The organism is Bacillus sp. z14 (2026) (assembly GCF_058313575.1).
In genome coordinates this window covers 1-57,671 of sequence record NZ_JBZFQK010000009.1, presented here as the reverse complement: position 1 = coordinate 57,671, position 57,671 = coordinate 1, and the positions used below count along the sequence as shown (strand labels likewise).

Genomic DNA, 57,671 nt, shown 5'->3' with positions numbered 1-57,671 from the left:
AATTGGCTATTAATTTAATTCCATATCCTCTCCTGTAATCTTCCATATCAAGGTTTATGATTATTAAATCATAATTATAAATTTTATCTTCATTTTATTTATTAAGCGCTTTCATAAATCTACGTAATAATTCCTTTTCTTATTAATTCTGAAACGGCATGAGAACGATTTTTTGCTCCTATTTTTTTTATGGACGATTTGACATATTGATTCACTGTTAATTCGCTAATACCCATATGATTTGCCATCTCTTTAGTACTATCCCCTCTAGAAATTCGCTTCATCACTTCTGTTTCTCTATTACTTAAATAGTAGTTGTTTTCTAACGTTGTATACCCTTCGAGTACGTTAGCTGCCAATTTACCATAAAGTGTTAATGATTCCAAAATTTCATTATCAAAGGTGGTGTCTTTTTCGAATATTGTGCTACAAATATAACCTACTACTACAGACTCAAGGATAATAGGAGTTACAAGTACAGCATCAACTGAATGGTTTTGAATATACTTTCCACCAGGATTGTTCAAGAAGAATTCCATACCATTAGTATATTTTGCTTTCCTTTCCCGGATAGAAGAATAGACAACAGGCAACGTACGAATGTCATCACGTATTTCTCTGATGGAGGACATACCATTGGGGTTAAGTAATAAAATTCCTTCTCCTAAGAACTCTATATAGGAATACCTGAATAAGTAAGCATCCCTAATAGGGAACAGTTCGATAAATTTTTCTAATATCTTTAATATTTTTTCGCTTTGGTTTGAAATACCTTCTAATTTCCGTATGTGATCATTTAAATTAAAGCTTGAATACACTTTATCACCTCCTATTTGGGGGATGCTACACACTAATAATTGGGAATATTCTAATTATACAAAATATTATACATTAGTAGTAGTTGTATTATATAAATTTTAAATCTAGTAATGAAAGGAAGATGTTCTTGGCCTATTTACATCCAAACGCAAAAGCTTATTTAGAAGAGTTTAATCAAATGCCTGCTATAAACCACATGGAGCCTCAAAGAGTACGAGAAATGCTAGCATTGGCTCCACCCATTGAGGTAGAACTTGCTAGTTTGGCGAGTATTGAAGATCGAATCATTTCAGTTGATGATGAAGATTCAGAAATTAAGATTCGAATCTATACACCTGAAGGTAATGGACCTTTTCCTATCTTTGTCTATTATCATGGAGGGGGTTGGGTAATTGGTGACCTTGAAACCTCTGATGCAAGTTGTAGAATGATTGCAAATAGAACAGGAAGAATAGTAGTATCTGTAGATTATAGGCTTGCACCAGAGTTTAAGTTTCCTACCTCTGTTGAAGATTCGTATGCTGCTTTAAGATGGGTAAGCGAGAATGCTTCGTCACTAAATGGAAACGCTTCCAACATTGCTGTTGGAGGAGATAGTGCAGGAGGAAATCTATCTGCTGTCGTTTCTATAATAGCAAGGGATAGAGTAGGACCTAAAATTTCATCACAGATTTTAATATATCCTGTTACTTCTTTAAGTTATGACACTAGTTCTTACAAAGAATTTGGTAAGAATTTTGGTTTAAATGGTGATGTAATGAAATGGTTTGGAAATCACTACATTCGAAATAAGGAAGATGAAAGAAACCCATATGTGGCTCCGTTATTAGCTGACGATTTCAGTAATCTACCACCTGCATTCGTAATAACTGCAGAAAATGATGTTCTTCGTGATGAAGGTGTAGCTTATGCAGAAAAATTAAAAGAATCAGGAGTTCTAGTTGAATCAACTATGGCTAAGGGTTTAGTACATGGTTATTTTACAAATATGGCGGTATTTTCTGAACAAATAAAGGATACGGTCACAAAAATAAATCTCTTTTTGCAAGAAAAGACGCCGAAATACGAAATAATAAGCTAAACAATATCATACCTAAAAACTTAATTAAAGTAATTAATGACACTTTAAGTTCTCTAATTTAATATTTTTGAGTTTGAAAAATTGAAAGAGAAGGTGATGCGAGCCATGATTCAAGAACACCCTACAAATAATCAAATTTCTCACTTTGATGCGGTTGTTATCGGTGCAGGGTTCTCTGGAATGTATATGTTGCATTTATTAAGAGAAATGGGGCTTCGTACACGCGCTTTTGAAGCTGGTTCCGATGTAGGTGGAGTATGGTACTGGAATCGTTATCCTGGGTTAAGGTGTGATTCTGAAAGTGTTTTTTTTAATTATACATTCTCAGAAGAATTATATAAAGGTTGGACTTGGAGTTCACGTTATCCAGAACAACCCGAAATTTTAAGATACTTAAATTATGTTGCTGATACATTGGATTTACGGAAGAATATTCAATTTAATACAAAGGTTGAAGCTGCCATTTATAATGAGGAGTTAAACATATGGGAGATAGAAACATCAAATGGCGAAAGAATAAATTCGAAATATCTAGTTACTGGTCTAGGAACTTTATCAAGTTCTAATGTTCCTAATATAAAAAATTTAGATCGGTTTAAAGGGGAACGGTATCACACCGGAAAGTGGCCGCACAAACCAGTGATTTTCTCTAATAAAAGAGTTGGAGTAATTGGTACTGGATCAAGTGGAATACAAATCATACCAATTATTGCTGAAAGTGCAAAACATTTAACAGTCTTCCAACGAACACCACAATATACTATTCCTGCACGAAATAAATCATTATCTTCTAAATATATCCATGAAATAAAAGAAAACTTTTCAGAATTCAAGAGGAAAGTTCGTTATGAAACATTTGGTGGAGCAATTCTCCAAACTCCAACGAAATCTGCGTTAGAAGTAACACCAGAAGAACGCCAAAAAGTGTATGAGGAATATTGGCAAGAAGGAGGACCAATTTTAACATTTAGCTTTACTGACTTAGCAACCAGTCCAGAAGCAAATAAAACTGCATCCGATTTCGTTAAACAAAAAATTAGAGAAACTGTTAAAGATCAAGCTACTGCAGAAAAATTAATGCCAGATTATCCAATTGGAGCAAAGCGTATAGTTGTTGATACAGGTTATTATGAAACATTTAATCGAGATAACGTGTCCCTTTATAATTTAAAAGAAAACCCTATTGAAGAGATCACTGAAAATGGAGTTAGAACAAAAAATGAGCATGTTGAATTGGATATGATTATCTTTGCAACGGGGTACGATGCTATAACGGGTCCAATGTTACGTATTAATATTCAAGGTCGAAACGGGATTACATTAAAAGATAAATGGGATAACGGTAAAAACTTAAGAACATTTCTAGGTGCCGCCCATACCGGTTTTCCAAATATGTTTACAATTACTGGTCCTCAAAGTCCGGCAGTACTAGGAAATGTACCTGTGTTAATTGAACAACATGTTGAATGGATTGCTGATTGTATTCAATATTTAGAGGAAAATAATATTGATTTTATCGAACCAACTAATGAAGCAGAAGCAAGATGGACGGAGCATACAAATGAAGTTGCAAAGAATGAATTTTATAGTGACTATGACAGCTGGTATACAGGTGCCAATATAGAAGGGAAAGAAAAGGCAATTCTTGTTTATAGAGGAGGATTCCAAAATTTTCGTCAGAGATGTGATGAAGTGGCGAAATCTGGATATAAAGGCTTTAAGCTTGTTTCTTTTAACAAACAATCTAATTAAGGGGTAGATACCATGACAAATAGTACATTAATTCCATTAAATGAGAAGGCTATGAAATTTGTCTCTTCTCCATTAAAGATGTTTATCAATGGACAATGGGTTGATTCAATATCTAGTGAAAGAATGAAAGTCATAAATCCATCAACAAAAGAAACAATAACAACGGTACCAAAGGGAGACAAAGTTGATGCTGAATTAGCTATTAAGGCAGCACGTAATGCTTTTGATAAAGGTCCATGGTCTAAAATGAAACCCAATGAAAGAGCATTGTTACTATTAAGATTAGCTGATTTAATTGAACAAAACTCAGATGAGCTTGCTCACTTAGAGACTTTAGATACAGGTCGTGCAATAAGTTTTAGTCAGTTTGTAGTTGCCACATGTATTGAACAGTTTAGATATTTTGCTGGTTGGTCAACAAAATTAACTGGTGAAACAATACCAGTTTCTAATCCAGGGGATATTTTCAATTATACCAGACGAGAACCAATAGGAGTTTGTGTTGGTATTGCAGCATGGAACGGCCCGTTATCAATGGCAGTAATGAAACTTGCTGCACCTTTAGCAGTGGGTAATACATGTATTATTAAACCGGCATCTGAAACACCATTAGCTACAATACGATTAATGGAATTAATTGAAGAAGTTGGTTTCCCTGAAGGAGTTGTAAATATTGTAACTGGTCCTGGTTCTGTTATTGGGAATGTTTTTACAACTCATCCTGACGTAGATAAAATTTCTTTTACTGGTTCAACAGAAGTGGGAAGAAATATTATGAAAAATAGTGCTAATACCATAAAAAAAGTGACATTGGAACTAGGAGGAAAATCTGCCCATATCATTTTTGAAGATGCTGATTACCAACAGGCAGTTCAAAATGCAGCAAATGGAATATTCATGAATTCAGGCCAGGCCTGTTTTGCAGGTTCACGATTGTTTATTCAAAAGAATATTTATGATCGATTTGTAAGTGATTTAGCAGATTTTACGAAAAACTACAAGCTTGGAAATGGATTGGATCCAAGTACTATGCTTGGACCTATTATTTCGCAAGAACAAAAGGATAGTATTTTAAACTATATTGAAATTGGACAAAAAGAAGGTGCAGAACTAGTCATAGGCGGAGAGGCAACCGGTGGAGATTTTGATAAAGGTTATTTTGTGCAACCTACTATTTTAGCTGCATGCAATAATGATATGCGAGTGGCTCGAGAAGAAATATTTGGACCAGTTGTAGTAGCTATTCCATTTGAAACGATGGATGAGGTTATTGAAATGGCGAATGATACAGATTACGGATTAGGTGGGGGAATTTGTACAACAGATATTAGGAAAGCACATAAAGTAGCTCATGCATTAAAAACGGGTAATGTTTGGGTTAATACTTATGGTCTTATGGATGTGGCTTCCCCGTTTGGTGGATATAAACAAAGTGGTATTGGTCGGGAAAATGGTGCAGCAGCAATAGAAATGTATACTGAAACAAAGAATGTTTGGATAAATTTGGATTAAAAGTGAGGGGTGTAAAAGATGAAAACACAGTTAAATTCTATTATAAAAGAAAATAAAAATCTTTTGACAGCTAAAGCTGCTTTAATAAAAGCAGTAAATGAGCAATATAAAATTGAGGAAGTATTAGTAAGTGATATAAGGGAAGATGAGATTTTGGTAAAGATGGTGGCATCCGGAATGTGTCATTCAGATGAAGCGGTAAGGGAGGGTTATCGACCGTTTACTATGCCTATTATCCTTGGACATGAAGGTTCTGGAATTATTGAAAGAGTGGGAGAAAAAGTAAAAGATTTTAAAGAAGGAGATCACGTAGTTTTATCTTATTCATACTGTGGTAAATGTCCAAATTGTTTAACTGGTGTACCAGCATCTTGTAATGATTTTGAAACTTTAAACTTCGTAGGAAAACGTGCGGATGGGAGTGCTTATTTTTACCTTCAAGATGGTACCCCAGTTACTCAATTTACAGGTCAGTCATCATTTACAACACATACAATTGTGAGACCAGAGAATATCACAAAAGTTAATTCAGCTATAGATTTACGCATTGTTGGACCATTGGGATGTGGTTTTTTAACAGGAAGTGGAACAGTCTTTAATGCATTAATGCCAAAACCAGGTACTAGTATTGCTATTTTTGGAACTGGTGCCGTTGGGTTATCAGCAATGATGGCTGCTAAAATTGCAGGTTGCTCTAAAGTCATTGGTATTGATATCCATGATAATCGTTTAGAATTGGCAAAAGATCTTGGAGCAACACATGTGATTAATAGTAAGAATGAGGATGTAAAGGAAGCCATTGAAGAAATAACTGGTGGGCTTGGTGTAAATTATTCAATTGATACTTCTGGGGTAGCAGCAGTTATTCGTACATCCATTGAAATTTTAGCTGTTGGAGGTGTTGCAGCACCGGTAGCTGCTGCTCAGTCAATTGAATTAAATACAATGGGTGATTTAACATTGGAAAATCGCACGATTAAAGGTGTTTTAATGGGTCAAGCGATTCCACAACTAACAATCCGCCAATTGATAGACTTCTATAAAGCAGGATCTTTTAATTTCGATAAACTAATAAAATTCTATAAATTTGAAGAAATTAATGAGGCTAATAAAGAAGCTTTATCAGGCAAAACTATTAAACCCATTTTAATCATTGATGAATCATACACACCAGCATAATAATTAGTGATGTTCCTGTATTAAATGGGAAGATAATTTTAAGTTAAATGGATAAGTCGGATTTAATATTGATAAATGTTTGATGTTTGGATGAGGTTTTGGAAACGGATATTGAAGAAGGGATTTGAAGATCCCTTCTTTTTAAGCTAGTTCAATAATTTACTCTATTTTTAATTATGGAAATAGAGTTTGTAGAGCCTTCTAATTTATGCTTTCCTTTTTATCTCTATGAAATAACGAGTAAACTGAAAACCTTTGGTGATGACTAAGTCCTTCTGTATAGATACAAGATAAAGGTTGGGGATTTTATGGTTTAGCAATTTTGATTTTAGTTGAATCAAATCTTGCAATCCTTAATAGTTGTTCAGTCATATAATCGGATGAATATGTAAAATCGTGTTCAATCCAATATGATATAAGAGCTATCATGGAATAAGACTGTGAACGTACAAATAACGCCTTATTAATTCCTGCGAAATATTGATCTTCTAAGTAGATTAGTTCATTCGAAAATACTTCTTCCAAATATTACTAACTAAACTTTTCCGAAAATCCGCTAAAAGCTTTATTAGTAAATAATAATCTAAAAGTATCTGAGTTATCTTCTATATATTTAAATATTCTAATTGCTTGTATCGATAATTTATCTAAATCGAGTGTGGTTACTTGTTTATAGGGTTCTCTAAAAGCATCAAGAAAACCATCTAACGTTTCATTAATAATTTCATCAATCAATGATCCTTTATCAGGATAATGAACATAAAAAGTAGCACGATTATAATTAGCTTTTTCTGTAATCTCAACAATTGATACTTTCTTGATATCTTTCTTTTCCTTTAATAAAGAGTAAAAAGCATTCTTTAAATCATTTTTAGTCCTACTTACTCGCCTATCCTCTTTTTTGCTGTCCATAGTGAAAACTCCTTGTTTTTTATAAATTTTTCAACACTCTTCTACACAATGTCGAAAACGTATACATATTGATTTTTTTGTGAATTGAAGAAAAAACAACCGAGATATAATATAGAAGACAAATGACTTGTTAGCCAACAGATATTGCTTTTTAAGCATATGTTAACATTTCACATTGATAAAGGGGAGGAATTTATTATGAGATTACAAGAAAAAACTGCTATTGTTACAGGTGCTGCATCTGGTATGGGGAAAGCTATTGCACAGTTATATGCAAAAGAAGGGGCAAAAGTTGTTGTTGCCGACATTAATCCAGAAGCTATTAATTCGGTGGTAGAAGAAATAAAGTCTGATGGTGGACAAGCTATTGGAATAGTTGCAAACGTTGCCAAACAGGAAGATGTTGATGCTATGGTAAATGCAGCAGTAAATACTTTTGGATCATTGGATATCCTAGTAAATAATGCAGGTATTATGGATAATTTCACACCAGTTGGTGACGTATCTGATGACTTATGGGATCGTGTAATTGCTATTAATTTAACTGGGCCATTTAAAGCTGCGCGTGCTGCAATTAACATCATGGAGAAACAAGAAAAGGGTGGAATTATCATTAATAATGCTTCTGTTGGTGGTTTATTTGGTGCGAGAGGCGGCGCAGCTTATATCGCAGCTAAACATGGCTTAGTTGGTCTAACAAAAAATATAGCGGCAACACATGGTAGCTTTGGGAAAATCCGCGCGAATGCTATCGCACCAGGCGGAGTTAGTACAAATATTCAAAATACTATTACCGCTCCACATGAATTAGGTTCTAAAGCACTTGCTGCAACTGGTTCAGGTCCAATGGCTGATCCAAAACAAATTGCAGAGGTAGCTTTATTCTTAGGTTCTGATGCATCAAGCTTTGTGAATGGAGATGTAATTAAAGCTGATGGCGGTTGGACTGCGAGATAAAACCCTACTTTATTAAGGATTTTATAATTTTTATTTCATAATAAGGAGAATTTAAATGGGGAGACTATCCGAAAAAGTTGCTATTATTACAGGTGCTGCTAGTGGGCAGGGGGCAGCGGAGGCAAGGCTTTTTGCAGAAGAAGGAGCGAAAATTGTTGCAACTGATATGCAAGAAGATTTGCTGCAAAATGTAGTTGATGATATTAACAATAAACTTGGTGATGTTGCGATAGCAATTAAACATAATGTGGCAGAAGAAGCTGCTTGGATCCAGGTTGTGAAGCAAACTATAGAAAAGTTCGGTAAGATTGATATTCTAATTAATAATGCGGGAATAACAGGTAAATCCCTACCGTTAGATCAGATCACTGTTGAAGAATGGAATAAAGTTATGAATGTTAATGCTTTGGGAAATTTTTTAGGTATAAAACACGTGGTTCCTGAAATGAAGAAAAATAAAAAAGGTTCTATCGTAAATATTTCATCACTTGCTGGTATTCATGGAATTGGAGGTATAGGGGCTTATGGTGCTTCCAAAGGCGCTACTCGAATACTTACTAAAGGTGCAGCCAGAGACCTTGGACCTGGTCATATTCGGGTGAATTCCATTCATCCAGGATTTATCGAAACACCTATGATAGGTAACTTTACTTCTAATGAAGATGTTAAGAATCAGCTTATATCCGGTATACCCTTGAGGTACTTAGGGAACCCGGAAGATGTAGCTTATGCAGCGTTATTCTTGGCTTCAGATGAAGCTAGATTTATAACTGGTGAAGAACTAATTATTGATGGTGGTCAGTCAATTAAAGAATAATGTTCATAGAAATTAATGATATTGATAAAGTTGATTTTTAAAAAAATACTGAACTTAGGTCTGGGCTTAAAAACCCAGACCTTAAGATTTAAATAAATCTTTTAGATTCAGTTATTTGATCGTATTCAAGAAGCTGTAGCTTTTTTATCCTATATCAATCCTACCTCCAGCCACAAAATGGAGGTCTTTTTGTCATTAAAAAAAGTAGGGTAGGTCCTCGATGAAGCTTTTTAAGGAGTATATTGAGTCATAGTATCTAAAACGTATACGAATGAATCTAACTGCAAATATATGAGAAATCTATAACCAAAAGTTCGATACAATTGGAATACGAGGGGTTCGAACCAGCGACCCCCACCCTGTCAATTTACTATTCTGAATCTTATGCGCGATATATGCATAAATAGCGTCCAAACAGTCCATTAATTCAGGATGCCAGTGATTATTTATACAAGCTGAATCTCTTAATTCCATTGTTTCTAGAAATTCTGTGCAATTTTTGTGCAGTGTAATATTGGTGGGTAGGGGGTAGGGTGCTCTACGTAACAGTAACCTTTTCAGCTAGTTTAATTCTTTATCGTATATACTCTCAATTATTGGTATTATCTCAGTTTCTATTTTACTTAAATACACTCTTTGTTGAGATATGTCTAACTCATTACAGATGAAGTTACATAAATCCATCTTATCTAAACTATAAGTTATAGTACTGCCTCCATAATTATCAGGTCTTTCCACATGTTTGTAAAATCTTTCTTTTGGAAAATCTGGTGGAAGTGTTAATAGGTTTTCGATACCTATTTTGAAAAGCACATTTTCATCATTTTTAGGTGACCTTCTGAGATAAAGATTAGCTGAATCAAAATCTGTATCTTTAATATTAGTGTCCGAGTCATATAAAAGTAAAAATTTGTTACTATAAATATTGTTGTTCGATAAAAGATATTCTTTTGAATGATTTAGAGCTGAATCACCTGTAAATTTATTACCTGCAGCTTCTTTTCTCCCTACCCATTGGACTATAACCGGTAGATGTTTTTTTCAAAAACCTCTAATGATTTATTAATATATAATTCATCTGTAGGACCTTCAACTAATACTACCAATTTATCTCTATCATAATTCAACCGTATATCAAATGCTTGAATAACGGCTTCTTCACGGGTCCAACCAAAATATTTTGGTTCAGATTGTACATAAACTCCCTTTTCGTTTTTACCCAAGACAATTATTTTGTCTTTTTCTTGTTTTTCATTATGTATTACAAAGGGAGAGTGAGTGGCTATAATGAGTTGTGAAGTTTGTACTCCATCATCATTAAAAAAAAGCGTTTTATAATAATCTAATATTTTTAATTGCCAATTAGGATGTAAGCTTATTTCTGGCTCATCTATGAGAACGACTGCCCCTTGAGTGGAGTATTTATCTTTAAGAAGAAAGCTACCACGAAATACTATTTGCTTTTCACCAGAACTTAAATTTGCCAATGATATTTCTTTTCCAAATTCCTCAAATAAAACGCTCTTACCTACCGTAGTATTTATTGTTTTTTTATATCTTTTGTTAGGAAACATGTAATGGAAAGCATTTTTAAACCTACTCATCCGCTTATCCCTAATACCTTCTGAGACTTTTTTATTTGGATTATCTCCAGCCCACTCAGCGAATTCACTACTATCCAGTGCTTCAATATCAATTAATAATTGTGTAATTTCAGTTGCTAAATTTGAGGAGGATCTAATATTTAATTGTGTTGTAACATCTACATCTAAAGAAGATGTGGATATAATTGGGCTTGGAGTATAGTTTACCTCCACATCAGAAAAAATACTTTTAAAGATGCTTCGTAAGCCAGTATCATGAAAATAATAACCTTCAAAAATTAATGAGGACCCATCTTCTAAAAGTATACTTGGTTTTATAGACTCCCAGTTATTTACCATTGAATGGTCTACAGTCACAGTGAGTTCATTAATAATGTTGTATCCTTTTGTTCTTTCATTAATACTTTCGTTAGAACAAAAATTTTTAAACTCTACTTCATTTAATTCTATAGTACAAGCTTGTATTTCATTGGATATTTCTTTTGGTAATTCGAAATTGATAATTTTTTGAATAATATTTAATAATGTTGATTTGCCTGTACCATTTTCACCGGCTAACAATATATTGTCAAACGGTACACGGTTTGTATCACAAAAATCTAAATAAACATCTCCTAAAATGTGATTATTTTTTAATTCAATCGATATAATCTTCATATAATTCTCCTACTCTTTTAATTTCTATTAAATACCAGTTATTATATACCTAATATAATAACATCAATATCCATATTTATCCTTTGTTGATGAGGCTTATTTCTTACTTTTATTTTTTTATTAGAGTAGGAGAAAACTCAATTGTGAAATAGCAATCTCATTTACCCGACTTTTTACTATAGTTAATTTCCATTGATAAGTAAGTACCAATCCTCTATCCATGAATCTTTATGATTCATGAGATAGGGGAAGTGTATATAGTCAGTAACCCTCCATTACCTAATGCCTTATGCGGACAAATGTCTTCTCAAACACCCCCTATTTTTTAAGAACTTCCGAATCAAAGAACATGTCATAATATCCGTTTCAATAGAAAAACAAATGAATCAAAATACCTATTGTGTTTCCTAGACCAAATGGTTTCGATAGGTTGGCAGTGAGATGAACTACCGAAACTATTATCAGGAGAGTGACAACATGAGATTAAGTCATACAACATCACAGCACTATAGGAATAAGACAACCATCTATAGAAAACTAGAGTCTTTAAAGAAGAGAGGAATCCTCTCATGAGCACTACCCGTAAGAGTCCATTCATGAAGTCGATTGGTACTATTTTAGAACAGGGAATGCTATCTCCGTTCATCGTTCATAGTTTCCTAGATTACGAGAAGGAGAGGAAACAACATGAATCAAATCAATCCTCTTGATACTCTGTTTCCTGGACAAGAAACCGGGGTCCTATCCATTTATTTTAAGGAAAATGACCGGGAAGAAACCATTCAGATACAATTCGATTTATTTGATGAAGAAGGTCAGTGAAAGAAGAACTGATGTATATTCATCCGAACCTCATGTCAATGATGCTAGGTGAGGTGATACTGATGAGAAAAGTCATCAAGATAAAAGCAGCTAATCAGAAAAACGATGCCGCAAATCAATGGTTCGGTTATTTGATACATCGCTTGCTTATGGATGAATTGGACTTTCCGATTCTGTTACAAGCCAAGATTACCCATGCCGTTCAAAAGAAGATAATGAAAAAAAGAGAGGATTATACAGATGAATAAGCAAAAATTACATGTATTTTTTAGACGTGTTAGTACCACCAGTCAGGATTTATCCATGCAAATAGAATTAGATCGACCCTATCGTGACCTTCTTCAAGAAGGTGAAATTTATGTTATCGATGAAGACGGTGTATCCGCTAATAAACTTTCTATAGCAGAAAGGCCAAAGATGCTCGAACTAATCTCTCTTATTGAAGCAGATAAAGTCAGTACATTGTATGCTTTTGACCGAACGCGCATCGCTCGTAATATGTATGATGCCATGCAATTTAATGATTTATGTCAGAAACATAAGATCAACATTATTTACACATCCACTGAAAACGGTCATATGGCGTATACAAATAACAACCTATTAGAATCTATCCTATATATCTTTGGCGACATTGAAGGAAAAAACATTGCCAGAAGAACCAAGGAAGCGCACCGCCGGTATCCGCCAAAGAAATTTGGTTATATCAAAAACAAGGAAGATAAGACCTATCATAAAGATGAAAGCAAGCAATCCTTATTGGAAAATTTCTTTCGTGAACTCAAGGGTGTTCATTCCTACAACGAATTGAAAAATCATATTTTATCTTTCAAGGAAGTCTCCAAACGTACAGAAGATCAAATCCTCAGATTAGCCATTGATCCGTTCTATGCTGGGTTAGATACTGAACAAGGTAATAGTGTTTTACCACATGTGGATCCGTATCTATCCAAAGGAGATTATATGGCTATACAAAATCAAATTTACGAACACCTTATGCAATATGCAGAAAGATTAAATCAAATAAAAAAATCAGTTTTACCAGTACAACCCCATTGTGGGCACTGTCAAAAGCTGTTGAGTCTGAAATTAAGAAGTGATCGATCAGATTCTTATTATAAATGTACTAAACATGCCAAACATCCAGTTGAGTATACGTCCACTGAGCTTAATGAGGCCATTGAATGGACAGTCTATCAATTGATTGAACAATTAGATACAGAGCGACTCATGAGCCATTCGAGAAAACAGATGAAATATATAAAGGAAGAAGTGGGCAAAGAAATCAATAAGCTACGAGTGAAAATAAAAGCGATTGAGGATGAAATCTTCTTTTCTTCTAATGAGTATCACCAAGATTGGAGTCAGATTGCATCCGTAAAAAATCTTACTTCTTTAGAAGAAGAAAAAAGTTCATTAGAAAGAAAAATAGAAGAGAAGGAACATTTGTTGATTCAAAATAAAAACATGGTCTCTCAAATTAAACAGGCACTTTTAAATCAAGCTGCTGTAAATATAGATTTATTAAAGGATTTTTGGATTCGAGAAGTATCTTTATTTGATGACCACATTGGAATAGAAGTATATACCTTCAATTATCTACAGAATATGGACAAACAATTGATTTATAGAGAGGAAGAGTCATCATGCAAGTAGCTTTCGGATATATTAGGCGTTCTTCCTATAAACAGCAGGATAATAATAGTGTGGAAATACAGAAAGCACGCATCCAGGAATTTGCGAGCAGGATGCAGTTATCCGTTCCGGAAGATTTCTTTTTTATTGAAGATGCCACCAGTGCTTATTCTAAGCAAGCAGCTAAACGGAAAAAGTTAATGGCTCTTCGGGATCGAATGAAGGAAACAGGTATTAATTACGTTATCTTTACAGAAGAATCCAGAATGGATCGGACCGGTTATACCTTTGTCTTGGATTTCTATAGACCTCTACTAGATCATTTTGGTCAGGTGAACGTATACACAACCGAATCGGGAAACGTATGGAGTCCAGATGATGAAAAGTCAAAAATTAAATTCCTTTTATCTAGACAAGAATCAGAAATCAAATCAGAACGGGCAATTGGTGCATTAGACGTATATCTAAAAAACAACTCAGATGGGAAGAGACCGGGTTCTAAAGTACCCTATGGCTATAATCAAAAAAACCATCATTTAATTCCAAACGAGAAAGCTGAAATCGTCTCATTCATCTATTATTTGCAAACCTGGGGTGTTTCTATGAAAAAGATAGCAGATACCTTGACCAGCGCTGGCATCCCGGCCCCATTAGGAGGGTCCTGGAAAGTCAGTACCATTGAGACGATATTAAAAAATCTAGTCTATACCGGCAACCTGAAATGGAACATTCATAAAGGAGAGGAATCAGAAAATCATCTATTCCCTAATTCGCATCCGGCCATTATCCCAAGAGAAACGATTAATTTAATCCAATTAAACCAGCAGCTCCAGAAACAATTTGGTCGGTTGGATACACCGTTCCTTATGTTAAATAAAATGCAATGCCAGGAATGCGGCCATTATCTACAAGCGAAAAATAATTCGACCAATCGAAACAAGAAAACTTATCATTACCGGTATTACATTTGTCCTTCCTGTTCCTATAAGTTGAAGGCAGAGGATGTTCATGAAGTCGCTATTGAACAAATAAAAGGCGCGTTACAACAGCTTTTATCATCTGATGATTTGAAATCTCAAGTCCTATCATGTACGAATGATACACTGCAATCCATTGAATCGGAAATAGAAGCAATCGATGAACAGTTATCATTTTTAGAACTGAAATCCAATCAAGCGAAGAAACACAACGATCATGAATTTCTAAACCGATTATCTAGCCGTTTAGAGGATTTATTGAAGTCTCGCTCTGTGTTAGAGAGCAAAGAGATCATGGCTAATTCACTAATTCGAGATATCCAGAATAGTTCCTTTTTCAAGCGATTTGAGCTGGTATCTAGCCATAGCTTGCATAACCATGAATTAAGATTGTTGTGTTTATATTTCATCGACAAAATGGTCGTATCTAAAACAATGGCGCCACGTTTCATTGCTAATTGGGACTTGTTAAAAAATGTGTTTAACCAAGAAAACGGATAGAGTACCGAAAAACAGTTGTAATCAATGGACAAAGTATCGAACTTTAAATTCTATGCTCACAAGATAAAAACGTAATTATCAAAAAAGCTTTATATCATGGGTTTTTAGAATAAGAATTTCGATACTTTATCCGTAGTGGTATCCCATTACAGATAAAAAACCGAACTATATTTATTAGTTTGGACAGATAACCGAAATTTTAAACCATTATAAAAGAGGAGAAATATACATGAATAACTTCGAGGTTTTAACAGCTGTTGAGATTGCCGCATTCTTAAAAATATCACGTGCTTCCGCATATGAATTAATGGAAAGAACGGATTTTCCCACGATTCGAATTGGTAGGAACAAACGGGTAATGGCACATGAATTTATGGAATGGCTTAAAAATAATACAAACAAGATAGCGCTATAAGGGGGAGATTATATTGGCGGTTAAAAAGGCAGGAAGCGGTTGGTCGTTCAGAATTGATGTAGGTAGAGATCCTCAAACTGGAAAGCGTCGACAAAAATACCAAAGTGGATTTCGTACCAAGAAAGAAGCAGAACAGGCTCAAGCTGATTTTATGACAAGAATTAAAACTGAAGGTTATCTTCAGTCGAAGAAAGAAACGATGGAGATTTTCTTGAAAAAGTGGTTGGAAACAGTATATAAACATGAGGTCAAATCAACAACTTTTGAGAAAGCTGAATGTGTGGTACGGGTTCATATTATGCCAGTGTTTGGCCAGAGAGAAGCGAATTCTATTAAACCATATGATATCCAAAAGTTCTTTTCAGACAAAACGAAGAGCGGACTGTCACCAGCTACGATTAAGAAAATTAAAAATGTGTTAAGCAAGGCATTTCAAACGGCCGTAGATTGGGAGCTGATTATGAAGAATCCAATTGAAAAAGTAAAATTACCTTCTATCGTAAAGAAAGAAAAAGAGATTTGGACAGCGGAGGAAGCGAAAAAATTCCTGGAATCCTGTGATGAATTAAGATGGAAGGTGGCTTTTTCACTCGCGCTTCATACTGGGATGAGGAGAGGAGAAATACTAGGACTCAAATGGGAAAACGTAGATTTTGAGAATGCAGTTATTAAAGTAAAAGAATCACTGGCATATACAAAATCAGAAGGCCTCTTCTTTTCCACCCCCAAGACCTCAAATTCTTTTCGAGAAGTTCTTCTCTCAAACAGTTTAATTAAGTTAATGAAAGAATTGAAAACAGAGCAAAAGAAAATGAAGCTACGTATGGGCCCTTCCTATCATTCTTATGATTTAGTGGTGAGTACAATAGATGGGAAGCCCCTACATCCGAGGAACTTAGCCAGAACATTTGAAAATATAATTAAAAAAGCAGGGATTAAGCGAATTTCGCTACATGGATTGAGACACACGAATGCGACGATTCTTATGAAGCAAGGAGTTAATCCTAAGATTGTAAGTGAGAGATTGGGCCATGCGAATGTAGGGATTACATTGGATATATATTCACATACAGACTTGAAAATACAAACGGAATCTATGAAAAAACTCGAAGAATTGTTGTGAAATTGAAAATTTTCCGTTTTGTGGTAGAGTAATATATGAGAATTTGTAGGAGGCGATTTATGGAACAAATCCTTTTATCAAAACATGCAAGAAAAGTTTTTTTTGTGATATCTGGACTTTTACTCTTATTATTATTAATTATTAGGGTAATTATTATACCTGAAATATCATTTTTAAAAAAACATGTAGACTATCTTACCATTATAAATACGATAATTGATGCGTTAATATCTACGGGGGTTAGTACCATTTTTATTGCCACTCTAGCATTCTGGCTCACCCCCAAAGTAGTAAGAAGATCAAAAATGGATATAATTGATCCAAAAGAAATAAAGGATTATCTAGAGCTAGCAAGAAATACCGAAGAATACTGGTTTTCAGGTGGTACTGGAAGATTTACTAGATCAGTAACTATCCCTAAGTTAGCTACCGATGCTAGATATTCAAATTTTTCTAAGAAGATGGTAATGATATTGATTAACCCAGATAATGAAACTGTCTGTAAAAATTATGTTGCCTATAGAAATAGAGTAAGAACTGGAACAAATAAAAAATGGGATATGAAAGAATTGAAGATTGAAATATTTACTACAATATTATCAGCCTATTCTTGGAAAAAAGAGCAGCCTTTATTAGATTTAAAAATAGGGCTAATAAATCATTATTCTATGTTTAGAATTGATTTATCAACTGAGATGGTTGTAATAACCAAGGAGGATAAAACCGAACCTGGACTTATGTGTGAGAAGGATACATTTTTCTTCAAATCATATCTTGAAGATTTACGGTTAAGTCTAAGTCAAAGTAAAATTCTTGATCCAAATATAGAGGGTATTCCGTTTAGTGAGCTTAATGGTGTAAAGGTTAAAGAATTACTCCTTTCTTTTGATTTTGATATAAGTATGCTGGATAATAATGATTTTAATATGATAGTTCAAAATATAAAAAAAGGGGAAAATCCATATGGATATTGATTTGGTAAATATCTCATATCGTATATTAAAGAAAGAATCACCAGAGAGTATCAGAAATGATATTAAAGAATATTTAAATCGAAATATTAGTGGGGTTGTATTCAACTGGCATCCTTTGGGGTTTGTCCATTCTAAACTTGGCGAAATTCCAGGAATGGGAGATTTAAGATTACATATTTGGTTAGAAGGAATGAGAAAAACTCAGTTGCCTTATATGCCAATTCATGATCACATGTTTAATGTGAATAGTTTAATATTGGCTGGAACTGTTACAAATCATGTTTATGAATTGGGGAGTTCAAAAGGTGATATATATAAAATCTATGAAGCTGAATATATTGATGGTGGCTCAATGCTATATCCAACAGAAGAGCTATTAAAATGTAATCTCAAGAGCAGGACCTCATATAGCAAAGGAGACTTCTATGTAGTTGAAAAAGGAGTATTTCATGATACTGCTGTAGAGAATGAATGTTTTGCTGCAACACTTGTAATAGCAACAGAAAAAGACGAAACAATTAAGCCGAAAATATTAGGGCCAGATGAAAATGAACCATTCTTTTATAAAAGAGAAGTTTGTAATGAACGTATATTAAATATTATAAATGAAAGAATCTTATAGTTAGAGTAGTATCATTATCAAATATATTATTTAATTGCATTAGTAATATCTATGATATTAAATGTCCATACTATTACCAACCCTACCTCCATCCACAAAAATGGAGGTCTTTTTATTGTCAGTTAAAAAAGTTGGTAAGGTATGGTCATTTCGGATTGATGCTGGTGTAGACTCAAATACCGGCAAGAGGAAACAGATTTATCGCAGTGGTTTTAAAACCAAACGTGAAGCGCAGGATGAGATGGCGAAGCTTCAATTACAGATCAGTACGGGAGAATATACAGAGCCTGAGAAGACGCTTTTTAATGAGTACTTCGAGTCTTGGCTGCATAAGACATACAAGCATGAAGTCCAGTTACCGACGTATGAGAAAGCTGAACCGATAGTTCGATATCATTTGGTTCCGCATTTTAAATCAACACCGTTAACCAAGATTACAACCTATGATATCGATCAGTTCTATGCTGCCAAGCTTCAGGAAGGATTGGCGAATGCAACGGTGAGGAAGATGCATAATCTGCTCTCCAAGGCTCTACAGAAAGCAGTGAAATGGGAGTTGATTAAGAATAATCCTGCCCGTGATGCAACTCCGCCGACAGTTCATAAGCAGCGTAAGCAAATATGGACGGTGGAAGAAGCCAAAACCTTTTTAGAAGTCTGTGAGCGGGAGGGTGAATTGATTCCTTTCTTGCTGGCTATTTTCACGGGAATACGACGTGGAGAATTGTTGGCACTTCGATGGAATAACATCGATTTGGAGAATGGTGTGATTCATGTGGTTGAATCATTGGTTAGGACGAAAGAGAAGGGCTTATATGTTAAGGAAGTAAAAACAGCTCATTCTGTCCGAGAGGTATATCTCTCTCCTAGAGTCCAAGATGCTTTAGTAGAGTTTAAGAAAAGGCAGAAACCGAATGAATTAGGAATTGTCATTGCCTCTTCTGTTGGATCATATATGGAGCCACGTAATCTGCTGAGAAAATATCGGCGGTTAATTAAGCTAGCGGGGGTTCCTTATATGCCGTTTCACAATCTCAGGCATACTCATGCAACGATTCTTATGAGGATGGGAGAGAATCCGAAAGTGGTTAGTGAGCGGCTTGGACATGCCAGAGTCGGCATTACGCTCGATATCTATTCCCATACAAATGAGGAAATGCAGAAGCGGACAGCGGATCGGTTTGGTGAACATTTTGGATTTAACGGAAATAATGGAGACAGTTGAACCCCTTGGAAAGACTGGGCTCGTGCAGGGTCGTGTGAAGCTTCTGTGCAGTATTTGTGCAATGTATAAAAATACAGGGAAAATCGGGTTTTTACTGAATAATAGAAAAAAGGCTCAAACCCTTGATATCATTGGGCTCAAGCCTTCTCAAAATGTATGATCCCGACTGGGTTTGAACCAGCGCCCCCCACCCTGTCAATTTACTAGTCTAAATTTCTAAATTTAATCAAAGTAAGATAGTTTCTATTTTTCCATATAGACCGCAAACAATAAGGGATTATTCATTCAAGCATTCTTCGGATTGCTTTTTTATATTTCTTTTTCATTATTATTGCAGGAAATATAGTTCTTGCTTGTCGAATTAATTATTTGGGAGATAGTTGAGTGTTTTAGCGGGAAGAGATTTTAAGAGATTGATGTTCCGTGTGAATATCAGAAGTAAAATTGATTCCTCCCATCACTTGGAAAGAATATACTGCTGCAAGTCCAGTGAATATGTTATGCCTAATTAATTCGGAATATTTAGATTTTGGAAAAGGGGGATACAGTAATGAACGTACCTTTAATACTTACGCAATTTTTAGACAGGGCCGTAAGCTTGTATGGGGACAAGCAGGCAATCATATGTGAAGACAGGGTATTTACATATCAAGAACTAAATGAAAGAGTTAATCGGTTATCTCACGGTTTAAAGAATTTGGGGGTTCAAAAAGGGGATCGTATTGCCTATTTAGCGCCAAACTCTGTAGAAATGCTGGAGGGCTTTTATGGGATTTTCCAATTGGGCGGTGTGATGGTACCACTAAATAGTCGATTAAAGCCAGATGATTATCAATTTATTTTAAACCACAGTGAATCGAAAATTTTATTCGTTGATCAAGACCTTTACCATTTGATTTTGCCAATTAAAGATAAGCTAAAAACGATTGAAAAAATTATAGTTCATTATAAAGATTCAGAGACAGAAGAGGTAGGATATGATGTTTGGTTGGAGGAGCAAAGTAACGAGGCATTTGAGAGATTTCCGTTAGAAGAAGATGATGTATCCAGCCTTCTTTATACAAGTGGAACAACTGGGAATCCAAAGGGAGTCATGCTGACTCATCGAAATAATTATATTCATGCTTTAAGTACTATGCATCATCTTCGCATAACGGATGAAGATGTGTTACTTCATGTCTTACCGATGTTCCATGTAAATGGTTGGGGTTCTCCGTTTTATTATACGGCTAACGGTGCTACTCAGGTCTGCTCTCGAAAAACGACACCTGAGATGATTTTTTCTGCCCTCGAAAAACATAAAGTAAACGTTATGCATATGGCTCCAACCGTGTTAAATGCACTCCTGCAATATTACGACCAGAATAGCTCAAACATTGAACAAGCAGTTCGAGTTGTCATTGCCGGTTCGGCACCACCGCCAGCCTTTGTTAGACGAGTGGAAAAAGAGCTGGGCTGGGATTTCATACAAGTATATGGAATGACTGAATCTTCTCCTTTAAGCTTGATTTCAGTTGTTCGCTCAGAATTAAAGGAGTTACCTACTGAGGAACAATACAGAATTAAATCGAAGGCTGGGATATCGATGGTTGGCTGTGATGTGAAAGTTGTGACTGAGCATTGCGAAGAAGTCGAGCATAACGGTAAAGAGATTGGGGAAGTCATTACAAGAAGTAATGGAGTCATGTTAGGATACTGGAAGAATGAAGAGGCAACGATGGAGGCGATTAAAAACGGATGGCTTCATACGGGAGATATGGCTACTGTAGATGAATATGGACATATTGATATTGTCGATAGGAAGAAAGACGTTATCATAAGCGGCGGAGAAAATATTTCTTCCATCGAGGTTGAGGGAGTGTTATATGACCACCCCGATGTATTAGAAGCAGCGGTGATTGCTGTTCCTCATGAAAAGTGGGGAGAAACTCCGCATGCCTTTATTGTTCAAAGAGAGGGACGAAACGTGACTGAAGAGGAATTAATAGCATTTACAAGAGAGAGGTTAGCTCATTTTAAAGCGATAACAGGAGCAACCTTTGTAAGCGAACTACCAAAGACAGCTTCTGGGAAAATACAAAAGGTAGTCCTTCGTAATGATTACTGGGAGGCAGCCGGAAAAGGCGGGAAATTCGTCAATTAATAAAATATCAACTGAAGATTATTATGATAGGTAACTAGTAGGATTAGATTAGGAAAAATAAGTATAATCAATATAAAAAAGACTCGCTATCTGATTAGCGAGTTTTAACTTTCTTAGAATCTATTTAATGGTGCTACATATTTCGATTTAATTAATTAATTTAAGAACTACACTCAAAGTAGATTTCACATTCATTTTTAACTATCCAATCAAAACCTAAATATTTGAATAAATAAAATAATTTGACAATTTCAAGAAGTTTAAGTTAGAATCTAAATCATAATAAATGAACATGGAGAGGGGTGAAGAAAACGGAATTAAAGGATCGCATTCTGGATACATCTGTTAAGCTGTTTGAAAAGCATGGCTTTCATGGTGTTTCAGTAAATGATATTGTTCAGGCCAGTGATACTTCAAAGGGTGGTTTTTATCACCATTTTCAATCAAAGGATGAATTGCTTTTCTCTATACACGACACATTTATCTCCTATGTCTTACGTAAAGCCAAAGAGGCTATCCACCATTATCAAACTCCACCAGAGAAACTTCAGCAGATTATTTACTCGTTTACGAAAGTATTTGATCTCTACCAATCTCACATATCAGTCTTTTATCAGGAAAGTAAATATTTAAAACCGGAACTGGATTCAACTATTAAACTGAAGCGGGATGAGTTCAGGCTATTAATATACGAAGTCATTAAAGAAGGTCAGGATTCCGGAGATTTTCGAAAAGAGATTCCTTTTGAAATCAGTGGTCTTGCCATATTGGGAATTGTGAACTGGACCTCAAAATGGTACCAACGAAACGGGCCATTGCCGATGGATCAGATTTCTGTGTATTTTACTGACTTTATTATGCATGCTCTATTAACGGAAGAGGCAAAAAGGAAATACGCACATTTTTTTACCACATAATTAAAGCGCTTACATATCTATAACAGACCAACCAGTCGGTCTTTCACAAAAGAGTAGGAGGATGAAAATGAACTTTGAATTGAGCACGGAGCAAAAGATGGTCCGCAATATGGCAAGAGAATTTGCGGAAAAGGAAATTAAACCAATTGCGATTGAATTAGACCGGGAATCAAGATTCCCTGAAGAAGTATTTAAGAAAATGGGTGAATTGGGTCTGCTCGGAATTCCCTTTCCAGAAGAATACGGAGGCTCCGGTGGAGATACGATCTCTTATGCGCTTGCTGTAGAGGAAATCGGAAGAGCATGCGGAGGTACCGGCTTGAGCTATGCAGCTGCTGTATCACTTGGATCGAGTCCGATTTATTATTTTGGAACCGAGGAGCAAAAGCAACAGTACTTAACTCCATTAGCAAGTGGTAAGGCCTTAGCATCATTTGGATTAACAGAGCCTAATGCCGGATCAGATGCCGGAGGGACGAGAACAAAGGCCGTGCTAGAAGGAAATGAGTACGTAATTACAGGAGAAAAATGCTGGATTACAAATGCCGGATTTGCAGAAACGATTACGGTCACTGCGGTATCTGGGAAGACCAATACCGGAAAAAATATTATTTCCGCCTTTCTTGTACCAACTAATACGCCAGGGCTAAAGATTACTAGCAATTACGACAAAATGGGTGTTCGAGCTTCGAATACATCAGAAATAATCCTCGACCATGTTCGGGTACCTAAGGAGAATGTCCTTGGAGATCTCGAGGGAGGATTTAAACAATTTTTATATACACTGGACGGCGGCCGGATTTCAATCGCGGCTTTGGCGGTCGGGATTGCTCAGGCAGCATTTGATAAAGCGCTTGCCTACAGTAAGGAACGAATCCAGTTTGGACAGTCCATCTCTAAGTTTCAGGCTATTCAATTTAAGCTGGCAGACATGGCAATGGAAATTGAGCTGGCGAGAAATATGGTATTAAAGGCTGCCTGGCTTAAAGATCAAAAAAAGAATTTCACAAAAGAATCTGCCTATGCCAAGCTATTTGCTTCTGAAATGGGATTCCGTACATGCAATCAGGCGATTCAAATTCATGGTGGATATGGATATATGCGTGAATACGAAGTGGAGCGTTACTTACGTGATATGAAGTTATTGGAGATTGGCGAGGGTACATCAGAAATTCAGCGACTTGTAATATCCCGCCAACTAGGTTGCTAGCCTTATATTTTTTTAAGTGATAAGGAGGAACGAGATGGCGGATTTGGTTCAGAAAACAGTGGGTGCTCTTTTGGATGAAATAGCTCAAGAGAATGCGGAGCGAGAAGCAGTTGTTTATGCAGATCGAGGTCTTCGGTATACGTATAAACAGTTTAATGAAGTTTGCAAGGAGGCAGCCCGAGCGTTTATGTCGCTTGGAATGGAAAAGGGAGATCATCTTGCCATATGGGCGACTAATACTCCTGAATGGCTGATTACCCAATATGCGACAGGGAAAATGGGAGCGGTGCTCGTTACGGTAAATACGAGTTACAGAGCCAAAGAGCTAGAATACCTTTTGCAGCAGTCTGATTCAAAAACACTTATTTTAATGGAAAATGTGAAGGATCATTCCTATATTGAAACACTTTATGAAGTCATACCGGAATTAAGAGATGCACCTCCTGGAGAGCTGGTATCAGAGAAGCTGCCTTATTTAAAAAATGTTATCGTGCTCGGTGAGAATCGATATCCTGGTACGTACAGCTGGGATGATGTGATAAAAATGGCCTCCCACACATCAGAGCAGGAATTGGCTGAAAGGCTAGATTCCTTACACGACAGCGATGTCATCAATATGCAGTATACGTCTGGGACAACTGGTTTTCCAAAGGGAGTCATGCTGACTCACCGCAATATCGTCAATAACGCGATCAATATTTCTGAGGGAATGAAGCTGACAAATGAAGATCGTATGTGTATTCCAGTTCCTTTTTTCCATTGTTTTGGGTGTGTATTAGGAACATTAACAGCCGTTTCTGTTGGTGCAGCCATGATTCCATTGCAGGAGTTTAATCCGCGCAGTGTTTTACAGGTTGTTGAAGAAGAAAAATGTACCGCTCTTCACGGTGTTCCAACGATGTTCATTGCTGAAATGAACCTGGAGGACTTTGAAGAATACGATTTATCCACTCTGCGTACAGGTATAATGGCTGGTTCCACCTGCCCTATTGAAGTCATGAAGGGTGTAGTGGAAAAGATGGGGGCCAATGAAATAACGATTGTATTTGGACAGACCGAATCTTCACCTGGTATCACTCAAACGAGGACGGACGATCCGCTTGAATTGCGAGTCAGCTCCATTGGCAGATCGATGCCTAATATTGAGGTGAAAATCGTCGAGCCTGGCACTGAGAATGAAGTGCCTCGGGGGCAGCATGGCGAGTTAATCACACGCGGTTACCATGTCATGGAGGGTTATTACAAAAATCCAGAAGCAACTGCAGCTGCGATTTCCAAAGATGGCTGGCTTCATACCGGTGATTTGGCTGTCATGGATGAAAATGGGTATTGCGCTATTACTGGCAGGCTTAAGGACATGATTATCCGTGGTGGCGAAAATATTTATCCAAGAGAAATAGAAGAGTTTTTGTACCAGCATCCTTCTGTACTTGATGTCCAGGTCATTGGTGTACCAGATGCCAAATATGGTGAAGAAGTAATGGCATGGATCATTCCTAAAGAAGGCACATCCATAACAGCCGAGGATATCCGTACTTACTGCCACGGGAAGATTTCAAGGCATAAAATTCCGCGCTATATCGAATTTATAGACGAATATCCGATGACAGCTTCCGGAAAAATTCAAAAATATAAGCTTCGGGAACAATCCATGCAGATTTTGGGAACGTGAGGAGGAGCAGCATTGTTTAAGAAAATATTAATTGCCAATCGAGGGGAAATCGCTTCAAGAATAATCCGTACCTGTAAACGCCTTAATATCGAAACGGTTGCGGTTTATTCTGAGGCAGATCAAGAGGCACCATTTGTTAAGGAAGCAGATTTTGCTTTTCTTTTGGGTGGTCCAAGAGTAAATGAAAGCTATGTTAATACCGCGAAAATGTTAGAGATTGCGAAAGAGCATGATGTGGAAGCTATCCATCCGGGTTACGGATTTTTAAGTGAAAACAGTGAGTTTGCGAGGGAATGCATAAGAGAAAATATTGTTTTCATTGGTCCCTCTCCGGATGTCATTGAACTAATGGGACAAAAGACAAAGGCAAGGGAGGCCATGGAGAAGTCAGGTGTACCGGTTGTGCCTGGAATATCATACCCGCTTGCTGATGCGGAGGAGGCAGTCAGGGTAGCTGAAAAACTCGGATATCCTGTTATGCTGAAAGCCTCTGCTGGCGGCGGCGGGATTGGCATGCAGTCTGTCTCAAATGAAATCGAGCTCACAAAAGCATATGAAGGCAATCAAAACCGAGCCCAAAGTTTTTTTGGAAATGGGGATATGTTCCTTGAGAAAGTCATTGTGAACCCGAGACATATTGAAATTCAAGTGCTGGCAGACAAGCAAGGCAACGCTGTATACCTTTGGGAACGTGAATGTTCCATTCAGCGCCGTAATCAAAAAGTGGTAGAAGAAGCACCATCTCCATTTGTTGATGAGAGTTTACGGAAAAGAATGGGCGAAACAGCATTAAAGGCCGTACGCGATTTAGGCTACTATAATGCCGGTACCTTTGAATTTTTAATGGATGAACAAAAGAATTTCTATTTCCTTGAAATGAACACGCGCCTGCAGGTTGAACATCCGGTAACAGAGGAGATTACGGGAATTGATATGGTTGAGGAGCAAATTAGGATTGCCTATGGGGAGAATTTACGTTTTACCCAAGATGACATTCGGTTAGAGGGTCATGCTATTGAAGTGAGAGTCTATGCGGAGGATCCCGTTACGTTCTTACCATCACCCGGGCAAATAACCCATCTGAAATTACCGAATGGTCCAGGTGTACGAAATGAGGTTGCTATCAGTGGTAACTCTAAGGTAACACCATTTTATGATCCGATGATTGCAAAACTAATTGTGTCGGCATCAAGCAGGGAAGAAGCTATAAGCTGTATGACAAAGGCACTTCAAAGCTATGAAATTCAGGGAATTAAAACAAATCTACCCATGCTTTTAACGGTCATCCAGCATGAAGCATTTAAGGCGGGAGACACAACAACTGGGTTTATTGAAGCAAATCTTAAAAAAATGAAAAACAGATAGGAGAGGTAATAATGGCTGAAGAAATCAAAGCAAGTATGGCAGGAAATGTATGGAAAATACAAGTAAAAGAGGGAGATACCGTTGAAAACGGTCAGGACATGGTCATTTTGGAATCTATGAAAATGGAAATTCCTATAGCCGCTGAAGGAGACGGACTCGTCACAGAGGTTGTCGTAAACGAAGGGGATTTTGTAAATGAGGGCGATGTTTTAATCCGTATTGACTAGAAGGGAGAGAACTTTTTTGGAGATACCTGAATTTGTACAAATAAAAGAAGTTGGCCCCCGGGACGGTTTGCAGAACGAGATGAATATAGCTCCGACTGAACAAAAAATAGAATGGATTGACCTGTTGAGCGAAACGGGTCTTTCTTATATTGAAATTACATCTTTTGTTGCTCCTAAATGGATTCCGCAGCTAGCTGATGCGCTGGAGGTATCAAGGAAAATCAAGCGCAAGGATACGGTCACTTATGCGGCTCTAGTGCCAAATCGAAAGGGATTGGAAAATGCGCTGTTAGCAAATATCGATGAAGTCTCTATTTTCATGTCAGCGAGTGAAGCACATAATCAAAAAAATATAAATAAATCCATTGCAGACACCTTTCCAATTCTTCAGGAGGTTGCAGAGGATGCATCAAAGGAAGGAAAAACAACACGAGCTTATGTATCGACAGTGTTTGGCTGTCCGTACGAGGGCGAAGTTCAGATTGATGCTGTCTTACATATATGCGATAAGCTGTTCGCGATGGGGGTAGATGAAATCTCTCTTGGCGATACAATTGGTATTGCCCATCCAAAACAGGTTGATTTTTTACTGGATGAAGTAACAAAACGGTTTAATAAGGATCGTATTGCGTTACACTTTCACGACACACGCGGCATGGCGCTGGCAAATATATTAGTAGCTTTAAAGAAAGGATATACAATTTTTGATTCCTCACTAGGCGGTTTAGGCGGCTGTCCATATGCAACCGGAGCCTCAGGAAATGTAGCCACTGATGACTTAGTTTATATGCTTGAGAGGATGGGGATTCGTACGGGTATTGATGGAAGAATGTTAGCTGAAGCTGCAGATTATATTCAAAAACAGATGGGTATCCCTTTGTCGAGCAAACAAATGGCTATCCAGGAGAAAAAAGAAGGGAGAAGGGTCAACTGATGATCAAGCAATCCATACGAGAAGACGGGATAGCGGTGATTGTATTAGATCAGCCTCATAAATCCAACGCTTTATCTATTGAGATGTTAAAAGAATTGCAACAAACACTGCGTCTATATAAAGAAAATTCATCTATTCATTGCATAATTATCACTGGCAGTGGTGACAAAGCCTTTTGTGCTGGTGCTGATCTAAAAGAACGGTTAAATATGACTCCAGCACAGGTAGGAGAAGCGGTCAGATTAATCAAGGAAACCATTTCCATGATTGACCAAATGCCGCAGCCGACGATTGCTTCCATTAATGGGGCAGCATTTGGCGGAGGGCTTGAGCTTGCATTGGCTTGTGATATAAGAGTGGCCAGCCATCATGCCAGGATGGGGCTCACAGAAACCTCTCTGGGAATTATTCCAGGCGCAGGCGGAACACAGAGACTGCCGAGATTAATTGGAATCAGCAAAGCAAAGGAGCTTATTTTCACCGCTCGCAGGATAGATGCCATTGAGGCACTGCAAATTGGCCTGGTTAATCAAATCGCCAAGCCGGATGAACTGGAGACTATGAGTCTGTCAATCGCAAAGAAAATTGCAGCCAATGCACCTATCGCAGTAAGGGAAGCTAAAAAAGCGATAGAAAGAGGTATGGAAACAGACTTAGCACATGGTTTCCAAATTGAAGAAATGAGCTATCAGGTTACCATTCCAACGAAGGATCGTATGGAGGGGCTCATGGCATTCAAGGAAAAACGTAAGCCTGTATATACCGGTGAATAAACTCCCAATAGAAAGGTAGATGACCATGAATACAATTCAAAACGACCTTATAGAACGAATAGAAAAAATTAAAGGAGGCGGAGAAGAGAAGTATCATCAAAAAAATAAAGAAGCAGGCAAATTGTTCGTCCGAGAGCGTTTGGAGTTATTGTTTGATGAAGGCGTTTTAGCTGAGGATGGATTGTTTGCGAATCATTCTGCGGAAGGTTTACCGGCTGACGGGGTGGTAACGGGATTAGGAAAAATAAACGGCCAAACGGTTGCTGTTATGGCTAATGATTCAACCATTAAAGCAGGATCCTGGGGAGCACGGACGGTTGAAAAAATCATTCGTATTCAGGAAACTGCTGATAAGCTTCAAATCCCTATGCTCTATTTAGTGGACTCAGCCGGTGCGAGAATAACCGATCAGGTAGAGATGTTCCCTGGACGCCGAGGGGCTGGCAGAATTTTTTATAATCAGGTAAAACTGTCCGGGAAAATCCCGCAAATTTGTTTATTATTTGGGCCTTCTGCAGCAGGTGGTGCCTACATTCCAGCATTTTGCGATATCGTTGTAATGGTGGAAGGAAATGCTTCCATGTATCTCGGTTCTCCAAGGATGGCAGAGATGGTTATTGGAGAGAAGGTCACATTGGAACAAATGGGTGGAGCGAAAATGCATTGTTCCATATCGGGTTGCGGAGATGTCCTTGTAAGCAGTGAACAAGAGGCAATTGAATATGCCCGGAAATATCTATCCTACTTCCCGGCCAATTTTGCCGAAAAAACAAAAGGCACCGAAGAAAAACTACCTCAAGTATCAGACAAAACAATCGCAGATCTTATCCCTCAGAATCAAAATGCACCTTTTAATATGTATGATCTCATTAATCAATTAATAGACGAGGATTCCTTTTGTGAAATCAAGAAAATGTTTGCACCTGAATTAATTACTGGCCTTGCCCGAATGGGTGGTAAACCGGTTGGAATTATTGCCAATCAGCCGGGTGTAAAGGGTGGAGTCCTTTTTCATGATTCTGCTGATAAAGCAGCCAAATTCATTAATCTATGTGATGCCTTCAATATTCCATTACTCTTTTTAGCCGATATACCAGGCTTTATGATTGGCACTAAAGTAGAGCAAGCAGGAATTATCAGGCATGGTGCAAAAATGATTGCTGCCATGAGTGAAGCAACCGTTCCAAAAATCTCTGTTATTGTTCGGAAAGCATATGGAGCTGGCCTTTATGCGATGGCTGGTCCAGCCTTTGAACCAGATTGCTGTATTGCCTTGCCGACTGCCTCGATTGCAGTGATGGGTCCAGAAGCGGCAGTGAATGCTGTGTATGCCAATAAAATTGCCGCCCTCCCGGAAGAAGAACGTCAAGGCTTCATTATGGAAAAAAGAGAAGAGTACAAGGAAGATATTAATATTTATCGCCTCGCCTCAGAAATGATCATTGATGATATTGTTGAACCTAATGATTTAAGGAGTCAATTAATCACTAGATTTAGCTTATATGAAAGTAAATATCAGGTCTTTTCATGCCGAAAACATCCGGTTTATCCGGTTTGAGGAAACGGAGGGTTCTTTCATGAGCCAAGTAGCCTGGATACCCGATCATCGTACGATTTCTAACCTGCGTCTTCATAAATGGATACAAGAATTGAGCCTTAAAGACTATGCCCAATTTTATGCTAAATCGATTGAAGAGCCCGAATGGTATTGGGGCGAAGTCGAAAAAGAATTAGGGTTCAGTTGGAAGTCACCTTATAAAAAAGTAATGGACCTATCAAAAGGGATTGAATTCCCGGATTGGTATGTCGGTGGAACCTGTAATATTGTGGATTCTTGTATAGAGAAATGGATATATTCTGATCATCATGCAATCGAATATGAAAATGAATTAGGACAAACAAAGAAAATCTCCTTTCCGCAATTATATGAGTGGGTAAGCAGAGTGGCAGGAGGGTTATTGGAACAGGGGATTGTACGTGGAGATAGAATAACCATCTATATGCCTATGATCCCGGAGACAATTGTTGCCATTCTGGCTGCCGCAAAAATTGGAGCGGTTGTCTCGCCTGTATTCTCCGGTTTTGCAGAGGATGCCCTAAAGACACGCGTAAACGCAGCAGGTTCCAAAATGATTATAACGGCAGAGTCCTATACTCGCCGTGGTAAAAAGGTTGATATGTTAAAGACAGTTACAAATGTTTTAGATGATTTGGATACTTTGGTGAAGGTAGTTGTAGTGGGAGAGAGTGTGACACATGCTCCATTTGTATCCTGGAGTCATATTGAAGCATCAGAACCGGTGGACGCCTCTGCTGAAATGAAGAGTGATGACCCACTAATGCTCATTTACACTTCAGGGACAACAGGCAAACCTAAAGGGACTGTCCATACTCATACCGGTTTCCCGATAAAGTCAGCGATTGATGCAAGGATTTCAATGGACGTGGTTAAGGGTGATAAGCTCCTCTGGATAACGGATATGGGCTGGATGATGGGACCCTTTCAGTTGTTTGCCAGTTTAATGAATGGAGCTACAATCATGCTTTACGATGGTGTGCCTGACTACCCGACGGCTAATCAGATATGGAAGTTAGTTGAAAAGTGGAAAGTTACGCAATTGGGAATTTCTCCTACATTAATTCGTTCTCTAATGGCAAGGGCTGATGACTCGATCGGTTCTCATAATCTTTCATCTCTTAAAGTGTTTGGATCAACGGGTGAGCCTTGGAATCCGGATCCGTGGAATTGGCTTTTTGAAAGGGTTGGGCAAAAGAAAATCCCGATTATTAATTATTCAGGAGGCACCGAAATATCCGGCGGCATTTTAGGAAATGTTTTATTGAAGCCTATTGCTCCTGTTTCATTTAATTCACCGATGCCAGGCATGGATATTACGGTTTTAAATTCATCCGGTGAATCTGTTACGAATGAAGTGGGTGAGCTATGTATTCGCGCTCCTTGGGTTGGCATGACTAAAGGATTCTGGAATGAGAAGGAAAGATACTTAGATACATACTGGAGCACCTATAAGAATACCTGGGTTCATGGGGATTGGGTGAGTACAGACGGCGTTTTTTGGGAGATTAAAGGGCGGTCTGATGATACATTGAATATAGCGGGAAAAAGAGTAGGTCCGACTGAATATGAATCCATTCTTATTAAGCATGAAGATGTGATTGAAGCGGCTGCTATCGGTATTCCGGATGAGCTTAAGGGGGAATCCTGTGTATGCTTCGCCGTTTTACAAACGAATGTAAAGGGGAATGCAGAGCTAGAAGGAGAGCTCATGAAGCTTTTGGGCAATCAGCTTGGAAAAGCACTCAAGCCTTCAGCTATTTACTTCGTGAGCGACCTGCCAAAAACGAGAAACCAGAAAATTATGCGCCGAGTCATCAAATCTACCTTCCTTAACCAAGATGCAGGTGATTTATCCTCCTTAGTCAATCCGGAGATCGTACATGAAATCAATCAGATAAAAATAAAATGATAACCTGGTGGAAGCAAGTGTGCGAATCACTTGCTGGTAAACAGCTTATCTAATAGTTAAGCGTTGGCATGGATAATCTCCATGCTTTTTTAATTAGTTTTATAGTTAATATAATTGGGCTGTTGTATTCTTGAAAAACTTAAATTGATTAAAATAATTTAATAGAATGTATCGGAACAAAAGAAAAAGCAAGGCATACATCATTGCCTCGCTTTACTGTCCTGTTAACGAATACGCTGTTTCCGAATCCATTGAGTAGCAATCCATTTTTCACCCTTGGTAACCGGGGCACCGCCATGTAAGGTCTTTTCGTTCAGAGATTCGTCTTGGTAGAAATATTCAAAGTAAACCGCCATTCCTTTTTGTGGAGCGACTGATAAATCTAGGTGAGGGAAATACGTTTCTCCGCCTTCTTCCACATCGTTTAGGTATAAGACAATTGTACTGATTCGGTTGTTTTGAGCTGCTTGACTTGTTGAAGCAAAATAATCAAAATGTGCTTTGTATTCTTGACCAGGAGTATAGCGAAGGATATGGAGATTTTCGCTATGTTCAGACGGAATGTCAGTGATTTCAGCTAGTCGTTTTTCAATGCGTAAAACGGTTTCATTTTGGGCATCTTCAATGAAAGCACCTGTACTCGTACGCATACCGTTTACTTCACGGGTTGCTCCAACGGTTGAACGTTTCATATCTTGCTTCGCTAACTCTATCAATGTATCGCATTCCTCGTCGCTTAACACGTTTCCCAATACCACAACAAGTGGTTCACCGTGACGAGCTAAGATAGGAATTCGTCTGTTCTCTGTCTCAATGAAATGGCCTGAGTGGGGAAAAATAGGCGTTTCTTTTTGTGGATGAACGGTAGTTGTCATATATTTCTTCCTCTCCCATCTTTTATCTGTTCTATTTGTTATTTTATCATGTATTTAATAAATCCGATTAGAATTCTCATAATTATTTATGGAAGAGAAGATTTCAAAATAATAATATATGAGTTTGAATGGGAGCAAATATTAAAAAGAATATATTCTCAAACATATCTTGAGACAAGAGAGCTCAATGGATATATAACGTTGCTGGTTGTAGTACAGGTTTTTAAGTCGTTATTAGCAAATTATGGGTGGGGGAATCATTGTTATATCTGGCTTTATCAGTTTCAGACAGGAATCATTCTGGAACTACAACTTATAATCAAGGTTGATTTTCATAGAATTTAATTATTGAACTAAAAAATGAATTCTTGAAATTTATGGTAATATATATTTTGAAATGATTCGCAGTTTAGTAGAAAAAGTTATAGAGTGGAATTCAAATCATTTCAAAATAAATTTATTGATTAAAATTAAGAAATAAATTTATGGAAGTGAACGGAGGGCTTGTATATGTCGCGTATTCAATTTTTAGCATCGTCTAAGCCATTTATAATGCCTGAAGAAATAGAGAATTACCATAATAATGGAATAGATGAATTAGACATGTGTTTCTCAGTGTATGAAGCAGATAAATGGTGGTGTGATATTGTTAAACCTGTTTTATCAATGCCATACATATATGAAGTCGGAGTTCTTGGTAATCATTTTTTCGTTTATTTGGAGAAATATATGGATATTGGTGATGTTATCGAGCTTTATGAAATACCTGTTCAACAGTGGTATGAAGAATATATACAGCGTGTCCTTGAAGTTCCAGAGCCAATTATGATCAACGTTGGTAGTTACACCTACCAAAATCAATATGGATTGTTTAGGCTTAACCCTAAAAAATGGGTAGAAGAGCTTAGCCATCGAACATTATTAACTGAACGTGGTGTAACAACAATTGTGAAATATTGATAACTCTCTACTTTTAGGAGTTTCCTCTGATGGGCTCTCTTGATTATACATAAGGAAAGAAATGAAAAAGGCTTTAGTTTTGTAAACGTGGCATTTGAAGGAAAGAAACCAAAATTTTAGTTCAAGAACTTTATAAATCAAAACTCCTCAATGAATGGGGAGTTTATTTTGTTTAATACTTTACTTTTGCTGTATATACAGAAAATGCGCCATCAAAGCAAACACAATGGAACAATTATGATTGATCCGGTGATATTATATGTATGATTTATATAAAGTAATGAATCAAGTGGATTTAATACAAAAATTAAGAAAAAAATTAATGTAGAACATAATAATATTATGTAAACTAATGTATTAAATTTATAGATATGCGGGTAATCGTATATATTAGCCTTATAAGAGAATTTTTATGGCAGTTGAAGGAGAACGGAATAATGGACATATTGAATAAAGGGTATAAAGAAGCAGTTGAAAAAGCAAAAAATGATATTCTGAATGATATTTCCTTATATATGGAAGAAAGCGAAACAAAGCCAGCTATACATGATTATTTGGAGAGCAGAGAACGCTATTTCGATCAAATTTGGAATTTAGCATGGAAGAGTCGAACGCTTCAGCGGATGAATAGAGCTGAAAAAATTAAATTTTTGGGGCTGCGTGGTATAGAAACAGAAGGAGCCTCCAAGAAAGCAATAAATAAAATGGTTGAACAAGAACTTAGTGGACTAAAATCCTTTGATCTGAAAAGTTGGATCCAAGATTACTTTGGAGAAACAGATGAACGATGGGATGAATTATTTGAAACAGTCAAGCTAAAAAAATTGAAAGGGAATTATGAGAATACCGTTATAAAAGATGAGGCCTTAAGTATTTTGAGCAGTAACAAGCTTTATTTTTATTTAAAACTCAGATATAAAGTGGCTAATCAATTACAAAAGGATATAGCAAATGTGAAGGGGTTCAATCAAGCCCAATTTGAAACGCTCAACGACCTCTTATATTGGGGATATGATGTATACCAGGATGATTCTGTTTTTGACGAATATATTTATCAAAATCTGATTGATACCTTTGTTTACGAAACGATATACCCATTTATAGTATCAGAATTGCCGAATCAGATCATAAACCAATATGAACATTTGTTTAAAGGGTCGATTAATCATAAGCTGATCAGGCAATTGATTGGGGCTAATATTAGTGAATTTCAATGGGAATATGAAAGTGAAATAGAGCAGGAATTGATTGAGGACCTTATAGATGTTCGAAACCATCCGGATGAATTTGATATACAAATGCCGTTATACCATACTCAGCACAAAGAGAGAATTGAAAAAAGAGAACAGAAATTAGAAGAGCTGAGGAAACAGGAAGAAATAAAACAAAAGAAACTGGATGATATTTTTGGAGTTGAATACAAAACAACCGTTTATAGTAACACTAAATATATTCTGCATATAGGAGAAACAAATACCGGTAAAACCTATCAGGCGTTAAATAGATTAAGGGAAGCTGCATCAGGTATATACCTGGCACCTTTAAGGCTATTGGCACTTGAAGTATATGAAACGCTTAAAAACAACGGGATTGCCTGTGCATTAAAGACAGGTGAAGAAGAAAAGGATATTGCAAATGCCACGCATTATTCCTGCACAATTGAAATGTTTACCGAGAAAGATGAATTCGATGTCATGGTTATAGACGAAGCGCAAATGATCGCAGATAAAGATCGTGGGTTTTCTTGGTTTAGAGCTATTAATAAAGCGCGTGCTCGGGAAGTTCACATCATAGGCAGTCACAACTCTAAAAGGATGATTTTGAATCTGCTTCAGGGAAATGATATAGAAATTCATGAATACAAACGGGATATACCGCTTATTGTAGAGAAAAAACCTTTTAAGATTGAACATGCCAAGGCAGGGGATGCTTTGATTGTATTTTCTCGAAATAAAGTGCTTCAAACCGCTTCAAAGCTGGAGAGAAACGGCCATAAAGTAAGTGTAATCTATGGAAGTATGCCTCCTGAGACAAGAGCTAAACAAATTCAGAGGTTCATTAACAGGGAGACGCGAGTGATTGTATCTACAGATGCTATCGGGATGGGGCTCAATCTACCGATTAGGCGGGTCGTTTTTCTCGAAAATGATAAATTTGATGGCACGAGAAGGCGTTTATTGACCTCTCAGGAAGTAAAGCAGTTAGCAGGACGTGCCGGCCGTAAAGGTATATATAATGAAGGGAGAGTTGCATTTACTGATCAAATTGGTTTAATGAAAAGGTTGTTGAATGGTGAAGACCGGCCAATCAGTACATTTACAATAGCTCCTACACAGGGTGTATTTGAACGCTTTAAACGTTATCACTCCAGCTTTGATCAATTCTTTGAATTATGGGATGAATTTAAAAATCCTGCCGGAACAACAAAAGCACCGCTTAATCAGGAAAAAGCTTTATATCATTTAATTCGCCATGAACAAATAGAAGGACGAATGTCGATAACTGATTTATACGGTTTTCTGCATTTACCTTTTTCAGCGAATGAGGAGAGCCTCGTTAATCAATGGCTCTATAATATGAAAGCCATTGTGGATCGAAGAGAATTGAGAGAGCCTTTAATAAAGAAAGATTCCTTGGATGAACTTGAATTATCTTATAAATCAGTAGGATTGCATTTATTGTTTTTGTATAAATTAGATCGAAGAAGTGAAACGGTCTATTGGGAGCGAGTAAGAGAAGAAATCAGTTCAGATGCACATAATCAGTTAAGAAAAGGGGTTAAAAAATATCAAACAAAGTGTCGGTCATGCAATAAGCCGTTAAGCTGGAATTATCCATTTGCTATTTGCCAGTCGTGTTATGAAGAGAGTAAACGATCAAGATACTATTACAAAGGATGGGATATATAGGACCTTCAAGCTTGCAATCAAAATGGTTGCAAGCTTTTTTGTATCACATAATAATATTATGTAAACAACGAGATAAATAAAAGTATTAATCTATTTATAAAATGGAATATGCCAATCTTAAATGCATATGTTTAATAGAGAAAATAGAGATAATAGATTTTAAACACAAAAGTAGAACCGGCTGAAAGCCGGTCCCAACGTTCTTATTGAATATTTCTGTATAACCCGATCACTTTGCCAAGGATGCTGACATTTTGTAGAATGATAGGCTCGAGCATAGAATTTTCAGGCTGCAGACGGAAATGAGTATCTTCTTTAAAGAAACGTTTAACGGTAGCTTCATCATCTTCAGTCATGGCTACGACAATTTCACCGTTGTTTGCTGTATGCTGCTGGCGAACAATTACATAGTCACCGTTAAGTATTCCAGCTTCAATCATACTGTCGCCCATAATTTCTAGCATAAACACATTTTCATCGGCAGGAGCCATATGCTCAGGCAGAGGGAAGTATTCTTCTATATTTTCGATAGCTGTAATAGGCTGCCCTGCAGTTACTTTCCCGATTAATGGTACATTAACTGAATTTGTTTTTGGAATATGGTCATGTGGATCCATATCCAGGATTTCAATAGCACGTGGTTTGGTAGGATCTCGTCTGATGAGTCCTTTGCTTTCCAATCGCGCTAAGTGACCATGAACCGTGGAACTAGAAGCCAGTCCGACTGCTTCGCCAATTTCTCGAACGGAAGGCGGATAGCCCTTCGTTTTTACTTCTTCTTTAATATATAGCAAAATATCCTGTTGCCGTTTGGATAATTTAGTAGTCATCTCCCGCACCTCTTTTAGCTTTTCTTGTTTTTAGTATATCATTTCCTGTTTAACAGTACAAACATAAGTTCGTTTTTTGTATTGACACAAAACGTTTGTTCGGTTTATACTTGATTTATATTAAACGAACATACATTCGATGGGGGTTTATTTATGAAAAAATTATGGACTTCTTATAATTATTCCATCTTGTTTTTTATCGGTCTTTTCTTATTAATAACTACAATGATAGTAACAAATATTGAAGCACCAAAAGACGATTATCAACAAATCACGGTTAAAAAAGGAGATACAGTTTGGGATATGGCTGAACGTTTTGACGGCAGCGAAATGACACAGACTGAATTTGTCTCTTGGGTTCAGGAACATAATGACTTGCACATTAATCATTTAAAGGAAGGGCAAACGATTGTGATTCCTGTAAAGAAAATGAACGAAAATACAGAAATGCTACACTTAGCAGATTCTGATAAATAACTATATAATCAGTAAGGTCGGGAATGTTTCCCGGCCTTATCTATATGTAAAGAAGAATGGTGAGAGAAAATGAAGGTTGGAATTTATTGCAGAGTCAGCACAGATAAAAGTTCACAGGAAACATCACTGGAAAGGCAGGAGCAGGAGTTAACAAGACTGGCTGCCATAAAGGGGTTCGAGGTGGTAATAATCGAGAAAGAACAAGCCAGTGGATATGATTTAGAACGAGAAGGCATTCTAATCTTGCTGGAAAAAATGAAAAATAGAGAAATCGAGGGTCTCTTGATTCAGGATGAAACAAGACTGGGCAGAGGAAATGCCAAGATTGCTCTATTACATTGCATCTATAAAGAAGGGGTTAAATTATATACGGTTACTCATAATGGTGAGCTTGAGGTTTCTGAAACAGATGCCATGCTTTTGCAAATCATCAGTATAGTAGAGGAATATCAGCGAAAATTACAAAACAGTAAAATCAGAAGAGGGATGAAACGAGCAATTGAAAATGGATATAAACCACAAAGAAATTTAGCAAATCAACATCTTGGAGGCGGAAGAGAAAGGTCAGAGGTACCTTTACAGGAGGTTATTGAGCTGCGTATTAAAGGATTAACATTTGCTGAAATTACGGAGAATTTAAACAGAAAAGGCTATGATCTCTCAAAAGCCACCATTCATCGAAGATATTCAGAATATATGAAAAAGAATACTAATCAATAGTTCATTCTTGAAAATTACGCAGTTTTTCTATACGATGACAATATCTACTTATATTTTATATAGAAGGAGCAATACCATGCTGCCAATGCATAAAATTAAAAGAATTAATGAATTATCTAAGAAATCAAAAACAGTTGGCCTTACAAAAGAAGAAGCCACTGAACAATCTCTTCTGAGGAAAGAGTATTTGGAAACCTTTCGTACCTCAATGAGAAATACGGTTGAAGGTTTGACAATTATCGATCCAGAAGGTAAGGATGTCACACCTGAAAAAATAAAAAAATTACGTAATAATAAATTACATTAAGGGTATAGCATAATAGGTTAGACTCCAAAAAAATATCTTAAGGAGTGACGATTTTGTAGCATTTACCAACAAAGTCTTGTCAACCTGTTTATACTTCATTAATATAAATTAGAAGGTTAATCTGAAAGGATGTAGGCAATGTTCACAGAAAAAGATAATTTATCTATCACAGCTATTCGTACTCTTTCAATCGATGCAATTGAAAAAGCTAATTCAGGTCATCCTGGTATGCCAATGGGAGCTGCTCCTATGGCTTATACTCTTTGGACCAAATTCATGAACCATAATCCAAAAAATCCGGATTGGTTTAACCGTGATCGTTTTGTATTATCAGCAGGACATGGTTCCATGCTTTTATACAGCTTATTGCACTTATCAGGTTATGGCCTTGATATGGAAGAAATTAAGAATTTCAGACAATGGGGCAGTAAAACACCTGGACATCCTGAATATGGACATACAAAAGGCGTAGAAGCTACAACCGGACCACTTGGCCAAGGTATTGCGATGGCAGTCGGTATGGCAATGGCGGAACGTCATTTGGCGGCAGTCTACAATAAAGATAACTTTGATGTTGTAGATCATTTTACATACAGCATTTGCGGAGATGGAGATTTAATGGAAGGGGTATCAGCTGAAGCTGCTTCTCTTGCTGCCCATTTAAAATTGGGACGTTTAGTAGTCCTTTATGATTCCAATGATATCTCTCTTGACGGCGAATTAAATATGAGCTTCTCTGAAAGTGTTGCTGAGCGTTTTAAAGCTTACGGATGGCAATACATTCGCGTAGAAGACGGTAATGATCTGAATGAAATTGCTAAAGCGCTTGAAGAGGCAAAAACAGATCTTGACCGTCCAACTATGATTGAAGTAAAAACAGTTATCGGATACGGTGCTCCAAATAAATCCGGTAAATCTGCTGTTCATGGTGCTCCGCTTGGCGAAGACGAAATGAAATTGACTAAAGAATATTACAAATGGACATTCGAAGAAGATTTTTATGTACCACAGGAAGTTTATGACACATTCGAAGAAACTGTTGTAAAAGCTGGTGCTAAAAAAGAAGAAGAATGGAACCAATTATTTGAAAGCTATAAAAACGAATACCCTGAACTTGCTGCTCAACTAGAAACAGCAATCAAAGGCGAATTACCTGAAGGCTGGGATAAGGATATTCCTGTTTATGAAGCAGGAAAAGCCGTTGCTACACGTAATTCAGGCGGAGAAGTATTAAATGCAATCGCTAAAAATCTTCCATCTTTATTTGGTGGATCCGCTGACTTAGCTGGATCAAACAAAACGATGCTGAAAGGCGAAAAAGATTTCTTGCCAGGCTCCTATGATGGCCGAAACATTTGGTTTGGAGTACGTGAATTTGGTATGGGTGCTGCATTAAACGGTATGGCACTTCACGGTGGTGTGCATGTGTATGGAGGAACATTCTTTGTATTCTCTGATTACCTGCGTCCAGCTATTCGTTTAGCAGCGTTAATGAATCTTCCTGTCACATATGTATTTACACATGACAGTATTGCTGTTGGAGAAGATGGTCCAACTCATGAACCAATTGAGCACTTGGCTGCATTGCGCGCAATGCCTAATGTTTCACTTATCCGTCCGGCTGACAGCAATGAAGTGGCAGCTGCATGGAAAGCGGCATTAACAAGCAAGTCTGCACCAACTGCGTTAGTATTATCCCGCCAAAACTTAACTACGTTACCGTTATCAGCTGAATTAGCTGAAGAGGGCGTTGCTAAAGGTGGATATGTAGTTTCACCTTCCAATAAGGATACTGCCGATGCTATATTGTTGGCATCTGGATCTGAAGTAGGATTGGCTGTTCAAGCACAGGCTATATTAGCGAATGACGGCATTGATGTATCAGTTGTCAGCATGCCATCATTTGATCGCTTTGAAGCTCAATCTGCTGAATATAAAGAATCTGTTATCCCTTCAACTGTTAAGAAACGCTTAGCAATTGAATTAGGTACATCTTTCGGATGGGACCGTTATACAGGTGATGAAGGTGAAATATTGGCAATTGACCGCTTTGGTGCTTCCGGCCCTGGTGAATTGTTAATGGAAAAATTCGGATTCACTCCATCTAATGTGGTTTCTTTAGTAAAAGAAATGCTACAAAAATAAAATATATTTTTAAAAAATCGCCAGGGTCTTTCTCTGGTGATTTTTTTATGAATATATTTACAAACAATTCCAAATGATGTATGTTTGATATGTACCTAATAATTCTAGGTAGGTGAAGAAATGTTTAATCGTGAACTTGTAAAAGGAAGTACATCACTTCTTGTTCTGCAGCTTTTGCAAGAAAGAGATATGTATGGGTATGAATTGGTGAAAGAAATGGATCACCGCAGTGACCATGGATTTCAGATGAAGGAAGGTACGCTGTATCCTGCTTTGCATAAGCTTGAAAAACAGGAATATATAGAGTGCTACTGGGTTGAACAAGAGAAGGGACCCGCTCGTAAGTACTACCGTATTACCATGGCTGGCGAAGAGATGCTAGAGATTAAAACAAACGAATGGAATCGATATGTCCAGGTCATGAACAAGGTAATGGGGAGAACAGAAACATGAGACGGGCTGAAGAAGATTATTTACGTCAGCTTGATCGATTGCTGGGTGCCCATCCTGATAAAGCGGCTATTATGAAAGAATATAAGTTACATATTTCCGAAATGGCTTGCGACATCATTTATGAGGATGAGTCACCCGACTTAATCTATAAAGAGCTATCGATGCGGCTGGGTACACCGGAAGAAGTTGCTGTATCCTGGAAACAGGAACTAACCCTTACACCAAGAAAAACAAGGTGGATATTTGCAGGAATTAACTTGTCCCTCTTTATAAGCGGAATTTTGTTAACATTTATCAACCATACATATGATTGGAATTGGACCAAGGAAATATGGTCTTTGCTAACATCGATTCCTGTACTTTTAATGGCCATCTATATTGGTTTTTGGGTCTTGCTTGGTTATGAAATTGGCAAGGAATTTGGACATCAGGGCAAAAAGCTTATTAAGAAAACGTTTTTGATTACGGTGATCCCTAACATTATCTTAATGTATTTGGTTATCTTTAACCTCGTACCGGATCAATGGTTTGACCCCTTACTGGATAAACCATTTATTATTGCATGTGTATTTTGTACGTTTATCTTATATCCAGTCAGTTTTGCTGGGTATCTATGGGGGAAGAAAGCCTCGCTTTGACTATTTGCCTATATACATAGAATAACTATGTATATTTATCACTATATACCTAGAAAAACTAGGTAGAGGGGGATCCTTAAAATGGATATTCAGTTTAAAAAAGAAGATAAAGTATTTTTACTGTTATGTATAGCGCTAGCCTGTTTTGCTGAGTTATCTTTTTTACATGGAGAAGTAGGGATTTCCTATCCGTTGTTCTTATTTGCTTTTTATGGACTGTTTTTTTGGAGGTTTCGGAAAACGAAATTTACTCATATGCGAATTGGAAGCCTTCTGATGGTTTGTATTTGGATTCTTGGTTTATCTTATTTCTATCAATCTAATGTCCTTTTTTATCTAACGAATGGGTTGGTTATACCAATTCTTGTAGCAGCTCAGCTAACACTTATTACAAATCAACAAAAAATTGATTGGAGCAGAGTCAACTTTATTAAACAACTGAAAACAAAACTGGTAAACAGTATTAAATACAATCAGCAATTCATCTCCTACATCCTAAAAAAATTCAGAAAAGAGGGAGCAGGGGAAACTGGGGGGATGGCTAAAAGCATCGGTTTGGGAATTGTTATTGCATTCCCGATACTCATCATCATCATTCTATTGCTTGTATCGGCAGACAGTCATTTTCAAGCGATATTTATGCACATCCCTGACTGGTTATTTTCCGTACAAATAGGTGAATTCTTTGGAAGATTGATAGTTATTATCCTATTTGCTCTTTTGTTTTATGGTTTTCTAAATGTATTACATTTAAAACAGCCGCAAACACTGTCCTCTAACATGAAAGAGGCAGGAAGTGTCCAGTTCGATTCAACCATTGTGACAACGATTCTGGTCCTGATTAATGGAGTCTATTTATTATTTACAATTGTCCAGTTTAAATATTTCTTTGGCAGCCCGCTTCTCAATGATATGACCTATGCTTCAAGCGCGCGAACAGGATTTGCCCAGTTATTGTTGGTTACCCTCATAAATTGGTCCATACTGCTTGGAACCCTAAAGTATGTATCTGTTCAAATGAACGCTGCTAAAAGGCTTATACAGGTCCTTCTCAGTCTTTTAATCGTATTTAGCGGAGTTATGCTAACATCGGCTTTTATGCGCCTCTATATGTATGAAGAGGCCTATGGATATACGATTCTCAGAATACTCGCACATACGATTATGCTTTATCTGGTTGTCATTTTTACCTATACATTAGTAAAAATCTGGATTGAACGAATTGCATTAAGACATTTTTATTTTTTAACCGGATTATTGTTTTACACTGGATTGCACATCGTTCAACTGGATCAACTAATCGTAGATAAAAATATAAGTAGATATAAAGAAACGGGTAAAATTGATCTATATTATTTAAACGAATTATCCTATACAGGATTATCTGGACTGATTGACTTATATGAATCAGACCCCAATTCTGGTGAATTGAAACATCTATTATCAGTCCAATATGAGCAAATGAGGAACACTGACTATACTTGGCAGTCCTATAATCTTTCCAGAGTTGAAGTTTATGATAGGTTAGAAAGTCTTAACCTCACTAAGCATGAAAATGGAGATTAACAACAGCTAATCCAGTACTGGTCATATTCTTGCTATAAAGTAGATATCAGATAACGGCAACCGGTTTTTGGAGGATTCCAGCAGAAAACGGAGTACTGGCTAATTTGATTTTTGAAGGATAAATAAGTAAAAAGCCTGGACTTATGGGTCCAGGCTTTTTGTAAACAAGCTTATTTAAAGTGTTTATGTCTGTAGGCTAATCCATTTAAAAATATGAAATATATCAATTTTATTTTCCTCAGCTGCCCTTGATCCTAGCGAGTGGGGAATGGATATAATTTTTAGAAGGTACAAAAAATGTAATCATTAATGCGATGACACTCAATAATGTCATGAAATAATAAGCATCACTTGCCCCTAAATTAGAAAAAGTCTATCACCGGATATATTAGCTCATCAGTATTGGGAATTATCATATGGTGGATAAAAGACGGACTTCATTTCAGTTCTGAATATGTAGCCAGTCAAATTACAGAATTATACAGATGATCAATGGTGATAAGAGTAAATCATATGTATAATGGGTATAAGAGATTAATTTGAAAAATCAAAAAATATTTACTCGACAAAATTAGAACAACTCTGCACGTTCATTTTACATAATATGCAACAATAGTTTTTTATACTATATGTAAAGAGAATTGGAGGTAAGAGTATGCGCACTTATATTATTTATTTAATAGAGAATGAATTTGCACGTCATTATTATGGACGAGAATATATGTTTTTTAACTTATTCCAGGATTATGAACAATCTGAAGGGGATAAGAAAAAAATACTCCGCAGGCAAATTAACTTTGTTACTAAAAAGATTCATGCACAGCTTTTTACCTCTTTTATGGAAAATCAACTAATGGAAAATAAAGATTGTTATATGGAAAATGGGGTATATTATATCAGAAAGCGAAATGTCGGCCAAAGCGAAGCAAGCTTAGGATATCGCAATCATTCATTGATTCTGCATGCTACTGGAACGTATGAATGTGAGACCATATTTTTTGAATGGCTCAGGCAGTGGAATCCATATTTTTTAGCGTTGGATATAACTAAGGAACGGTGCGCTTGGCTCAGACCTATTAAACAGAGGTTATATGTATGAAGTAGAATAAGACAGATTTCACTATGAGATTGTTATAAATACCGTGGAATTTATTCTATTATGTCTGTTTGTATCAAAATCTGATAGAAATATCACAATAGTTATGGTATTATTACTTTGGTTTAGTACAATGTCTTTGTGACAGCACGGAGGAGGTAGTTTAGGTTATGGGATATTATATTCTTACGGCAGTGATTGCTTTGATTGCTGGTGTGGCTTTAGGATTCTTTATCGCTCGTAAATACATGATGGACTATTTAAAGAAAAACCCACCAATCAATGAACAAATGATTAAAATGATGATGACACAAATGGGTATGAAGCCATCCCAAAAGAAAGTAAATCAAATGATGAATGCGATGAACAAGCAACAAGGGAAATAAGCCTTGTTACATCTGGGATTCTAAGGTCATCTGATTATACATGGTTAAAGTTTACTGTCTTTTTTACATAAAAAGATGTAACCTTCATCGATATTTTTTAGTATATTGGTGAAGTTTTCTTGGCTTAGTTTAAAACCACTTTTCTGTAGAGAATGTTAAACCATTAAATACGGAGGAGTGGTTTTTTCTATTGTTGGTGCTGAGTTTTCAGACTATAGCGTTAAAAGCTTATTGATTATATGGCTACTTCCCTATTTTATAATCTTTAGGGCAATCAAATGGTTCATTAAGAGATAAAATTAGCTTTTTATGTTAGTCTATAAACACGAAAACCCCCTCTTTGCGAGAAGGGGTTTTTATATTATTTCACTGGAATAGTAAACGAAACATCTTCACTGTTCATGAAATCCTCAGTGGTTACGTCACCCAGTATTAACTTTATCTCTTTAACGGAATTAACATCAATGGTTTTACCATCAGGTGCTAAAAATTCAAGTACTCCTTCTTTTTTAACCCCACCTTGGATCTCACCACTAACATCACCATCAGTTAAGAACATGTTGGCATCCAATTGCATATCGCCAATTACAGCTGATCCTTGGTCGGGATAAAATTGTAGAACTCCATCTGTAGTATTTTGAACATTGATACCTACTTGGATTTCATTTTCTTCAATTTTAATGTCGCCTAGTCCAACTTTTAGTCCTTGTGCTGTTACTTGTTGAGAAGAAGCATCAATGGTTTTAGTTCCATCATCTGTTTTTTGTGTTTCAGTTGTTTTAGTGTCTGAAGTATTACCAGTTGATACACTTTCTTCTTCTCCGCCACCTACAATAGCAACAATAATAAGTAATACAGCAATAACTATGATTCCTAAGCATCCAATCTTAAAGAACTTTTTCAAGTTAATCATCTCCTTATGAATCTTATATCTAAATTATAATACAATTCTAAAAATAATTAAAAGTAGAAACGGGGATTTTGACATTGAGCAAACATAGACTGGTGGTTTTTATGTGTGCTCAAAAAGCGTCAATAGGAATGGTATAAGAGTGTTTATTAAATCACCACAATAAAAATAGAACGTTTGTATTATTTTAAACAAACGTTCTAACTATGCTTCTGGCTATCTAATAGTCTCGAATTTATTCTTGTTGTTCTTGATCATCCTTCAATCGGCCTGCTTTTTTTACGGCTTCTTTTAAGAGGATTTCTATTTGAGCATTTACACTGCGAAGTTCATCATCTGCCCATTTTTCAAGTGCGTCATAAAGTTTAGGATCAATTCTTAGCGGATATGCTTTTCTTTTGGCCATCTTAAAAACCTAGTGAATGCTTCCTGTATTAATAATTGGCTGCGTTCCCTTTTCTGAAACAATTGCAACCATTAAGTTGTTGACCATTTGTGCTTTCTTGTCTTCATCAAGTTCAACAATATCTTCATCCGCCAATTGGTCGATCGCACTTTTCACCATTCCAATGGCACCATCAACAATTACCTTACGGGCAGCCAGCACAGCCTGGGCCTGTTGTCTTTGTAACATAGCGGAAGCAATCTCAGAAGAATAGGCTAGATGCATGATTCGTGCCTCAAGCACATCCACACCAGCTACCTCTAAACGTTTTTGTAAATCCTCTGCTAAAAAAACAGCAATTTCATCACTATTTCTCCGTAGTGACAGATCGGTTTCTTTGTCAAAGTGATCATAGGCGTATTGGCTTGCGATATGACGAATTCCCGTTTCACTTTGGATTTGTACAAACTCTTTGTAATCCTTCACATCAAAAGTTGCCTTCGCACTATCATTGACACGGTATACCACCACGGCAGCTATTTCAATCGGATTACCTTCTAAATCATTTACCTTTAGGGTATCGCTATTGAAATTGATGACGCGCAGTGAAACGCTGGATTTGATGGTAAAAGGTATTGCCAACCATAGACCTTGCTCGCGTATGACTCCTACATATGTTCCGAAAAATGTTAATACTTTTGCTTCGTTTGGTTGGACAATGGTGATGCCAGACAATAATACGGCAACAGCTATTAATAATACGATTGGAAGTACAGTTGATCCATTTATCAACATATAAGCACTAATGCTGATAATGACCAACCCTGCAAGGACGCCTAAATAACCATTCATTTTAACTGCCTTCTTTTCAACCATCTTAATGCCTCCTATATATCAAAGTGATATCACAATTATATCACTTATTTAGTTAGATAGTTAGCTTTTTATAACAAAATATACCAAATATTCTAATTAAGCTTGTAAAGCAATCCTAAAATACACCTGTATAATTATTCGGAAAGTTTAAAATAATCTTCCTTTGGTTTATTTGATTTGCTAAAATAAGGAGGCCTTATAAAAGAGAAAAGGAGGGCATTTGTGAAGATCTTTGTAAAGCTAAAATGGTTTTTTAAGAAAGAAAAAAAAGCATACATAATTGGCATCATTATGTTATTATTCGTAGCTATTTTGCAGCTGATTCCACCTAGAATTATAGGAATTGTAGTTGATCAGATTAATAATGATTCTCTGACAGGTGCAGGTCTTTCGAAATTGACTGTTATTTTAATTGCTTCGGGCGTTGGTATGTACATATTAAGATATTTTTGGCGAATCAAGATCTTTGGTTCAGCCGTGAAGTTAGCAAGAGAACTTCGTTATCGATTATTTGATCATTTCACGAATATGCCGTCATCCTTTTACCAGCGTAAGCGCACCGGAGATTTGATGGCACATGCGACCAATGACTTAAATGCAATCCAGCAAACCGCAGGAAGCGGTGTCCTATCCTTGGTTGATTCGCTAACGACCGGTGGGTTTGTTGTTCTGGCCATGGCCTTTATTGATTGGCGTTTAACGTTGTTTGCATTGCTTCCTATGCCCGTTATTGCCATCTCAACAAGCTATTATGGGAAGCTATTACATAAAAGATTTAGGGCTGCTCAGGCTGCCTTTTCTGAATTGAATGACAAGACCCAGGAAAGCATAAATGGGATTAAAGTGATCAAGACCTTTGGCCAGGAAAGAGAGGATATTGAATCCTTTCGGTCTTCCTCTAATGATGTAGTGGATAAAAACATATCGGTGGCGCGTATAGATGCCTTGTTTGATCCAACTATCAGTGTAATGGCGGGACTTTCTTATTTTATTTCAATCGCTGTTGGCGCGAAATATGTGATGGAGGGCAGTTTGACGATTGGTGAACTTGTATCTTTTTCAACCTATCTAGGATTATTGATTTGGCCGATGCTCGCTTTTGGATTCTTATTTAATATCGTGCAACGGGGGAACGCATCTTATGATCGAATTACTGAACTCCTAGCTGAAAAAACCGATATTTTTGATAAAACTGGCGCTCTTAACGAACAAGCCAGTGGTGATATAGAATTTGAGATTTCATCCTTTACTTATCCTGATGAAAAGAAACCTGTACTGGAGGATCTCTCATTTACGATAAAAAAAGGGGAAACTCTCGGAATAGTTGGGAAAACTGGTGCAGGTAAAACGACTTTATTAAAATTACTGATTAGGGAATTTGAGACAACAGAAGGGTGCATAAGCATTGGAGGACACGAAGTCCAAAATTATACGTTGAAATCCTTACGAGAAGCAATTGGGTATGTACCACAGGATCCTTTTTTATTTTCAGCAACAGTTGGTGAGAATATCGCCTTTGCTAAACCGAATGCTACCAAAGGTGAAATTAAAGAAGCAGCAAATCTTTCATATATTCATTCTGATATTGAAGGCTTTACGGAAGGATATAATACGGTTGTAGGTGAACGTGGAGTCTCGCTTTCTGGCGGTCAAAAGCAAAGAATCAGTATAGCAAGGGCATTGATGCTTGATCCTGAAATCTTAATTCTGGACGACTCACTATCGGCAGTCGATGCCAAAACAGAGGCAACAATCCTACAGAATTTAAAGGAAAACAGAGTACACAAAACAACGATTATCACATCCCATCGGTTAAGTGCTATCCAGCATGCCAATCTAATCATTGTTCTCAAGGACGGTAAAATCGTTCAAAGAGGTACACATAGGGAGTTAATGGACTTGGAAGGCTGGTATAAAGAAATGTACCAACAGCAACAATTAGAAGAATTGGTGGAACAGGGGGATAAGAGATGGATGAACTTAAATCAATAACAGGAAAAGAACAGCGAGCAATTCTCTTCCGTCTCTTGTCCTATGCCAAACCATATAAAAAGAGATTAATAGGAGCATTTTTCTTATTATTTCTTGCGACAGTGGCTGACATCACAGGACCTATTTTAGTGAAGATATTCATTGATGATTATTTAACGTCAATGAATATGCAGTATAAGCCAATAGCTATTTTGGCAATCGGGTATTTGATACTCCTGTTTGCTAAAATGTTTATTACTTATTTCCAAGAGTTTTCGTTCCAGCTTGTCGCTTTAAAAATTATTCAGCAGCTTAGGGTTGATATTTTTAGTAAAGTGCAAAGCCTTGGATTGAGATATTTTGATAAAACTCCTGCAGGAGCGATTGTATCCAGGATTACTAATGATACAGAAGCAATTAAGGATATGTTTGTGACTGTGATTGCAGCTTTTATATCCAGTGGATTTTTCGTGATAGGGACGATTATTGCGATGTTTATTTTGAACGTTAGGCTTGCTGTGTTTTGTTTATTCATCCTGCCCATTTTATATTTGCTTATGAGATTTTATCGTAAATTCAGCAGTGTTTTTTATCAAGAACTCAGGGAAAGGCTAAGCCAGTTGAACGCCAATTTAAATGAATCTCTCCAAGGGATGTCTATAATTCAGGTGTTTCGCCAGCAGAAACGCTTAAAGGATGAGTTTGAGGAGATTAATCAAAAACATTATGAAGCAGGAATGAGGAATATTAAGATAGATGGGTTATTGCTAAGGCCAGCGATAGATCTAGTATATATATTTGCGATTGTTCTTGTGCTCAGTTACTTTGGGATCAACTCGATGAATTCAGTAGTTGAAATAGGTGTTTTGTATGCGTTTGTAAACTATATTGATCGTTTTTTTGAACCAGTTAACCAAGTGATGCAAAGATTATCCTTATATCAGCAGGCAATTGTGGCTGGATCAAGAGTATTTGCTGTTTTGGATGAAAAAGAGTTAGCCCCCGGGGCAGAGAGCATTCAAACGTATAAAATCGAGCTGGGTGTCGTTGAATTTAAAAATGTTAGTTTTTCTTATGATGGAAAGAGAGATGTACTAAAAAACATCTCCTTTAAAGTCAATGAGGGCGAAACAGTTGCACTTGTTGGACATACGGGTAGTGGAAAAAGTTCTATCATAAATTTGATCATGCGTTTCTATGAATTTAATAGAGGAGATATATTAATTGATGGGAAATCCATCAAAAGTTATTCAAATGAAGAACTGCGGGGGAAGATGGGGCTTGTATTACAGGATGCTTTCTTATTCTATGGGTCTGTTAGAGATAATATCAGTTTGCATGATCAAACAATAACGGACAATGAAATAGAAGAGGCAGCTAAATTTGTTCAGGCGCAATCCTTCATTGAAAAGCTACCTGATAAATATAATCATTTAGTAGTGGAGCGGGGAGCAACATTTTCGAGCGGTCAAAGGCAGTTGATTGGCTTCGCGCGAACAATCGTGAGAGATCCTAAAATTCTTATTCTTGATGAAGCGACTGCCAATATTGATACAGAAACTGAAGAGGCTATTCAAAAAAGCCTGGAAAAAATGAGAAAGGGCAGAACGACAATTGCAATTGCCCACCGTCTTTCCACAATCCAAGATGCTAACCTTATACTTGTTTTGCATCAAGGCCAAATTGTTGAACAGGGAACACATCAGGAACTGCTGGCTAAGCAAGGGCTTTATTATAAAATGTATTTACTTCAAAATGGTATCCGTTCAAGTTTCAACAAAGATGTAAGCTGAAATAAAGACTCTAACTAAATAAATCGCATCCGATTCATCGGATGCGATTTATTGTTCTTCTGAAATATACTTTAGGGTGACTCCTGAAACTGTTTGAACAGTGTTTTAATGGAAAAAGAATGAGTTCTTCTAACTCTATTCTATCCTTATGTGTTTAGGTTTTTCTTACTTTAGCTTAACATGATATTTTTGATCTATTGTATGTTTTTTCAGGTTGATAGTTGTTTAACAGATGATCGAGTTCCTGGCTATATTGAATGGTTGTTTGAGATGATAATCCATTCTGAGAGACGACAGTAACTAGTTCTGCACGCTTGATTTCTATTTTATCTAACAACTCTTGATTATCCATGGTTGCAGATCCTTCCTCGTTTAGTGGATTATGTTTAAATTTACAAGGTTATAACATATTCTTACAGAAAAGAATTGCGGTAAAACTATTATACATAAATTTTACTAAAAATGTAAAATATATTGAAAAATTAAAACTATACTCTTTATCATCTGCTCAGACAGTTACTTTATATGGAGTAATTTGGTACAATGTAAGATGGAATGAATTAGAAACAGTGGGGGTAATTTCATTTGGGTGATATTAATATATTTTTGGCATTCGGAGCAGGTTTCCTCAGCTTTATATCTCCATGCTGTCTTCCGCTTTATCCGGCCTTTCTTTCTTATATAACAGGAATGTCGGTTGGAGAATTAAAAAATGATAACGCGATGATGCATAAAAGGAGCCTATTACATACTTTCTTTTTCTTAATTGGATTTTCCATTATTTTTATAGCACTGGGATTCAGTGCATCTTATATTGGAACCTTCTTTGAAAACTATGGAGATATTATCCGGCAATTAGGTGCTATTCTTATAGTCTTTTTTGGCTTAATTATAATTGGCTTCTTTCAGCCGAAGTTTCTTATGAAAGAACACCGTTTTGAATTTAAAAATCGTCCGGGTGGTTATATCGGATCAATTTTAATAGGAATTGCCTTTGCAGCAGGATGGACTCCATGTACTGGACCTATTTTAATGGTTGTCATTGGGATGACCGGAACCAACCCGGAATCTGGTATGTTCTACATGTTAGCATATATTTTAGGATTTGCTATTCCGTTTTTTATTATGTCTTTTTTTATTGGGAAATTAAGCTGGATCAAACGCAACTCGGATAAAGTTATGAAGGCAGGCGGAATGTTAATGATTCTGATGGGAATCGTTTTGTTTTTTGATTGGATGACCAAAATAAGCTCCTATTTTATCGCTTTATTCGGAGGGTGGAGTGGTTTTTAACTAGTTTTAATCATATTCAGCACAGAGTTATACTTTTATTTTGTAACAGGGGTAACTAAAGATGGCTAATATTCTAATAGTGGATGATGCAAAGTTTATGCGGTTGACGTTGGCAGCTATCCTTAAAAAAGGAAATCATCACATTGTTGGAGAAGCAGAATCAGGTATAGAGGAAATTGATCTATATGAAAAGCATAAGCCTGATTTGGTTACTATGGATGTAACGATGCCATTAATGAGTGGATTAGAGGCGACCAAAGTAATTAAGGGTAAATACCCGGATGCCAAAATTATTATGTGTTCGGCAATGGGTCAGCAAAAGATTGTCAGAGAATCCATAGAAGCGGGTGCAAAAGACTTTATTATAAAACCATTTGAAGAGATAAGGGTAATAGATGCGGTCAAGCGTGTCTTGGATTAACATAAATCGTATTAAACGTTTGAAATTTATGTATGCTAAAAGGAATGATGATATATGATGTTTGCAGTATCTACAATACTTGCAGTGATAATGGGACTTTTTGTTTTTGCAGTAAGGATGAAGGCATCCCAAAAACCGGCTTCAATCAAAAAGATTATATTGCCGCCGTTTTTTATGAGTACCGGTGCACTTATGTATGTATTCCCGTATTTTCGGTTAACTGGAATGGAAATACTCGAGGCAATCATACTGGGCATGTTTTTTTCCATATTTTTAATAAAGACATCCAAATTTGAAATTAAAGATAAACAAATATATATGAAACGGTCGAAAGCTTTTGGAATTGTCCTTATAGGACTCATTTTAATCAGAACCATCCTTAAGGTATTTTTAAGTTCATCAATTGATTTGGGTGAAACAGGAGGATTGTTCTGGCTATTGGCTTTTTCAATGATTGTGCCATGGAGAATAGCGATGTATATGCAATATAAAAAGTTTGAGAACATCTTAAATGATACACAGGCAGGTAATAATCCGGTTACTTCCGTATAAATGATAAAAAACGACCTTTGGTCGTTTTTTTAATTTTGGCTGTTTTAACCCGAATCATGTTAATCGTGTTGAATTTGTTTCACTAAATACAACCGTATTTTAAATTGAAGATATTTTTGAGGAAGATCATAAAAATAAAAGGCTGTTTTCGCATAGATTGTTGCTCTTGAATAAAAGGATATAAATATCCAATTTGTGGTACAGTTGAATTAAGATGGCTTGTTCAACAAACGGGGCAGGTTAGCGGAAGAAGGACTTGAACAAAATATGGCGAATAATTGATATTAGAACATACCAACGACTAAAAGACGATCAACGAATTAGGGATAAAACCAGTAAATGAATTTAGGGAGAGTAACATGAATTTTAATGAGTCGGTTTTGGATGAACAGCTTGAAATACTAAAAAGCTTTTTATGCCATTATTCTAGTTTTAGATATTTAAATGAGAAATTTGATAACCTATATAGATTTGGTTCTCAGGAATTTTGGAAGTAAACAATAGATGCACATTACTTTCAGTCAATTAATCTCTGGTGTATGATTTTTGGCACTGACGAAAATGAAATACACTGGAAGAAGCTTGGATTAGATGGTGATTTAAAGCCAATTATTTTGTCTAACATAGAGTTAAGTGAGAAAGATTATAATTTGTACTGGAAGAGTTTGAAGGATTGGCGAAATATGTATTCAGCACATAGAGTACCAGGATTTAAAGAAAAGACGCCAGACTTGAAAATAGCCCGAATGGTAGTATTTATATATGAAGACTGGGTTGAAAGGAATATTGATGCAATCAGTTAGTTATTCCTCATTGAAACTATATGAGGAAAACTTTAAAGAAGAATTAAATCTATCAATTAGCACTTTGCTAACAGCGTCAAAATAATACATAGTCTTTAAACAGGGATAAATATTTTTGAGTGTTATAGCTTATTGAACTAAAGGGGAAGAAGAGTTGAAGAAGCCTATGATTAAGGATGGGGAAAATGAAAGAAAAAATACACATATTGGGAGCCTCTGGTTCTGGTACTTCAACGCTCGGTTCTTCATTATCAAAGGTCTTACCTCATACACATCTTGATACTGATGACTACTTTTGGACAACTAAATTTACTAAACAAAGAGAAGTACCTAAAAGAAGAGAAATACTTGAAAAAGATTTATTACTTAATGAAAACTGGATTCTTTCTGGTGCAGTGTGTGGTTGGGGTGATAACTTTAAAAGTTATTTTGACCTTGTTATATTCTTATGGGTTCCGCAAGAAATAAGGCTTGAAAGGTTAAAGCAGAGGGAATATGAGCGTTATGGAAGTCAAATATTAACTGGCGGAAGCAAATATGAACAATCGAAAACTTTTTTAGAGTGGGCTTCTCTTTATGATAGTGCGGGAATGAAAGTTAGAAGTAAAAAATTGCACGAGCATTGGATGGCAGACTTATCTTGTCCAGTATTAAAAATTGAAGGGGATTATTCAGTCAATGAAAGAGTTGATATTGTCTTAGATTATCTAAATACTAATTGAACTAACAGGGGCGTTGATCCAAGAAGGATTAATGTCCTTTTCTGTTGAACTCCTTATGGAAGTAAGGGGCAGTTTAGTTGAAGAAGGAGAATTTAAACGTTTTGTTGAAATCATTACTTTATAAAAATATATGAGGGGTGAATATAAATGGTATTGCAAAGAATAAGCCTAATTACTATCGGTGCATTCAATTTGCCTATTTTACGTTCGTTTTATAAAAATTTGGGATGGGAAGAAACAGAGATAAGTTCTGATAATTACGCTGTCTTTAAAACGGCAGGTGTTAATCTTTCAATATTTCCTATTGAGGAATTGGTTAAGGATGCAGCAGTTGAAATTACTCAAAGCGTAGATACCTTTCGAGGAGTATCTTTTTCAATCAACGTAGATAAACCCGAAGAAGTTGATAAAACAATTGATGCTATTAAAAAAGCAGGTGGGAATATTTTAAGAGAACCAAGCGATGCCTTCTGGGGAGGAAGAACAGCTTATTTTTCGGACCCTGAAAACAACCTTTGGGAGATTGCTTGGAATCCAGATTCAGTATTCGATGAACGTGGAGCTATGATTTCCTTTTAATAGGTTCTTACTTATGTATGCCTTGTATCAGTTTTCTTAAAGTACCAGGGCATTACTCCGAAGGGCTGTGATCAGCTCTTTTTTGTTATTCCGTTAAAGGGGCAGGTTCGTATTATATAGTTCAGCCAGAACTTTCTGGTTGAACTTTTTTCATATGAATTTAATCTATCAGTAGCCAGGGTAGAACGTAAGGGGCAGTGGGACAAATGATCCCGTCCGCTAAACTGTTCACCCCCTACTTGTAGAAATATGTTTGAGGCTGGTTGGGACTGAGATCTCGTATAACAAGCGAAGCTATAATACTACTTGGAGGAAATAGGGGTACTGGTGAATTTATCAGAGGAGGAGAAAGAATGAACCCAGTTGTGGGTATAGATATAGCCAAAGAAGAAAGTGAAGTACAGGCTTTTTTAGATAAAGGAAAGCCGTATGGAACAAGTTTTTCGATTAAGCATAATCGTGAAGAGTTGGAGAAGTTTATCTATTTCTTAGAAGAAATGAAGGAAACAACTGGGCAGATGCCTGTGGTTATATTGGAATCAACAGGACATTATCATACCCCAGTTGTTCAATGCTTAGAAGAGAATGACATACTTTATATCTTATTGAATCCAATCATTTCTCATCAAGCGAAGAAGGCCAGTTTAAGAAAGGTGAAAACTGATGCGTTTGATGCGTATCAATTATGTGTTCTCTATTATAAAGAAGAATTTGAACCTCAAAAAAGGAGAGGAATTCAACTTCTAAATATTCGGAATCTATCGAGACAACAAGAGATAATGACGAATATGTATGTGGAGGCAAAATTGCATTTCCATACGATTTTAGATCAGGTTTTCCCTGAATATAGAAAGGTTTTTGGGGATCTATTTTCGAAAGTATCTTTATCGGTATTAAAGGAATACCCTACCTCGGAGAAGGTTCTAAGGGCTAGCAAGGAAGAGCTAGAAGATAGGATACGAGAACATTGTCCCAGTCGGTCTGTACAGTGGGCCAAAGAAAAGGCAAGAAAGCTCATTCATTCAGCTTCTCAAAATCCTTTTCAGAAAGTGCGATATGAAAGCCATCTTATCAATCTTAGTATGTATATCGATATTTTATTTCACTACCAAGGACACCTTACGGATTTAGAGAGCCAAATGGTATCCCTGGCAAATGAAATAGAAGAATATAAGATTATCCAATCGATTCCTGGTATCGGTGAAAAGATTGCGGCAACAATCATTTCGGAGATAGGAGAAATTGATCGGTTTAATCACCCTAAAAAGTTAGTGGCCTTCGCTGGAGTCGATCCCAGTGTCTATTCATCTGGTAAGTTTACTGCGAACATAAATCGTATAACCAAACGAGGATCCAGTAGGCTAAGGCATAGTTTGTATTTAGCTGTTTTATGTGGGATAAGAGGCTCTAGAAATAAAAAGCTCAAAGAGTTCTATGATAGAAAACGTTCAGAAGGAAAACCTTCAAAAGTTGCCATTGTAGCTTGTATCAACAAGCTGCTTCACTGGATTTATGCTTTATTGAAAAAGAACGAGAATTTCCTAGATTTAGCTTAGGAAATGATATTTATCCAACATAAGAAAAACCTTCCAAAAAGAAACTGGAGGGTTATTTGGCATACCCAAAAACAGTATAGCATATAAAAAAATGAAATATACAGAGAGATATTGACAACCTATTAGCTGGTTTAG

Annotated in this window: 55 protein-coding genes; 46 read left to right on the top strand and 9 right to left on the bottom strand. The window is 36.7% G+C overall.

The genetic code is table 11. The features are described from left to right. Window positions 1-119 precede the first annotated feature (119 nt). The gene (locus AC4G3O_RS18105) at window positions 120-818 is read right to left on the bottom strand and encodes a helix-turn-helix transcriptional regulator (RefSeq protein ID WP_491136552.1); all 699 of its coding nucleotides are present in this window, start codon (window positions 816-818) and stop codon (window positions 120-122) included. 128 nt (window positions 819-946) lie between these two features. Here AC4G3O_RS18105 and lipP1 point away from each other — a divergent pair, with 128 nt between their 5' ends. The 4 genes from lipP1 (at window position 947) to AC4G3O_RS18085 (ending at window position 6,343) form a co-directional block, all read left to right on the top strand. Next, window positions 947-1,900, top strand: coding sequence for a LipP1 family hormone-sensitive lipase (lipP1, locus tag AC4G3O_RS18100; protein WP_491136551.1), 954 nt, complete (start codon window positions 947-949; stop codon window positions 1,898-1,900). A 105-nt stretch (window positions 1,901-2,005) separates the two neighbouring features. Beyond that, the gene (locus AC4G3O_RS18095) at window positions 2,006-3,652 is read left to right on the top strand and encodes a flavin-containing monooxygenase (protein WP_491136550.1); all 1,647 of its coding nucleotides are present in this window, start codon (window positions 2,006-2,008) and stop codon (window positions 3,650-3,652) included. Between the two features lie 12 nt (window positions 3,653-3,664). Beyond that, entirely contained in the window at window positions 3,665-5,164 is a 1,500-nt protein-coding gene (locus AC4G3O_RS18090; protein ID WP_491136549.1) for an aldehyde dehydrogenase family protein, read from the top strand. An 18-nt stretch (window positions 5,165-5,182) separates the two neighbouring features. After that, the gene (locus AC4G3O_RS18085) at window positions 5,183-6,343 is read left to right on the top strand and encodes an NAD(P)-dependent alcohol dehydrogenase (RefSeq protein WP_491136548.1); all 1,161 of its coding nucleotides are present in this window, start codon (window positions 5,183-5,185) and stop codon (window positions 6,341-6,343) included. Between the two features lie 531 nt (window positions 6,344-6,874). Here the strand turns inward: AC4G3O_RS18085 and AC4G3O_RS18080 are convergent. After that, the gene (locus AC4G3O_RS18080; RefSeq protein WP_491136547.1) at window positions 6,875-7,255 is read right to left on the bottom strand and encodes a TetR/AcrR family transcriptional regulator; all 381 of its coding nucleotides are present in this window, start codon (window positions 7,253-7,255) and stop codon (window positions 6,875-6,877) included. A gap of 198 nt (window positions 7,256-7,453) precedes the next feature. On the opposite strand from AC4G3O_RS18080, the gene AC4G3O_RS18075 reads away from it, so the two are divergent. Beyond that, complete coding sequence (locus AC4G3O_RS18075) at window positions 7,454-8,212, top strand: glucose 1-dehydrogenase (RefSeq protein WP_491136546.1); 759 nt, start codon at window positions 7,454-7,456, stop codon at window positions 8,210-8,212. 55 nt (window positions 8,213-8,267) lie between these two features. Next, window positions 8,268-9,029, top strand: a complete 762-nt coding sequence (locus tag AC4G3O_RS18070; protein ID WP_491136545.1) for an SDR family NAD(P)-dependent oxidoreductase — start codon at window positions 8,268-8,270, stop codon at window positions 9,027-9,029. Between the two features lie 1,019 nt (window positions 9,030-10,048). On the opposite strand, the gene AC4G3O_RS18065 is transcribed toward AC4G3O_RS18070, so the two are convergent. After that, on the bottom strand, window positions 10,049-11,290 hold the full coding sequence (locus AC4G3O_RS18065) for an AAA family ATPase (protein WP_491136544.1): 1,242 nt from the start codon (window positions 11,288-11,290) through the stop codon (window positions 10,049-10,051). 687 nt (window positions 11,291-11,977) lie between these two features. Between AC4G3O_RS18065 and AC4G3O_RS18060 the strand changes: the two genes are divergently transcribed. The 19 genes from AC4G3O_RS18060 to AC4G3O_RS17970 all read left to right on the top strand — a co-directional run bounded on the left by AC4G3O_RS18060 (window position 11,978) and on the right by AC4G3O_RS17970 (window position 32,313). Beyond that, window positions 11,978-12,112: a hypothetical protein gene (locus AC4G3O_RS18060; protein ID WP_491136543.1), complete on the top strand. Its 135-nt coding sequence runs from the start codon at window positions 11,978-11,980 to the stop codon at window positions 12,110-12,112. 62 nt (window positions 12,113-12,174) lie between these two features. Beyond that, a complete protein-coding gene (locus tag AC4G3O_RS18055) occupies window positions 12,175-12,360 on the top strand; it encodes a hypothetical protein (RefSeq protein WP_491136542.1) in 186 nt (61 codons plus the stop codon). Then, a complete protein-coding gene (locus AC4G3O_RS18050; protein WP_491136541.1) occupies window positions 12,353-13,768 on the top strand; it encodes a recombinase family protein in 1,416 nt (471 codons plus the stop codon). Before AC4G3O_RS18055 ends, AC4G3O_RS18050 begins: the two co-directional genes overlap by 8 nt. Further along, window positions 13,759-15,225 carry a recombinase family protein gene (locus tag AC4G3O_RS18045; protein ID WP_491136540.1) on the top strand — a complete coding sequence of 489 codons (1,467 nt, stop codon included), beginning with the start codon at window positions 13,759-13,761 and terminating at the stop codon, window positions 15,223-15,225. The genes AC4G3O_RS18050 and AC4G3O_RS18045 overlap by 10 nt, the downstream gene beginning before the upstream one ends. Window positions 15,226-15,454: 229 nt before the next feature. Continuing rightward, complete coding sequence (locus tag AC4G3O_RS18040) at window positions 15,455-15,640, top strand: helix-turn-helix domain-containing protein (RefSeq protein ID WP_490557981.1); 186 nt, start codon at window positions 15,455-15,457, stop codon at window positions 15,638-15,640. A gap of 13 nt (window positions 15,641-15,653) precedes the next feature. Next, window positions 15,654-16,763 (top strand): site-specific integrase, encoded by a 1,110-nt coding sequence (locus AC4G3O_RS18035; protein ID WP_491136539.1) that lies wholly within the window; start codon window positions 15,654-15,656, stop codon window positions 16,761-16,763. Between the two features lie 59 nt (window positions 16,764-16,822). Then, a complete protein-coding gene (locus tag AC4G3O_RS18030) occupies window positions 16,823-17,737 on the top strand; it encodes a hypothetical protein (protein ID WP_491136538.1) in 915 nt (304 codons plus the stop codon). Next, window positions 17,727-18,359, top strand: coding sequence for a hypothetical protein (locus AC4G3O_RS18025; protein WP_491136537.1), 633 nt, complete (start codon window positions 17,727-17,729; stop codon window positions 18,357-18,359). The genes AC4G3O_RS18030 and AC4G3O_RS18025 overlap by 11 nt, the downstream gene beginning before the upstream one ends. A 115-nt stretch (window positions 18,360-18,474) precedes the next feature. Next, a complete protein-coding gene (locus AC4G3O_RS18020) occupies window positions 18,475-19,584 on the top strand; it encodes a site-specific integrase (RefSeq protein WP_491136536.1) in 1,110 nt (369 codons plus the stop codon). A 550-nt stretch (window positions 19,585-20,134) separates the two neighbouring features. Next, a complete protein-coding gene (locus AC4G3O_RS18015) occupies window positions 20,135-21,727 on the top strand; it encodes a long-chain-fatty-acid--CoA ligase (RefSeq protein ID WP_491136535.1) in 1,593 nt (530 codons plus the stop codon). 302 nt (window positions 21,728-22,029) lie between these two features. After that, window positions 22,030-22,644: a TetR/AcrR family transcriptional regulator gene (locus tag AC4G3O_RS18010; RefSeq protein WP_139891595.1), complete on the top strand. Its 615-nt coding sequence runs from the start codon at window positions 22,030-22,032 to the stop codon at window positions 22,642-22,644. 67 nt (window positions 22,645-22,711) lie between these two features. Then, window positions 22,712-23,854, top strand: coding sequence for an acyl-CoA dehydrogenase family protein (locus tag AC4G3O_RS18005; protein ID WP_140461404.1), 1,143 nt, complete (start codon window positions 22,712-22,714; stop codon window positions 23,852-23,854). Between the two features lie 34 nt (window positions 23,855-23,888). Beyond that, window positions 23,889-25,526: an AMP-binding protein gene (locus tag AC4G3O_RS18000; RefSeq protein ID WP_254654701.1), complete on the top strand. Its 1,638-nt coding sequence runs from the start codon at window positions 23,889-23,891 to the stop codon at window positions 25,524-25,526. 12 nt (window positions 25,527-25,538) lie between these two features. Further along, complete coding sequence (locus tag AC4G3O_RS17995) at window positions 25,539-26,891, top strand: acetyl-CoA carboxylase biotin carboxylase subunit (RefSeq protein ID WP_491136534.1); 1,353 nt, start codon at window positions 25,539-25,541, stop codon at window positions 26,889-26,891. Between the two features lie 11 nt (window positions 26,892-26,902). Beyond that, window positions 26,903-27,118, top strand: a complete 216-nt coding sequence (locus tag AC4G3O_RS17990; protein WP_066104050.1) for an acetyl-CoA carboxylase biotin carboxyl carrier protein subunit — start codon at window positions 26,903-26,905, stop codon at window positions 27,116-27,118. A 16-nt stretch (window positions 27,119-27,134) separates the two neighbouring features. Next, complete coding sequence (locus AC4G3O_RS17985) at window positions 27,135-28,052, top strand: hydroxymethylglutaryl-CoA lyase (protein WP_139891592.1); 918 nt, start codon at window positions 27,135-27,137, stop codon at window positions 28,050-28,052. After that, window positions 28,052-28,825, top strand: coding sequence for an enoyl-CoA hydratase (locus AC4G3O_RS17980; protein ID WP_491136533.1), 774 nt, complete (start codon window positions 28,052-28,054; stop codon window positions 28,823-28,825). Before AC4G3O_RS17985 ends, AC4G3O_RS17980 begins: the two co-directional genes overlap by 1 nt. 25 nt (window positions 28,826-28,850) lie before the next feature. Further along, a complete protein-coding gene (locus AC4G3O_RS17975; RefSeq protein WP_491136532.1) occupies window positions 28,851-30,383 on the top strand; it encodes an acyl-CoA carboxylase subunit beta in 1,533 nt (510 codons plus the stop codon). Between the two features lie 19 nt (window positions 30,384-30,402). After that, complete coding sequence (locus AC4G3O_RS17970; protein ID WP_491136531.1) at window positions 30,403-32,313, top strand: AMP-binding protein; 1,911 nt, start codon at window positions 30,403-30,405, stop codon at window positions 32,311-32,313. Window positions 32,314-32,537: 224 nt separating this feature from the next. On the opposite strand, the gene AC4G3O_RS17965 is transcribed toward AC4G3O_RS17970, so the two are convergent. Further along, window positions 32,538-33,188 carry a 2OG-Fe(II) oxygenase gene (locus AC4G3O_RS17965; protein WP_491136530.1) on the bottom strand — a complete coding sequence of 217 codons (651 nt, stop codon included), beginning with the start codon at window positions 33,186-33,188 and terminating at the stop codon, window positions 32,538-32,540. Window positions 33,189-33,698: 510 nt separating this feature from the next. Between AC4G3O_RS17965 and AC4G3O_RS17960 the strand changes: the two genes are divergently transcribed. Next, the gene (locus AC4G3O_RS17960) at window positions 33,699-34,148 is read left to right on the top strand and encodes a hypothetical protein (protein ID WP_066104031.1); all 450 of its coding nucleotides are present in this window, start codon (window positions 33,699-33,701) and stop codon (window positions 34,146-34,148) included. A gap of 437 nt (window positions 34,149-34,585) precedes the next feature. Beyond that, a complete protein-coding gene (locus AC4G3O_RS17955) occupies window positions 34,586-37,057 on the top strand; it encodes a helicase-related protein (protein ID WP_491136529.1) in 2,472 nt (823 codons plus the stop codon). A 203-nt stretch (window positions 37,058-37,260) separates the two neighbouring features. Here AC4G3O_RS17955 and lexA read toward each other — a convergent pair whose 3' ends face one another. After that, window positions 37,261-37,887: a transcriptional repressor LexA gene (gene lexA / locus AC4G3O_RS17950; RefSeq protein ID WP_066104026.1), complete on the bottom strand. Its 627-nt coding sequence runs from the start codon at window positions 37,885-37,887 to the stop codon at window positions 37,261-37,263. A 153-nt stretch (window positions 37,888-38,040) separates the two neighbouring features. On the opposite strand from lexA, the gene yneA reads away from it, so the two are divergent. From yneA to AC4G3O_RS17900, 10 genes are all read left to right on the top strand, one after another. After that, complete coding sequence (yneA, locus tag AC4G3O_RS17945; RefSeq protein WP_066104023.1) at window positions 38,041-38,364, top strand: cell division suppressor protein YneA; 324 nt, start codon at window positions 38,041-38,043, stop codon at window positions 38,362-38,364. A gap of 69 nt (window positions 38,365-38,433) precedes the next feature. Next, window positions 38,434-39,084 (top strand): YneB family resolvase-like protein, encoded by a 651-nt coding sequence (locus AC4G3O_RS17940; RefSeq protein ID WP_066104021.1) that lies wholly within the window; start codon window positions 38,434-38,436, stop codon window positions 39,082-39,084. A gap of 76 nt (window positions 39,085-39,160) precedes the next feature. Next, window positions 39,161-39,391 (top strand): DUF896 domain-containing protein, encoded by a 231-nt coding sequence (locus AC4G3O_RS17935; RefSeq protein ID WP_066104018.1) that lies wholly within the window; start codon window positions 39,161-39,163, stop codon window positions 39,389-39,391. Between the two features lie 138 nt (window positions 39,392-39,529). Next, window positions 39,530-41,536 (top strand): transketolase, encoded by a 2,007-nt coding sequence (gene tkt, locus AC4G3O_RS17930; RefSeq protein WP_139891585.1) that lies wholly within the window; start codon window positions 39,530-39,532, stop codon window positions 41,534-41,536. 120 nt (window positions 41,537-41,656) lie between these two features. Beyond that, the gene (locus tag AC4G3O_RS17925) at window positions 41,657-41,989 is read left to right on the top strand and encodes a PadR family transcriptional regulator (RefSeq protein ID WP_066104010.1); all 333 of its coding nucleotides are present in this window, start codon (window positions 41,657-41,659) and stop codon (window positions 41,987-41,989) included. Continuing rightward, the gene (locus AC4G3O_RS17920) at window positions 41,986-42,627 is read left to right on the top strand and encodes a hypothetical protein (protein ID WP_066104006.1); all 642 of its coding nucleotides are present in this window, start codon (window positions 41,986-41,988) and stop codon (window positions 42,625-42,627) included. Before AC4G3O_RS17925 ends, AC4G3O_RS17920 begins: the two co-directional genes overlap by 4 nt. An 81-nt stretch (window positions 42,628-42,708) precedes the next feature. Continuing rightward, the gene (locus AC4G3O_RS17915) at window positions 42,709-44,193 is read left to right on the top strand and encodes a DUF4153 domain-containing protein (protein WP_139891583.1); all 1,485 of its coding nucleotides are present in this window, start codon (window positions 42,709-42,711) and stop codon (window positions 44,191-44,193) included. Window positions 44,194-44,568: 375 nt separating this feature from the next. Then, complete coding sequence (locus tag AC4G3O_RS17910) at window positions 44,569-44,682, top strand: TetR-like C-terminal domain-containing protein (RefSeq protein WP_180349939.1); 114 nt, start codon at window positions 44,569-44,571, stop codon at window positions 44,680-44,682. 166 nt (window positions 44,683-44,848) lie between these two features. Continuing rightward, window positions 44,849-45,292, top strand: a complete 444-nt coding sequence (sirA, locus tag AC4G3O_RS17905; RefSeq protein ID WP_066103999.1) for a sporulation inhibitor of replication protein SirA — start codon at window positions 44,849-44,851, stop codon at window positions 45,290-45,292. 167 nt (window positions 45,293-45,459) lie between these two features. Beyond that, complete coding sequence (locus AC4G3O_RS17900; protein ID WP_066103996.1) at window positions 45,460-45,675, top strand: YneF family protein; 216 nt, start codon at window positions 45,460-45,462, stop codon at window positions 45,673-45,675. Between the two features lie 361 nt (window positions 45,676-46,036). Here the strand turns inward: AC4G3O_RS17900 and AC4G3O_RS17895 are convergent, their stop codons facing one another. The 3 genes from AC4G3O_RS17895 to AC4G3O_RS17885 all read right to left on the bottom strand — a co-directional run bounded on the left by AC4G3O_RS17895 (window position 46,037) and on the right by AC4G3O_RS17885 (window position 47,846). After that, window positions 46,037-46,588 carry a hypothetical protein gene (locus tag AC4G3O_RS17895; RefSeq protein WP_254654700.1) on the bottom strand — a complete coding sequence of 184 codons (552 nt, stop codon included), beginning with the start codon at window positions 46,586-46,588 and terminating at the stop codon, window positions 46,037-46,039. 232 nt (window positions 46,589-46,820) lie between these two features. Further along, on the bottom strand, window positions 46,821-46,991 hold the full coding sequence (locus tag AC4G3O_RS17890) for a type II toxin-antitoxin system antitoxin (RefSeq protein ID WP_139063817.1): 171 nt from the start codon (window positions 46,989-46,991) through the stop codon (window positions 46,821-46,823). Window positions 46,992-47,000: 9 nt separating this feature from the next. Beyond that, the gene (locus tag AC4G3O_RS17885; RefSeq protein ID WP_139891992.1) at window positions 47,001-47,846 is read right to left on the bottom strand and encodes an SPFH domain-containing protein; all 846 of its coding nucleotides are present in this window, start codon (window positions 47,844-47,846) and stop codon (window positions 47,001-47,003) included. A 222-nt stretch (window positions 47,847-48,068) separates the two neighbouring features. Between AC4G3O_RS17885 and AC4G3O_RS17880 the strand changes: the two genes are divergently transcribed. Together AC4G3O_RS17880 and AC4G3O_RS17875 are read left to right on the top strand one after the other, a co-directional pair. Then, complete coding sequence (locus tag AC4G3O_RS17880; RefSeq protein WP_148629671.1) at window positions 48,069-49,838, top strand: ABC transporter ATP-binding protein; 1,770 nt, start codon at window positions 48,069-48,071, stop codon at window positions 49,836-49,838. Next, window positions 49,817-51,610, top strand: coding sequence for an ABC transporter ATP-binding protein (locus tag AC4G3O_RS17875; protein ID WP_491136528.1), 1,794 nt, complete (start codon window positions 49,817-49,819; stop codon window positions 51,608-51,610). Before AC4G3O_RS17880 ends, AC4G3O_RS17875 begins: the two co-directional genes overlap by 22 nt. Before the next feature lie 175 nt (window positions 51,611-51,785). On the opposite strand, the gene AC4G3O_RS17870 is transcribed toward AC4G3O_RS17875, so the two are convergent. Beyond that, window positions 51,786-51,962, bottom strand: coding sequence for an aspartyl-phosphate phosphatase Spo0E family protein (locus AC4G3O_RS17870; protein ID WP_077248028.1), 177 nt, complete (start codon window positions 51,960-51,962; stop codon window positions 51,786-51,788). A gap of 233 nt (window positions 51,963-52,195) precedes the next feature. Here AC4G3O_RS17870 and AC4G3O_RS17865 point away from each other — a divergent pair, with 233 nt between their 5' ends. The 7 genes from AC4G3O_RS17865 to AC4G3O_RS17835 all read left to right on the top strand — a co-directional run bounded on the left by AC4G3O_RS17865 (window position 52,196) and on the right by AC4G3O_RS17835 (window position 57,536). Further along, a complete protein-coding gene (locus tag AC4G3O_RS17865; RefSeq protein ID WP_066103982.1) occupies window positions 52,196-52,903 on the top strand; it encodes a cytochrome c biogenesis CcdA family protein in 708 nt (235 codons plus the stop codon). A gap of 61 nt (window positions 52,904-52,964) precedes the next feature. Beyond that, a complete protein-coding gene (locus AC4G3O_RS17860) occupies window positions 52,965-53,324 on the top strand; it encodes a response regulator (protein WP_148629673.1) in 360 nt (119 codons plus the stop codon). Between the two features lie 54 nt (window positions 53,325-53,378). Next, on the top strand, window positions 53,379-53,876 hold the full coding sequence (locus AC4G3O_RS17855) for a CcdC family protein (protein WP_148629674.1): 498 nt from the start codon (window positions 53,379-53,381) through the stop codon (window positions 53,874-53,876). Window positions 53,877-54,415: 539 nt separating this feature from the next. Continuing rightward, window positions 54,416-54,679, top strand: a complete 264-nt coding sequence (locus tag AC4G3O_RS17850) for a hypothetical protein (RefSeq protein WP_491136527.1) — start codon at window positions 54,416-54,418, stop codon at window positions 54,677-54,679. 185 nt (window positions 54,680-54,864) lie between these two features. Next, on the top strand, window positions 54,865-55,401 hold the full coding sequence (locus AC4G3O_RS17845) for an ATP-binding protein (protein ID WP_491136526.1): 537 nt from the start codon (window positions 54,865-54,867) through the stop codon (window positions 55,399-55,401). Between the two features lie 147 nt (window positions 55,402-55,548). Beyond that, entirely contained in the window at window positions 55,549-55,980 is a 432-nt protein-coding gene (locus tag AC4G3O_RS17840; protein ID WP_148629675.1) for a VOC family protein, read from the top strand. 353 nt (window positions 55,981-56,333) lie between these two features. Next, entirely contained in the window at window positions 56,334-57,536 is a 1,203-nt protein-coding gene (locus tag AC4G3O_RS17835) for an IS110 family RNA-guided transposase (protein WP_491089503.1), read from the top strand. The last annotated feature ends 135 nt before the right edge of the window (window positions 57,537-57,671 follow it).

What these genes read in the sequence shown, in the direction of transcription:
- AC4G3O_RS18095 (WP_491136550.1), top strand. Translation starts at nt 2,006, where the DNA reads ATGATTCAAGAACACCCTACAAATAATCAAATTTCTCACTTTGATGCG.
- AC4G3O_RS18090 (WP_491136549.1), top strand. Translation starts at nt 3,665, where the DNA reads ATGACAAATAGTACATTAATTCCATTAAATGAGAAGGCTATGAAATTT.
- AC4G3O_RS18085 (WP_491136548.1), top strand. Translation starts at nt 5,183, where the DNA reads ATGAAAACACAGTTAAATTCTATTATAAAAGAAAATAAAAATCTTTTG.
- AC4G3O_RS18080 (WP_491136547.1), bottom strand. Translation starts at nt 7,255, where the DNA reads ATGGACAGCAAAAAAGAGGATAGGCGAGTAAGTAGGACTAAAAATGAT.
- AC4G3O_RS18075 (WP_491136546.1), top strand. Translation starts at nt 7,454, where the DNA reads ATGAGATTACAAGAAAAAACTGCTATTGTTACAGGTGCTGCATCTGGT.
- AC4G3O_RS18070 (WP_491136545.1), top strand. Translation starts at nt 8,268, where the DNA reads ATGGGGAGACTATCCGAAAAAGTTGCTATTATTACAGGTGCTGCTAGT.
- AC4G3O_RS18065 (WP_491136544.1), bottom strand. Translation starts at nt 11,290, where the DNA reads ATGAAGATTATATCGATTGAATTAAAAAATAATCACATTTTAGGAGAT.
- AC4G3O_RS18060 (WP_491136543.1), top strand. Translation starts at nt 11,978, where the DNA reads ATGAATCAAATCAATCCTCTTGATACTCTGTTTCCTGGACAAGAAACC.
- AC4G3O_RS18055 (WP_491136542.1), top strand. Translation starts at nt 12,175, where the DNA reads ATGAGAAAAGTCATCAAGATAAAAGCAGCTAATCAGAAAAACGATGCC.
- AC4G3O_RS18050 (WP_491136541.1), top strand. Translation starts at nt 12,353, where the DNA reads ATGAATAAGCAAAAATTACATGTATTTTTTAGACGTGTTAGTACCACC.
- AC4G3O_RS18045 (WP_491136540.1), top strand. Translation starts at nt 13,759, where the DNA reads ATGCAAGTAGCTTTCGGATATATTAGGCGTTCTTCCTATAAACAGCAG.
- AC4G3O_RS18040 (WP_490557981.1), top strand. Translation starts at nt 15,455, where the DNA reads ATGAATAACTTCGAGGTTTTAACAGCTGTTGAGATTGCCGCATTCTTA.
- AC4G3O_RS18030 (WP_491136538.1), top strand. Translation starts at nt 16,823, where the DNA reads ATGGAACAAATCCTTTTATCAAAACATGCAAGAAAAGTTTTTTTTGTG.
- AC4G3O_RS18025 (WP_491136537.1), top strand. Translation starts at nt 17,727, where the DNA reads ATGGATATTGATTTGGTAAATATCTCATATCGTATATTAAAGAAAGAA.
- AC4G3O_RS18015 (WP_491136535.1), top strand. Translation starts at nt 20,135, where the DNA reads ATGAACGTACCTTTAATACTTACGCAATTTTTAGACAGGGCCGTAAGC.
- AC4G3O_RS18005 (WP_140461404.1), top strand. Translation starts at nt 22,712, where the DNA reads ATGAACTTTGAATTGAGCACGGAGCAAAAGATGGTCCGCAATATGGCA.
- AC4G3O_RS18000 (WP_254654701.1), top strand. Translation starts at nt 23,889, where the DNA reads ATGGCGGATTTGGTTCAGAAAACAGTGGGTGCTCTTTTGGATGAAATA.
- AC4G3O_RS17990 (WP_066104050.1), top strand. Translation starts at nt 26,903, where the DNA reads ATGGCTGAAGAAATCAAAGCAAGTATGGCAGGAAATGTATGGAAAATA.
- AC4G3O_RS17980 (WP_491136533.1), top strand. Translation starts at nt 28,052, where the DNA reads ATGATCAAGCAATCCATACGAGAAGACGGGATAGCGGTGATTGTATTA.
- AC4G3O_RS17975 (WP_491136532.1), top strand. Translation starts at nt 28,851, where the DNA reads ATGAATACAATTCAAAACGACCTTATAGAACGAATAGAAAAAATTAAA.
- AC4G3O_RS17970 (WP_491136531.1), top strand. Translation starts at nt 30,403, where the DNA reads ATGAGCCAAGTAGCCTGGATACCCGATCATCGTACGATTTCTAACCTG.
- AC4G3O_RS17965 (WP_491136530.1), bottom strand. Translation starts at nt 33,188, where the DNA reads ATGACAACTACCGTTCATCCACAAAAAGAAACGCCTATTTTTCCCCAC.
- AC4G3O_RS17960 (WP_066104031.1), top strand. Translation starts at nt 33,699, where the DNA reads ATGTCGCGTATTCAATTTTTAGCATCGTCTAAGCCATTTATAATGCCT.
- AC4G3O_RS17955 (WP_491136529.1), top strand. Translation starts at nt 34,586, where the DNA reads ATGGACATATTGAATAAAGGGTATAAAGAAGCAGTTGAAAAAGCAAAA.
- lexA (WP_066104026.1), bottom strand. Translation starts at nt 37,887, where the DNA reads ATGACTACTAAATTATCCAAACGGCAACAGGATATTTTGCTATATATT.
- yneA (WP_066104023.1), top strand. Translation starts at nt 38,041, where the DNA reads ATGAAAAAATTATGGACTTCTTATAATTATTCCATCTTGTTTTTTATC.
- AC4G3O_RS17940 (WP_066104021.1), top strand. Translation starts at nt 38,434, where the DNA reads ATGAAGGTTGGAATTTATTGCAGAGTCAGCACAGATAAAAGTTCACAG.
- AC4G3O_RS17935 (WP_066104018.1), top strand. Translation starts at nt 39,161, where the DNA reads ATGCTGCCAATGCATAAAATTAAAAGAATTAATGAATTATCTAAGAAA.
- tkt (WP_139891585.1), top strand. Translation starts at nt 39,530, where the DNA reads ATGTTCACAGAAAAAGATAATTTATCTATCACAGCTATTCGTACTCTT.
- AC4G3O_RS17925 (WP_066104010.1), top strand. Translation starts at nt 41,657, where the DNA reads ATGTTTAATCGTGAACTTGTAAAAGGAAGTACATCACTTCTTGTTCTG.
- AC4G3O_RS17920 (WP_066104006.1), top strand. Translation starts at nt 41,986, where the DNA reads ATGAGACGGGCTGAAGAAGATTATTTACGTCAGCTTGATCGATTGCTG.
- AC4G3O_RS17915 (WP_139891583.1), top strand. Translation starts at nt 42,709, where the DNA reads ATGGATATTCAGTTTAAAAAAGAAGATAAAGTATTTTTACTGTTATGT.
- sirA (WP_066103999.1), top strand. Translation starts at nt 44,849, where the DNA reads ATGCGCACTTATATTATTTATTTAATAGAGAATGAATTTGCACGTCAT.
- AC4G3O_RS17900 (WP_066103996.1), top strand. Translation starts at nt 45,460, where the DNA reads ATGGGATATTATATTCTTACGGCAGTGATTGCTTTGATTGCTGGTGTG.
- AC4G3O_RS17895 (WP_254654700.1), bottom strand. Translation starts at nt 46,588, where the DNA reads ATGATTAACTTGAAAAAGTTCTTTAAGATTGGATGCTTAGGAATCATA.
- AC4G3O_RS17890 (WP_139063817.1), bottom strand. Translation starts at nt 46,991, where the DNA reads ATGGCCAAAAGAAAAGCATATCCGCTAAGAATTGATCCTAAACTTTAT.
- AC4G3O_RS17885 (WP_139891992.1), bottom strand. Translation starts at nt 47,846, where the DNA reads ATGGTTGAAAAGAAGGCAGTTAAAATGAATGGTTATTTAGGCGTCCTT.
- AC4G3O_RS17875 (WP_491136528.1), top strand. Translation starts at nt 49,817, where the DNA reads ATGGATGAACTTAAATCAATAACAGGAAAAGAACAGCGAGCAATTCTC.
- AC4G3O_RS17870 (WP_077248028.1), bottom strand. Translation starts at nt 51,962, where the DNA reads ATGGATAATCAAGAGTTGTTAGATAAAATAGAAATCAAGCGTGCAGAA.
- AC4G3O_RS17860 (WP_148629673.1), top strand. Translation starts at nt 52,965, where the DNA reads ATGGCTAATATTCTAATAGTGGATGATGCAAAGTTTATGCGGTTGACG.
- AC4G3O_RS17855 (WP_148629674.1), top strand. Translation starts at nt 53,379, where the DNA reads ATGATGTTTGCAGTATCTACAATACTTGCAGTGATAATGGGACTTTTT.
- AC4G3O_RS17850 (WP_491136527.1), top strand. Translation starts at nt 54,416, where the DNA reads ATGATTTTTGGCACTGACGAAAATGAAATACACTGGAAGAAGCTTGGA.
- AC4G3O_RS17845 (WP_491136526.1), top strand. Translation starts at nt 54,865, where the DNA reads ATGAAAGAAAAAATACACATATTGGGAGCCTCTGGTTCTGGTACTTCA.
- AC4G3O_RS17840 (WP_148629675.1), top strand. Translation starts at nt 55,549, where the DNA reads ATGGTATTGCAAAGAATAAGCCTAATTACTATCGGTGCATTCAATTTG.
- AC4G3O_RS17835 (WP_491089503.1), top strand. Translation starts at nt 56,334, where the DNA reads ATGAACCCAGTTGTGGGTATAGATATAGCCAAAGAAGAAAGTGAAGTA.